This window comes from Stenotrophomonas sp. YJH_SMC_133, from assembly GCF_059370655.1.
In genome coordinates this window covers 1-57,120 of record NZ_JCAFTW010000017.1, presented here as the reverse complement: position 1 = coordinate 57,120, position 57,120 = coordinate 1, and the positions used below count along the sequence as shown (strand labels likewise).

Sequence of the window (57,120 nt, the reverse complement as noted above, 5' to 3'; positions counted from 1 at the left end):
CACTGGCCGATCACCAGGTTGGTGTAGCCGGCGATCGGATAGCCGGCCGACGGGTTGCCGAACACCGGCACCCAGTTGGCGGGGTCCTCGGCAGCGGTACCGGTCGGCGGAGCGACGGTGTCCAGGGTCGCCTGCACACTCACCTGATCCGGCGAGAAGCCCTTGACCTTGGCGACCTTGGTCGCGTCGGTCACGCTCGGGATCACGTCCGGGCCAACGTAACCGATACGGCCTTCAGCAGCGTAGACAGCGTTGTACAGCGAGGTGCCACCGGTGGCCGGCGCGGCCACCAGGAACGCCGGCAGGTTGCCGTTGGCATCGCGCTTGTACAGGTCGGCGAAGGTCGACTTGATGGCGAACTTGCCACCCACCAGGTTCGAGGTACCAGCGTTCTCAGCCGCACAGGCCGCAGTCAGGAAGCGGCTGAACATTTCGCTGGTGCCGCTGCTTTCCGGGCGGTACACCACCTGGATCGGGCCGCTGCGGTTGGCATCGATGGTCGACCAGTCGCTGATCGCACCCGAGAACACGCCGCAGATCTGCGCCACGCTCAGGTCCACCGCCGAACCGGCCTTGTTGAACGGAATGGTGACCGACGTGGCCACCGACGGCACCTGGATCAGCGCGCCGTAGCGGTTGGCGTTGGTCGGCTGGTTGAAGTTGGTGGTGTAGGTGCTCAGCTCGGTGCTGCTCAGCACCGAATCGCTGCCGGCGAAGTGCACGGTGCCGGTGGTCGAGAACAGCAGCGAGTTGTTTTCCAGGAAGGCCTTCTTGCCGGTGCCCGAACCGGTCACGGCGTAGGTGAAGTTCGCTGGCAGGATGCTGTCGGACGAACCCTTGTAGAGGTCGGCCGGCAGCGAAGCGCCGCCGCCGGTAACGGTCTGCGCGGAGGCGGCGCCAACGGTAGCGAGCAGCGCGGTGGCAACCAGCGCGGCCAGGGTCTTGTACTTGATCATGATCTTCTCCTGAAGGGTTTACTGCGAAGGGAAACGCCAAGGGAGGAACGGTCACTACACGCCTGCTGCCGCCGAGGGCCTCCCAGCCCACTCTGCGGCGACGTGTCCATGCTGGTCCGCGCCGATGACACGCCGCTTAAGAAACCTGTGGAAGATCGAAAAAAGGTGTGGAGGATTGTGTGGAGAATCGACCCATGCCACATTCCAACGACGCCGCCCGATCGACTGAATTGAATCAACTGAATTGAATCGACTGAATTGAATCGACCCGATGGGATCGACTGGGTAGAGTCGACTGTTAGTCGACTGCTTTTCGCACGCGGAAACGATCTGAATGCACTCGATCTCCGCGCTGGTCGACTAACAGTCGACTCTACCTGTGATGCGCGTTGCGCATCACTGCACCAACTGGTTCATTTCCATGATCGGCATCAGTACCGCCAGCACGATCGTCAGCACCACGCCGCCCATCACCAGGATCATGGCCGGCTCCAGCAACGCAGTCAGTGCCATCGCGCGACGTTCGATCTCGCGCGAGATGGTCTGCGCGGCGCGATCCAGCAGCGGCGCCAGCGAACCGGTCTTCTCGCCACTTGCCACCAGATGCACCAGGATCGGCGGATACACCTTCTGTACCTTCAACGCAGCACCAAGCGCAGCACCTTCGCGCACGCGCGCGGACACATCGTCGGCACAGCGCGCCAGCAGCGCATTGCCCAGGGTCTGCCGCGCCGCCTCCAGTGCACGCAGCAGCGGCACGCCGGCATCCAGCAGGATCGCCAGCGTCGAGGCGAAGCGCGCACTGTTCACACCCAGCACGAATCGCCCGACCATCGGCACCCGCATGAGCATCGCGTCCCAGCGCAGGCGCAGCTCGGGCCTGCGCAGGGCCAACCGCCAGGCCACCACCAGCGCAGCGATGCCGAGCCCTACCCACACGCCCCAGCTGCGCACGAACGCGCTGGCGCCCAGCATCATCTGCGTGAGCATCGGTAGTGTCTGCCGCGCCTGCACGAACGCGGTCACCACCTGCGGCACCACGTAGCTGAGCAGGAAGATCACGATCGCCACCGATACCAGGCTGATCGCTGCTGGGTAGATGAAGGCGGTCAGTACCTTGGCCTGCAGCGCGTTGCGTTCTTCGATGTAGTCGGCAAGGCGCTCCATCACCCGCGCCAGGTCACCGGAGTCTTCACCTGCGCCCACCAGCGCCCGATAGATCGGCGGGAAATCGCGCGGCCGCGCGGCCAGCGCAACGGTCAGGCGCTGGCCGGCACGCACGTCGGCGCGCACGGCGGTAAGCGCCTGGGCCACGTGCGGGCGTTCGGCCTGCTCGATCACCGCACTCAATGCGCCTTCCAGCGGCAGGCTGGCCGCCAACAGGCTGGCCAGCTGGCGCGTAGCCCAGGCCAACTCGCTGGCGGACAACCGGCGAGCGCCCCAGCCACTGCCGGCACTGCGCGCCGCACTCACCTGCACAGGGGTCAGCCCGCGCCCGCGCAGCAGCTGGCGAGCACCGCGCGGGCTGTCGGCATCCAACTGGCCCTTTTCGATGCGGCCCTGCGCGTTGGCAGCCTGGTAGTCGAACAGTGCCATGCAGGCCTCAATCGTCGCCGGTGACGCGCAGGATCTCTTCCAGCGTGGTTACCCCGCTGTCGACCCAGCGCTGGCCATCCTGCCGCAGGGTCCGCATGCCGGCCCGCCGGGCCGCCTCGCGCAGCGCAGGCTCGCCCTGCCCTTCATGGATCAATGCGCGCACGCGGTCGTCGACCACGAATAGTTCATGGATGCCGGTTCGCCCCCGATAGCCGCTGTTGGCGCAGGCCGCGCAGCCCACCGCGCGCCATACGGTGCGACCCTCGCCGTCCACCTCGGCACGACGGCACTGCGTGCACAGCCGCCGCACCAACCGCTGCGCCAGCACGCCGCGCAGCGACGAGGCCAGCAGGAAGGGCTCCACGCCCATGTCAGCCAGGCGGGTCACCGCCGAGATCGCATCGTTGGTGTGCAGCGAGGCCAGCACGCCATGCCCGGTCAGCGACGACTGCACCGCAATCTGCGCGGTCTCCAGGTCGCGGATCTCACCGATCATGATGGTGTCCGGATCCTGGCGCAGGATCGCACGCAGCGCGGTGCCAAAGCTCATGCCGATGCGCGCGGTGACCTGGATCTGGCCGATGCCGGCGAAGTCGTACTCCACCGGGTCTTCCACAGTGAGGATGTTGCTGGTGCTGCTGTCGAGCTGGCCCAGTGCGGCGTACAGCGACGTGGTCTTGCCGCTGCCGGTCGGCCCGGTGACCAGCACGATGCCGTGCGGCTGACGGATCAACCCGGTGAACGTGGCCAGCGTGTCATCGGCCATGCCGAGGCGCTGCAGCTGCAGGCGACCGGCATCCTTTTCCAACAGGCGCAGCACAGCACGCTCGCCATGACCGGTCGGCACCGTGGAGACACGGATATCCAGCGGCCGCCCGCCCACGCGGATGGCGATGCGCCCGTCCTGCGGCAGGCGCTTCTCGGCAATATCCAGGTGCGCCATGATCTTGATGCGTGATACCAGCGCCGCATGCAGTGCGCGCCGTGGCTTCACCATGTCGCGCAGCGTGCCGTCCACGCGGTAGCGCACCACCGAATGAGTCTCGAACGGTTCGATATGCAGATCGCTGGCGCCATCGCGTGCGGCCTGTGCCAGCAGCGCGTTGATCATGCGGATCACCGGCGCATCGTCCTGAGCATCCAGCAGATCGGTGACCTCCGGCATGTCCTGCATCAGCCGGTCCAGATCGACTTCGCTTTCGGCGGCACCCACTACGGCAGCGGCATCGCCGCCGTCACGGTACTGCTCACTCAACCGCTGTTGCCACGTCGCAGCATCCAGCGCCTGGAACGGCAGCGGGCCATGCCGACGGCGCAGTTCGGCCACGGCCCACGCCGCAGTTTCGGCGGTGCCCAGCAACACGGGCTCGCCACCAACTTCGGACAGCATCACGCCATGGCTGCGCACCCAGGCGTACGGCAGAGCTGTGGCGGCGCTCACGGCCCGATCACCAGTTCCGGCGTGTAGCCCAGCCCGCGCAGCTGCTGCAGCGCAGGGTCCAGCGTCGCCGGATCGCGCGGCAATCTCACGCGCAGGCGTTGCCCGCTCTCGCCGGGCGTCGCTTCGGCATAGGCCTGCAGGCCCAGTGCACGCACCTGCGCCACGCCCTGGCTGGCACGCGCCGGGTCCAGCCCCTGCGCGAACTGCACCAGCTGCGCGTCGCCGTCACCGGACGGGTACAGCGCCGCCAGGCTGCTGCTCTGCAGCGGCTGGCCCTGGTCATCGCGTGCATTGCCCTGGCCGAGTACAGACAGGTCCTGCGGTGGCAGCTGCGGTGCCGACAGCGCCGGCAAGGCCCAGCTCTGTGCCGGCTGCGCGCCCGCCTGCGCGTTGCGCATGTAGTCGTAGCGGTCGCGGGTCAGGCGCTGGCCGGCGGCCGGGTCACGCACCACGTGCGGGCGCAGGAACACCATCAGGTTGGTCTTGGCGCGCTTGCGCGTGTCGCTGCGGAACAAGGCGCCCAGGACCGGGATCTTTCCCAGCCCCGGCACCGCATCACGGCCATGGCTGACGCTGTCTTCCAGCAGGCCACCCAGCACCATGATCTGGCCATCGTCCAGCAGCACGCTGGTATCCAGGGCGCGCTTGTTGGTGATGATGCCGGCCGTGCTGTTCGCGCTCTGCGCGTCGATGCTGCTGACTTCCTGGTAGATGTCCAGCTTCACCGTGCCGCCCTCGGAGATCTGCGGGCGCACCCGCAGCTTCAGGCCGACGTCCTCGCGCACGATGGTCTGGAACGGGTTGTTGCTGCCGCCGCCGCCGTCGGTCACGTAGCGGCCACTGACGAACGGCACGGTCTGGCCGACCATGATGCTGGCCGCTTCGTTGTCCAGCGTCATCAGGTTCGGCGTGGACAGGATGTTGGCACCGCCCTTGCTCTGCAGCGCGTTGGCCAACGCCTTCATGTTGAGGATCTGGCCGACGCCGGGCAGGTTGATGGTGCCGTCGATCACACCGATCTTCAGGCCATCCTTGGGCAGCACGTCCAGGGTGGTGCGTGCGTTGGTGTTCAACCCGCTGCCACCGGTGGTGCCGCCGAAGTGGGTGCCGCCGAAGGTGCGGCCATTGCCCAGCATCCACTGCACGCCCAGTTCGGCCGCGTCGGTCTGGTTGACCTCCACGATCAGGCTTTCCACCAGCACCTGTGCACGGCGCTGGTCGAGCTGGTCGATCACCCGGCGCAGGTTGCGGTACACCGGCTCGGGGGCGGAGATCAGCAGCGTGTTGGTGGCCACGTCCGCCTGTACCGAGATGCCGTTCTGGCTGAAGCCGGTGCTTCCTGCATCGATCGGGTCACGGCGGCTCGGGTCCAGGCGCTGCGATTCCAGCGCATTGCCTCCGGGCTTGGCCTGCTGCGGCTGCGACGGCTGCGCGGGGGTGGAGCGGCTGGCGTCGCCGGGCAGTGGTGTGATGCCTTCGTTGCTGCCCATCGCCGGTGCATCGCTCTGCCCGGCCACCACGCCTCGCAGCACACCCGCGAGCTGGTTGGCCTGGGCATTGCGCAGGTAGACCACATGCAGGTTGCCGGACTCGTCCTGGGCGCGGTCCAGCTTCTCCACCAGCTGCCGCGCCAGACGGGTGCGTCCGGGACTGCTGGAGCGCAGCAGCACGCTGTTGCTGCGCGGGTCGGCCATCACCACCACCTTCTGGGTGGGCTCGGCGCCCTGCGCATCCAGCAGCGGCGCGACCATCGCCGCGACGTCAACGGCAATGCCCTGCTGCAGCTTCACCACATCGGTGTCCATGCCGGCCGGTGTATCCACGCTGGCGATCACACGCGCGATGCGCTCCAGGTTGTCGGCATAGTCGGTGATCACCAGCGTGTTGTTGCCCGGATTGGCAGTGATCGGATTGTCCGGGCTGATCATCGGCCGCAGCACCGCCACCAGCGCGGCCGCGTTCTCGTAGCGCAGCGCGAAGGTGCGCGTGGCGACCTCCCCCCCCGCACCGCCGCTGCCAACGCGGCCACCGAGCAGCTTGGCATCGGCCTGCGGCACCACCCGGCTGACGCCGCCGTTCTCGACCACGGCGAAGCCGCGCATGCGCAGTGCGCCGAGCAGCAACTGGTAAGCCTGGGTACGGCTGACCGGGCCATCGGAAACCACTGTCATCTTGCCGGTCACCCGTGGATCGACCAGGAACTGGCGCCCGGTGAAGCGCGCTGCCATGCGCAGTACGCCACCGATATCGGTGTCGACCAGGTTCAACTGCACCGGCTCATCACGGGCGTCCTGCGCCAGTACCAGCGCCGGTGCGTGGGCCATGCACACGATCAGGGCCAGTGCGGTACTGCAGGCAAGGCTGCGCATCGCCCTCATGGATGGGCACCCGCGGTGGCCACCATCACGATGTTTCCGGAAATCCGTGCCGCCGGCATGTTCGCATCCCCTGTGCGTGTCAGTTGCAGCTGCTGCAGCTCGATGGCCGGGTCGGCCAGTAGCGGCAGCAGCCAGTTCCATAGCGCATCCGCGGGCACCGCCTGCACCTGCAGGTGCCAGCGCCCGTCTCGCGCTTCGATATGCAGGCCGGCGGCAAGGCCGGCGGCCTTGATGCCATCGCGCAGCCCGGCCAGTGTCGGGTGCTGGCCCTGCGCCAGCTGCTGGCGCTCACGGGCGCGCAGCAGCGGTGCCAGTGCGCGGGACTGCGCCTGCAGCCGCGGCAGCTCGGCCTGCCAATACGTGCGCTGCTTCAGCAGTGGCTCCAGCCACAACGACCACAGGCCCGCCACCAGCAGCGCCACCACCATCACCCACAGCATCAGCCGGTCGCGCGGTGGCAGGCGTTGCCAGCGCTGCTGCAGGCCCACCAGCCCCTCGCCCAGCCGTAGGGTGCGGGTCGTCACTGCCCAGCTCCGCTCACTCGCAGGTGTCCACCGGCTTCGCGCGCCAGCTGCAGGCCCTGTGCCTGAACTGCTTGCTGCCAGTGCTCAAGCCGCTGCGGATCGTCGGCCAATGCCTGGGCATCGGCATCCAGCTCCATGTCCAGCTGCCCGGGTTGGTAATGCAGGCTGCGCACTTGCCCGGCCAGCTCCGGAACAGCCTGCAGCGTGCTGGCAACCTGACGCTGCAGCGCCGGCAACGGCGGCGCCGGCAGCGGCACCGCAAGTGCTCGCCTTGCCTGCAACACCGGGTCCACCACATCGGTGATCTCCGGGAAGCGCGCGCTGAACTGGCGCGCCATGTCCTGTTGCAGGGCCTCGCCCTCGATCCGCCAACGCGAGACCTGCAGCTGCAGGCCGAGTGCAGCCAGCAGCACTGCTGCCAGTGCCAGGCCGATCGCCAGCCGCGGTGCTTGCCGGCCTGCGCCGGGCAGCGGCAATGACCAGCCTGGCAAGGGGCCAGAGGTCTGCCGTTCATGCGTGACGGCGGTGGCCGGCAGGCTGTCCGGCCACGTCGGCGGCACACTATCGATCCACTGCACGGCCTGCACGCCGGCCTGTTGCAGGCGCACGGCCAGCGCCTGCATCACCGCACAGGCATCACGTCCGCCATGCCATTGAACGAAACCCCGATCGCGCCCGCTGCGTACCAGCAGGTGCTCGCCGCTGACCTGCAGCGTGGCATGGGCGTCCTGCCAGGGCAGCAGCAGTGGCGTCGGATACAGCGCCTGCAGCTGCAGCGCACACGAGGCCAGCAGCTGCTGCGCCTGCGCGATCGCCTGCTGGCCAAGCCAGGCCACCGGAACCGTGCCGTCTGCTGCCTGCGCACCGTGGGCCAGCGCCACCTCCTGCAGGTCATCCAGCAGCATCGCCTCCACCTCACCCTGCAGCGCCGACTGCAGGCGGCGCCCGGACAATGGCGGCAGCTGCAGCTCCAGCAGGATCAGGTCGTTCGGATCGAGGCAGGCATGCACCGCGGCCTGCGGATGCCGCAGGCCTAGCGCCGCCAGCGTGTCGCGACCGTGAGCCAGTACATCGCCCTTGTGCAGCTGCGCCCAGTCCACCGCGCTGTCGGCGCGCAGGTGATCCAGCGCCGGCAGGCGCACCCGAAGCTGCACGTTCATGCGCCGATCCTCGTCCACACCCGTTGCACACGCACCCCATCGTCGCGGTACTCGCGCCACAGCAGCGCGCGAAAGTCGACCGAGCTGCCGTCAGCCTGCACCCGGCCGACGGCCAGGAACCATTCGCTATGGATGCCCAGGGGAAGCACGGCCATCTGTTCGTTGCTCAGTTGGAGTCGGTTGGCGATGTCGCCGCGATTGAGCAGCCAATGGCCAGCATCGCGCTCACCGAGCAGCGTCTGCAGCCGTGCCGGCTCGACCGCAGGCGTCACCGCCTGCAGGACCCGCAGGTCGCTGGTGTTGGCGTTGACCAGGGTCTGCGCCGGCAACACCACGGTGCGCCGCGCCAGCGCCCGCAACGCCACCGGATCGGCGCCAGGCAACGCCTGTTCGATCAGTGATTCGCGCGGCAGCGGCGCCTGCGCCTGCATGTCGCCATCGCGCAGGCGCGCCTGGATGTGGTCGGCGGCGGATGCGCAGGCGCCCTGGCCCAGCCCCTGCCCGGCACACAACGCGATGAACGCGCGCCGCGCCTCGGGGTCCGGCCTGCCATGCGCAAGAAGGTTGCGCAGGTTGAACATCGACTGGGCATCGACCAGCTGCAGTTGCACCGGCAACGGCGTCTGCAGCTCCAATGGGCGCGCCCAGCGCCCGCTGCGCACCGTGGTCAGCTGTTCCTTTACATCCTCACGCAGCTGCTGTGCCGCACGCTCCAGCGTTGCGTCCACCGCCATGCGTACCTGTACGCGCAGCTGGTCGCCACGCAGCGCACGCAGCTGGGCCGACTGCCGGGTCAGCAGTGCGGTGGCAATCACCGCCACCAGTGCCACCACCAGCAGGGCGACGATCACCGCCATGCCACGTTGGCGGACACTCGAAACAGAACGCATCCGGGCTGACATCGGCCTGCCTCACAGCTGCCAGGAACCGATGTCCGCATTCCCGGCGTCGCCACCGGGCTTGCTGTCCGCGCCCAGCGAGAACACATCGATGTCGCCATGGGTTCCGGGAATCTGGTACTGGTACGGATGGCCCCATGGATCATTGGGCAGGCGATCCAGATAGGGCGTGACCGGCATCGCGCCACCGCCCTGCGGTGGCTTCACCAGCGCCTGCAGCCCCTGCTCGGCACTGGGATAGCGCCCGTTGTCCAGCTTGAACAGTTTCAACGCCTGCATCAATGCAGCGATGTCCTGGCGCGCCGCCGCTACGCGCGCCTGGTCGGGGCGATCCATCAACCGCGGCACGATCAATGCGGCGAGGATGCCGATGATCACCACCACCACCATGATCTCGATCAGGCTGAAACCCTGCTGCCGAGCCCTGCGACCACGAACCTGCCTTGCCATTGTTCCGCCCTCGTCATCCTGGAAGAGACCGCTGCGCCATGGTCAGCGGTGCATGTGTCAGTACGATAAACATCCGCTGGAAATCCGCTGCGCGTGTCCCTGTGCAGGCGCAATACGTGCAGCCGGGGCACATGCAGACTCGAACAGGTGCTGCGGCACGCTGGCCAGCGCATCGTCGATGCAGCCGCGCAGCAACGGGTGCGCGCAGGCCTGCAGCAGGCGCACGCACTGCATCGGCGACCATGCCGTTCCATGATCGAGGCCGATGAACATCCGATAGGCCTGGTGATAGCGCAGGTCGTCGTACACGCGCTGGGCACTGTTCAGACCGCGCACGACCACCAGCAGAGCCGCGCGCTGCAGCAGCCGCGCATCGCCTGCATCAAGCGGTAGCGGGCTCATCGCCGCCTCGGGCCAGGGCCGCAGCTGCAGGTCGAGGGCTTTTCGCAGCGCCGCCAGTGGGTGCGCACTACCATCCAGTGCCGCCCAGCGCGCCGCATCCGCCCAGGCATCGCTGGACAGCACCCAGACCCACGAGCGCCCATAGCGCTGCACGTTCAATGGTGCATGCCGTGCCTGCTCCAGTGACTGGCTCAGGTGACGATCCAGCTCCAGCATGCTGATCCTGCGACTGTCTGCCATCGGCGCCGCCCGTGCTCCACGACGCGTGGTGCGTCGTACTCTGGAGAAGACGTCAGCAAGGCAGGTGAAGCGACAGCGCGAATGCAGCTCTGTGCACTGCGTGGCGCTTCATCGACAACGTCATCGCAGCGTCATCTGCCTGCAGGCTTCGCGTTCCAGCCGCGGTGCTTCGCCTCCACAACGGCGTGCCAGTATCGCCACGTCGCTGCGCGCGGCGAATGTTGCCAGCGCATTGGACATGTCCACGTCGTCGAACCATGACGCCATCGCAACGCGCAGCGCCGGCAGCTGCCAGCCGTCCATCACACCATGGGTGCCTGCTACGAACCAATGCCAGAGGCGATGGTGAAGCACCTGGTCGTGCAGCTGTGCGAGATCCTCAATGCGATGCACGTCCATCAACAGCAGTGCGCGTGCAACCGCCGCGGGCGGCAACGCACCGGCTTCAGGCAGCGGAAGCGACTGCTGCTGCAGGCGCAGCAGCATCGCCAGCGGGTGCGACTGCGGATCAAAGTCCAGCAGCACCGCCTGTTGCTGCCACTGCGCATCGGACACCACGCACACCCAAGGTGAGCCATAGCGATGCACCATCAATGGCCGTCGCTGCGTGGTTTCCAGCAGCGCCGACAGATTGCGACGCAGATCCAGCACACCGATGGTCTCGTTGCGCATCCTTGGCCTCTCCTCGCTTGCAACAGCCCTGCGCGGCGCACAGGGCCAGCGTCTTCATCTATCCAAGGACGGCAATGCCACCCGGAAAGCGACGCAGATCCAGCGACATCGTCAGTCGCAGCTGCTCCAGTGCCGCGTCTGGATCATCAATACGGAAGCGACCGCTGACCGGCGCGCGCGCCAACGCCGATTCACCCAACAGAACCTTGCCACGACGATAACGGTTGATCTCGTCCACCACCTCGCGCAGCGGTGCGCGGCGGAACACCAGCATGCCTTCGGTCCAGGCGCTCACTTCAGAAGCCACGGCTTCGGCCACCACGCCACTGAGGCGCTCGTCGTACTGGGTCTGCTGACCCGCCTGCAGCTGCAGCCGGCCCTGCGGATGCTCGATGCGGGCGCTGCCCTGCAGGCAGGTCACCCGTACCTGGCCGTGGGTGTTGCGCACATCCAGGCGCACTGCGCCTTCATCGGCAATCACGCAACCCGGGCCCGCGAACAACGCCAGGCGCAGGCCGGCCAGGGTCTCGATCGCGGCCTGGCCCTGCACCAGCTCGAAGCCTTCGCCCTGCGCGTCGGCGCGGCGGCGCAGGCTGCTCTGCGTATCCAGTTCGATCTTCAGCTGTGGCAAGGGTGCGATCTGCAGACGTTCACCGGTGCCGGTGTGGAAATCAGCCGTCATCGCCGTCACCGAAGGCCACAGCCCCAGCGGCGGGCGGATTGCCGCCACCACCACCAGGCTGGCCGGGGCGGCAATCGCCGCGCCCAGGAAGGCGCGCCGGCTCCAGCGCTGGGCCGGTGTCGGCGCCACCGGTTGGCGCGCGGCGGCGGGCAGCTGCTCGCCGGCCAGCCGTACCTGCTCCCATTGCCGGCGCGCACGGCCGAACGCCTCACGATGACGCGGATCCGACTCGCACCACGCACGGAACCTGCGCCCGTCGGCGGCGGTCGCCTCGCCCGAGGTCAGCCGCACCACCCACGCGTGCGCCTGACGCTCGACGGCATCCAGCGGGCGTTGCGGGCGATCGTCAGGATCCATGGGGGCTCATGCCGGACCCGCACGCTGCGGGGTTCTGCTCGGCGTCAAAGTGTAGACGGATGCCGCCGTTCAGAACCGCACCTGGCGCCCCTGCCCGCTGCGCTCGGCCAGGTAGTCCTGGGCCGCCTTCAGCTCACGCTGCACCAGCCGCAGCGACACACCGAGGCGATCGGCCACGTCGCGCTGCTGCAGGCCATCGACGCGGATCGCCAGCAGGATGCGGCGACGGCGCTCGGGCATGCGCTGCAGCAGGCCGACCATGTCTTCCAGCGCGAAGTCCAGTTCGGCCGCCTGCGCCGGGCCGGGTGCAGGGTCGGCCATGTCCATCAGCGTATCCACCTCCTCCAGGCTCAGCAGGCGGTGGTCTGCACGCTGGCGGTCGATCACGGTATTCATTGCCATGCGCAGCAGGTAGGCCGCGGGGTTCTGCACGGCATCCAGGCGGTCACGCCGCGCGCTCAGGCGCATCCACGTGTCCTGCAGCGCGTCGCCGGCCAGCTCCTCCGAGCCCAGCTTGCGCACCAGCCGGCGCTTCAGCTCATCGTAGGCACCCAGAAGGTGGTCCATCAGGTCAATTGCCCCAGCCGTACCGTTGCTCATGTTCGAATCCTTGAAGTCATGGAAGGGGCGCGCGCCGGCCACAGTCGTGGTCGGTGCCGGAAGGACGGATCTGCAGCGTCACCGGCTGCGGCAGCGCAGCGGCATCGGGCGCCAGCACCAAGCCCTGCAGTGCCTGCAGCAGGCGCGCATCGCGGCGGGCGCTGCCACTGCCTGACAGCAGCTCGGGCTCGCTCACCTGGCCCGCGCCGTCGATGCGGAAGCGCAGCGTCGCGGCATAGCGGCCGGGCGCGATCTCCGGGTCGTCACAGAACGCCGCACGCAACCGCTGCTGCAGGCCACCGTAGCGACGCCGACGCTCGGCCTCGGGAAGTTCGGCGCCAACACCCGATTCAGCGGCCGAGGGCGCGCCCCGGCGCAGCACCACGCGCTGCTCGCCGATCACCTCGGCCTCGATACCGGAGTCCTGCAACAGCACCTGCAAGGCAGGCAGCGGCGCCAGGCTGCCGCGCAGCGCATGGCTGCTGCGGCCGGCGGCCAGGTCACCCGGGTACATCACTGACCACCCACTGATGACGCTGAAGCGCTCGACCGCCTGTTCCAGCGGCTGCGCAGGGATGTCGTAGGCATGAACAGCGTCCTGCGCGGCAGCGGCAAAGGACAGCAGCAGCCATGCGGCGATGGCCACCTTCCAGATTCTGACCGCATGGTGTCCATTCAGCCCCCTGACGTAGAACACATGACCCTCGGCAGCGACAGCAGCTGCAATGGACGCGCGCCACCACCGGAACCCCGGCCCGCGCGCGACCCGCAAGCGGGCTCAAACCGTACCGAGGCCACATGTCATTGCGATGACCGCTGCCTACAGCCGACGTGAACCCAGTCGCCCATCAGGAATCAATGAATCGAACAGACCGCGCTATCTACGCACGGAGTCAGAGCCCGTTGCGCAGCAACGGGACCCGACCCCGTGCCGACCCAGACGTGTCGACCAAGGTCGACACCCACCAAGAGCAGCTCATGCCGTTCCACCAGATCGTGGAAATCTGTCGAAGGCGGGGTGGGTCCGGGTGCAGGGGTGTCCGCGGCATGGATGCCGCGGCCAAGCCCCCATGGACGGGTTTACGGCGTCCCCTGCAACCGGACCCACCCCGCCGTCCCACGGAATGCACGCTGTTGCTTCGGCTGTTGCTTCTGAGGTTGCCGGCCAGCGGCCGGCACTACCCGCGGGTGCCGGGTGCAACCCGGCCGCAAACCCCATCCCTCAAAGCGGCAGCTGGGTCGTCTGCTTGATCCGCTGCATCGGAATCTCGGTCTTGGTGTTCTGCACCCCGGCAATCCGGTTCAGGTGCTGCATCTGGAACTGCCGGTAGGCATCCAGGTCGGCCACCGCCACCCGCAACAGGAAATCGCAGTCACCGGCCATCAGATGGCATTCAAGCACTTCCGGGAAAGACTTGATGCTGTTGATGAAATGATTGGTGGTGTCCTCGTCCTGCCCGCGCAGCCACACCCGCACGAACACCGTGAAGCCACGGCCCACCTTGGCCTCGTTCAACAAGGCCACATAGCGGTCGATGTAGCCGCCCTCCTCCAGCAGACGCACCCGGCGCAGGCAGGCCGACGGCGACAGCCCGACCAGGCGTGCCAGCTCCAGGTTCTGCAGGCGGCCGTCGCGCTGCAGGGCGTCGAGGATGCGCCGATCGAGGTTGTCCAGCTGGTACTGCATGGAATTTCACCTCTTCCACTTCTGGCCGCATGAAATATCAATCATCCAGAATCAAGTGGTATCAACGCAACCCGATTTCGCGATTGGACCGCTAGCATGGGCCACCCCCACCTTGTTGTGCCGTTCGATGGACGCCCGTACCACCCTCCCCCTGCCTGACACCTGCGATACCGCACCGCGTGCCGAATTCCTGCGCGGCCTGCGCGCCGCCGTGCCGGTGATGATCGGCTTCATTCCCTTCGCCCTGGTGCTCGGCGCGCAGGCAGCCCAGAAAGGCCTGAGCGCACTGGAAGTGCCGCTGATGACCGGCCTCAACTTCGCTGGCGGCTCGGAGTTCGCCGCCGTCGAACTGTGGACCTCGCCACCGCACATTGCACTGATCGTGGCCATCACCGCGCTGGTCAACAGCCGTCACCTGCTGATGGGCGCCAGCCTGGCCCCGCTGCTGCAGCACCTGCCGCGCCGCCGGGTGCTGCCGGCGCTGTTCTTCATGTGCGACGAAAGCTGGGCGATGGGCGTGGCCGATGCGCGCCGACGCGCGCTTGGCTTCAGCCTGGCCTACTACCTGGGCGTATCGGCAGGCCTGTACACGGTCTGGGTGGCCTGCACCGCGCTGGGCGCGATCGTTGGCCCGATGCTGGGCGACATCCACGCCTATGGTTTCGACATGGCCTTCCCCGCCGTGTTCCTGGTCCTGTTGCGCGGCATGTGGCAGGGCATGAAGGCCGCGCGGCCGTGGCTGGTCAGCCTGGTCGTTGCCGCTGCTACCTACCTGCTGGTGCCAGGTGCGTGGTACGTGGCCAGCGGCGCACTGGCCGGCCTGGCCGCGGCCTGGCTGCTGGCGGAGGACGCAGCATGATCTTCGATGGCCTGATCCACTGGACCTCGGTACTGGCCATCGTGCTGATGGCCGCCGCCACCTACCTGACCCGCATCGTCGGCTTCCTCGCGCTGCGCAACCGCACACTGAGCAAACGCGCAGTGACGGTGATGGAAGCCGCGCCGGGCTGCGTGCTGATCTCGGTGATCGCCCCGGACTTCGTGGCCGACAAGCCGGCCGACTTGGCCGCACTGGCCATCACCCTGCTGGCCGCCACGCGGCTGTCGATGCTGCCGACCGTGCTGATCGGCGTGGTCTCGGCGGGTGTGTTGCGCTATCTGATGGGGTAGCTACCGGTACGCCGGGCAATGCCCGGCGGTCCGTAGTGGCGCAGCAGTGCAATCACGCGCTGCTGCTTGCCGCCAGCACGCACAGGCTGCGCGGCGGCAGCGTCCAGGCGCCTTCCTCATCCGGCTCCAACGGCGTTTCGTCGGTCTGCAGGAGTACGCGCCGGAACGACAGGGCGTCGTCTGACACACAGAACCGCTGCGGCTGCTCCCCGGCGTTCAACAGCAGGGCCAGGCTGACATGCCGCCCGGGCTCGCGCAGGCCACTGTCCGGGCTGCGACCGTCCAGCACGATCAGCAGCGCACGCAGCCCTGCGTCATGCCAGTCCGCTTCCTCCATGCCGCGACCATCGGGATGCCGCCAGTCGATATCGCGCAGGCCCAGTGCCTCATCGTACTCGCCGCGCAGGAACCGGTTCCGGCGCAGCAGGCCGTAGCGCCGGCGCAGCGACAGCGCCCGCCGCACGAACGCCACCTGCGCCTGTGCAGCCGGCAATGCTGCGCGCTCCCAGTCGATCCAGCTCAGTGGATTGTCCTGGCAGTAGGCGTTGTTGTTGCCCTGCTGCGAATGGCCGAACTCATCGCCTGCCAGCAGCATCGGCGTTCCCTGCGCCAGCAGCAGCGTGGCCAGCAGGTTGCGCATCTGCCGCGCACGCAACGAAAGGATCGCCGCATCATCGGTGTCTCCCTCCACGCCGTGGTTGCTGGAAAGGTTGTGTGAGTGGCCGTCACGGTTGTCCTCGCCGTTGGCCTCGTTGTGGCGATCGTTGTAGCTGACCAGATCGTGCAGGGTGAATCCATCATGCGCGGTCACCAGATTGATGCTGGCCGACGGTCGCCTGCCGTGGTGTTCGAACAGGTCGGCCGAGCCGGTGAAGCGCGTGGCAAACTCCGCCAGCTGCCCGCCGTCGCCACGCCACAGCGCGCGCACCGTGTCGCGGAAGCGGTCGTTCCACTCGGCCCAGCCCGGCGGAAACTGGCCCAGCTGGTAGCCGCCCGGGCCGATGTCCCATGGCTCGGCAATCAGTTTCACCTGGCTCAGGATCGGGTCCTGGCGTACCGCATCGAGGAAGCTGCCCGAGGCGTCGAAGCCATGCCGTTCGCGGCCGAGGATGGTTGCCAGGTCGAAGCGGAACCCATCCACCCGCATCTCGGTCACCCAGTAGCGCAGGGAGTCCATGACCATGCGCAGCGCACCGGCATTGGTCAGGTCGAAGGTATTGCCGGTACCCGTATCGTTGATGTAATAGCGGCGATCATCGGCCAAACGGTAGTAGCTGGCGTTGTCGATGCCCTTGAACGACAGCGTAGGGCCCAGCTCGTTGCCTTCGGCCGTGTGGTTGTACACAACGTCCAGGATGACCTCGATGCCCGCGTTGTGCAGGCGCGCGACCATCTGCTTGAACTCGGCCACGGTGCCCAGCGACAGATAGCGTGCCTGCGGCGCGAAGAAGCCGATGGTGTTGTATCCCCAGTAGTTGCGCAGCCCGCGCTCGAGCAGCTGCTGGTCATCCACGTAGGCATGCACCGGCAGCAGCTCGATGGCGGTCACCCCCAGATGGCTGAGGTGGTCGACCACCGCATCGTGCCGCAACGCGGAGAAGGTACCGCGCTCGGCCTGCGGGACGTCGGGATGCTGCATGGTCAGTCCGCGCACGTGGGCTTCGTAGATCACGGTCCGGTCCCAGGGCGTGGCAGGTGCACGCTCTGCGCCCCAGCTGAAAGCCGGATCGATCACGGCACAGCGTGGCATGTAACCGGCGCTGTCGCGGCGGTCGAAACTGAGATCGCCATCGCGGTGACCCAGGGTGTAGCCGAACAGGTGTGGGGCCCACTTCAGCTCGCCGACGATCTGCTTGGCGTAGGGGTCCAGCAGCAGCTTGTTGGGATTGAAGCGATGGCCCTCTTCCGGGGCATACGGGCCGTGCACCCGGTAGCCGTAACGCTGCCCGGGCCGCACGTCCGGCAGGTAGCCGTGCCAGATCTCGTTGGTGTACTCGGGCAGCGCGATACGCTCGACTTCACGGTTGCGCGCGTCGAACAGGCAGAGTTCCACCCGGGTGGCGTGCCGCGAGTACAGCGCGAAGTTCACACCCAAGCCGTCCCAGGTCGCCCCCAGCGGGAACGGCCGGCCTTCGCGCACGCGCGAGGTCTGCGTCCACTTACGGCTGGCCATCGGTTCCCTCCTCGTCGCGCGCAGCGGCAATCTCGGCTTCCACCAGGCGCTCGGCCATGTGCCAATGCCGCTGCTGCTGGTCGTCCGGCCGCCCTTCCGCTTCCCATATCTGATGGGCCAATGCCTCAATCCGCTGCCGTCGTTCCCTGCTGTCCATTCCTGTCCGTCTCCTCGTTGATCCATACCGCCAACGGGCTGCCAGCCAGAAGCCGTGCCGCGTCCTCGGTTGCCTTGAAATGTTCGATGCGCCCGTCCAGCAGGTTGCGCATGCGGCCTGTCGGCAGCCCGTGCAGCATCACGCCAGTGCCGACGTCGTGTGCTGCGTGCAGGCTGGGCCCGGGCACGGCGGTGGGCGAACCACGCCGCACGATCACCAGCAGCACCTGCGCCTGATGCCTGCGCGCGAATGCCAGCCAGGGCGAACGCGCCGGTGCGGACAGCGCCTGCAGTTGGCCGTGCAGGAACAGCTGCGGGTGCCTGCGGCGGCACTCCAGCAAGCGCCTGAGCAGAAATGCCTTGATGCCACCGTCCCGCCAGTCCTCCAGCAGGGCGGGCCAACCGCGCGTATCGCGCAGCCACGCCTGCCGCACTGGATAGTCCACGGCACGCCGGTTGTCCGGGTCCACCAGGCTCAGGTCCCAGCCTTCTCCGCCCTGGTAGAGGTCGGGCACGCCGGGCAGGCAGTGCTGCAGGCACAGCTGCGCCAGGCCGTTGCAGGCGCCGGCCGGCGCAATGCGCGCCACGAACGTCGCCAGCGCCTCCCGCACCGGCTGCAATGGCGCTCCATGCAGCAGCGCGTGCAGCCACTGCGCGGCGGCCTCCTCCACCGCCACGTTGGGATCGGACCAGCTGCTGACCCGTTTGCCCTCGCGCAACGCCTTGGTCAGCCATTGCACCATCCTCGATGCGAAGTCGGCGCCCGGGTTACCGTGCATCGGCCACGCGGCCACGAGCGCCTGCCACAGCGCATAGGCCTCGGCACCCGGCAACGGCATCGGCGCGCCCGCGCGGGTCGACATCCGGCTCCAGCGCCGCACAGCCTCCCGCCACTCGACCGTGCAGGTGCTGAGAACCGCCAGCCGCGCCCGGCTGTCGGCCCCGCGCTTGTGATCGTGGGTCGCCAGCGCAAGCAATGCCCGCGGATGGCGCTGCAGGCGTCCCATTGCGTGTTCCAGCAGCTCGCGTCCCTCCATGCCCAGCCGCTGCGGATCACTTCCGACTTCGTTGCGCGACAGCAGCCTGAAGTAACGATAGAAGGCTGTGTCCTCCACCGACTTGGCATTCAACGGCGCGGCCAATTGCCCGAATCTCACCCGCAGCGCGCGCTCGACGTCCGCCTCGCCGGGAAGTGCCCGCAGCAGCAGATCCAGTGCCGCGTGTGCCGTACCGTCCAGTGCCTCGCGTGCTGCCACGGCAGCGTCCACCAGGGCCTTCCGTTCACCCGCATCCTGCAGCGAATAGGGGCGGTAGGTACGGTAGTGCCGCAGCAGCGTGGCCAATGCACGGGCAAGCGCAGCGGCTCCGATATCGGCTTCGGCCAGCCGGGGCTGCAGGACCCGCTGCGCGCTGCGCAGCAGTCGCTGGAAGTCGGTGTGAAGCGACGTGCGCAGCAGCATGCTGCGGGCATCCTGCTGCAAGTCGTCAAAGCTGCGCGCGTCGCCACTCGCTGCTTGCCAGGTGCGGGAGAGCGCGGGTGCAGCAGCCGGATCATGCAGCCAGGCGCCAACCTGGTCCATGAAGTCATAGCCCGTCGTGCCGTCGCAGGCCCAGCCATCGCGCAGCTGTTCGTCCTCCGCCAGTATCTTCTCCACATGCACGCTCACTGCCTGTGGGTCGCGACCGCCTGCCGCGCAGGCCGCGTCGAGCGACGCACGCAGGTGTTGCAGGTACGGCCCGGGTGACGACAGGCCATCCACATGGTCAATGCGCAGGCCGTCAACCCACCCCTCACGCACCAGCCGCAACGGCAGCGCATGCACCGCCGCGAACACATCGTCGCGCTCCACCCGCAGTGCGGCCAGTTCGTTGATGTCGAAGAAGCGCCGGTAGTTCACCTGATCGCCCGCCGTGCGCCACCAAGCCAGCCGGTAGTGCTGCCGCTGCAGCAGCGTGTGCAACCGTTCGACGCTGCGGTTGCAGCGTTCCGCCCATGCCGGCCACTGCGCGGGTGCCAGCGGATGGCTGCGCGGAGACAACGGCAATGCCAGCCCGTGATGACGCAGCGTCGGCCGCTCATCGTCCACTGCTACGCGCAACACGCCATCGCGCACGGCGTCGTGCAGTGGCCGGTCCAGCACTGGCAGCCAGAGCCGGCCCTCGCAGCCCGGCGCCTCCCAGTCAATGTCGAACCATCCTGCATGGGGACTTCTGCACCCGTGCAGCAGCACATCGTTCCACCAGGGCGTCTGCGGGGATGCCGCAAGATGGTTGGGTACGATGTCCAGGATCAGGCCCATGCCATGCGCACGCGCCGCTGTCGCCAGCCGCTGGAAGGCTTCTTCGCCGCCCAGTTCCGGATTGATGCGGGCCGGGTCGAGGCCATCGTAGCCATGCATGGACCCTGGCATCGCAGCGCTGATCGGCGACAGGTAAAGGTGGCTGAGGCCCAGCGCGGCGTAGTACGGCAGCTGCGCCGCAGCGGCCTCGAAGTTGAAGCCTGCATGCAGCTGCAGGCGTGCGGTGGCACGCAACCGGGTCATCGTCCCGCCTTGCGTCGCGTGGCGCTGAACCGGGCAATGCGCGCATCGGCCGCGTCCGGATCCCACGCAAGCGGCAAGCGTCGGCGCCAGTTCGGGTGACCACTGACGGTACCCGGCAGGTTCACCTGCGCGCGGCTGCCCAGCGCATCTTCCAGCGGGAGCAGCGCCAGCCGTGAAGGTGCGTGCGCCACCAGTGACAGCGCACGCGCTTCCAGCGTCGCGCCCTCGCCCCGGGCGACTGCGGACAGCGCCTGTACCTCGCTGGCACGCGCGTGCAGCGCCGCGGGAAGCTCGGTCAGCTCACCCAGGCGTGCACGCCAGCGCAGGTCGCGCCCACGCAGCCAGCCGGCCAGCGGCGGCAGATCATGGGTGGAGGGCATGGCCACCGCATCGCGGCGCCACCGTGGCGCCGGCAGGAAGCGCTCACCGTTGCGGGCGAACGGCAGCACCTCCAGCCCCAGCACGCCACGGGCTGCCAGTCGCTGGCGGATACCCGGAGGAACCACGCCCAGGTCTTCGCCAATCAGCACGCAGCGATGGCGCCACGATTCCAGCACCAGCAGGTTGATCAGATCATCGAACGGATAGCGCAGGTACACCCCCTGCCCGGCGCCCGCGCCACGCGGCAGCACCCACAGCCGCTGCAGGCCGAGGATGTGGTCGATGCGCAATCCACCGCGACCCGCCATCACGGCGCGCAACACGCGGATGAACGGTTCAAACCCCTCGCGCTGCAACGCAGAGGGTGACCAGCTGGTGATACCCCAGGCCTGGCCCAGCGGATTGAACGCATCCGGCGGCGCGCCCAGCTCGAGGCCCTGCAGCAGACGGTCGCCGCCGGTCCGGGCCTCGACGCCCTGCGGTGCGCAACCCACTGCCAGATCCGCGATCAGTCCGATCGACGCGCCGTCGCTGCGCAGTCCCGCCTGCACCTGCGCCCAGCCTTGCCGCGCCAACCACTGCGCAAACGCATGGTCGTCGGCGCTTCCAGTGAAGCGGTCGGCGGCGTGCTGGCAATACCGCAGCAGGGGTTCGCCCTGCGCATCGCACCACGTCTGCATCTGTTCGTACTGTGCCGGCGCCTGCTGCCGCAGCCATTGGCGCACTTGGCGCAGCCAGCGCCACTTCACTGTCGCCGAGTGCGGCCAGTCGATGCGGCGTGCTGCGGTAGCCGCTTCAACGGCCATCGCCAGTGCTTCGTCCTCGCGCAACACGCTGCTGGCGGCCTCCGGCAAAACCTGCGGCAGCGACACCTGCAGCGGATCGAGCCAGCGCCGGTCGCTGGGCGAGTAAGGACTGTAGCCCGGGCCCGGTGGCAGGCCGGCGTGCAGCGGACTCAACGCCAGTGCATCGCCGCCGTGACGGTGCAGCAGCTCGCGCCACCGCGCACAGCCGGCGCTGTCACCGATGCCGGCATCACCGGGCGCGCGCAGGCTGTAGACCTGCGCCGACAGACCCCAACCGCGCAGCAGGCCCTGCGGCCACCAGGCACGCTGCGGTGCCACCGCAACCGCCTGTTGCTGCCCGCCCTGGCGCCACTGCCAATAGCCTGGCTGATCCGGAACCCGCCAGCGCCCTTGCGCATCCGCACGTGCAGGCAACGCTGCGCCCTGCTCGTCCACCCAGCACGCCGCGCCCGTTGCCTCAGGCATGGCCAGGAGCTGACCACAGCAGGCGGTGAGCAACGGGTGGGCCACCGGCGCACCGTCGCACGCGAACTCCGACAGCACGGCGCGCAGCACGTCCGGCGCAACCTCGCGCTCTGCTCCGGCCACGTCGGTCCAGCGGACCAGCAGGCCCGCACGACGGGCCGCCTCCCGCACCGCCGCATCCGTATTCATGCGGCGATCCAGCGCGCAAGCGCACCGCCGCCTGCCGGCAGCATCGCGGCCGCGTCCGGCCCCACGACGCACTCGCCGGCCGGCACCGCATGCGCCACCGGCACAGGGCCCACGTTGATCGCGATCCACCACTGGCCCGATGGCAACTGCCAGCCCGCCTGCACCGCGCCCTGGCCCAGCACGCGCGCGCCCAGCGACCGCGCCTGCAGCAGGCCCGGCTGCAGATAGCGCCTGCGCAGGCCGAGGAACTCACCCGTGCAGCGCAGCCAGTGCTGCGACCAGGGATCATCGCCGGGCGGCGGCGTGTACGACGCCTGCAGGGTCGCCGCATCGTTCGGGTCCGGAATACGCGCGCGCGCGGCGGCGTCAGCAAAGACACTGAAACCGGAGAACTCACGGCGACGCCCTTCACGCACCGCCTCGTCCAGCGGCGGCGCGTAGTCGGTGAAGAACAGGAAGGGCGATTGCACCTGCCACGGCTCGCCCATGAACAGCAGCGGGATCATCGGCGTCAGCAGGGTCAGGGCCAGCGCCGCGCGCAGCGGCGCAGGATCGGTCAGCATCGACAGGCGCTCGCCGAAAGCGCGGTTGCCCACCTGGTCATGGTTCTGCGCGAATACCACAAAACGCGCGGGCGACAGGTCGGCGCTGGGTTCGCCGCGGGGATCGCCGCGCAGGTCCGGTTCGCCCTGCCAGGCGAATCCCTCGGCCAGGCAGCGCGCCAGGAGTGCTTCGGCGCGCCCGGCATAGGCCGCGTAATAGCCTTCCTGCTCGCCGGTCAGCATCACATGCAGCGCGTTGTGGAAGTCGTCGTTCCACTGCCCCTGATAGGCGCCGCGCAGCCAACGCGCCTGGTTGCGTTCGTTCTCCAGCACCAGGTGCGCCTGCGGCACCGCAGCGCGTACCTCATCGGCCAGCTGCTGCAGGAACCGGTCATAGTCAATGGCGTGCACAGCATCCAGGCGCAGTCCGTCGACGCCATAGTCGCGCAGCCACATCAGCGCATTGTCGATGAAGAAGCGCCGCACCCAGGGCTGGCGGAAGTCGATGGCCTCGCCCCACGGCGTGCTGCGATCGTCACGGAAGAACCCGCGCGCGTAGTCGCGCAGGTGGTTGCCCTGCGGTCCGAAGTGGTTGTAGACCACATCCAGCAGCACCGACAGCCCTGCATCGTGCGCCGCCTCGATGAAGGTCCTCAGCGCTGCCGGCCCGCCGTAGGCATGGGCCGGCGCATACGGGAACACGCCGTCGTAGCCCCAGTTGCGCTGCCCGGGAAACTGCGCGACCGGCATCAGTTCGATGGCGGTAACGCCCAGCGCCGCCAGCAGCGGCAGCTGCGCAGCCAGCGCAGCGAAGCCGCCGCCCGCTTCGATATGCACTTCATAGATCACCAGGTCCTGCCAGGCATGCCCGTGCCAGGCAGGCCGCGCTGCCTCCGTATCCAGCACCACCGCGCTGTCGCCGTCGATGCCGTCCGGCTGCCAGCGCGAGGCCGGGTCGGGCACGTCCTGGCCGGACGGCAGGCGGAACCGGTAGCGGTCACCATGCGACGCCTGTGTCCGCAGCCAGTGGCAGCCGTCCGGGTCGCGGTGCATCGGCCGCAGCACGCCCTGCAGGCACAGCGCCACGGTGCCTGCGTCCGGTGCCCACACGCGGAACTCGACACCTTCACCGGCCACCGGCCATGCGCCCAGGCGCGGCGCCACTGTGGTCATGCATCAACCTGCAGATACAGCGTGGACAGCGGCGGCAGGGTCAGCCGCAGCGACTGCGCGTGACCATGCATCGGCCGCGGCTCGGTATGCACTGCGCCGAGGTTTCCCGCGTTGCCGCCACCGTAGTAACCGCTGTCGGTGTTGAGCCGTTCGGTCCAACACCCCGGTTGCGGCACACCGACCCGGTAGCCGTCGCGACGTACCGGAGTGAAGTTGCTCACTACCAGAAGGGTGCGGCCGCTACCGGCCGGATCCCGGCGGATGAAGGCGTAGACGCTGTTGCGGCTGTCGTCGGCCACGCTCCAGTCGAAACCGCGTTCGTCGCGTTCGTCGCGGTGCAACGCAGGTTCGGAGCGCAGCACGCCATTGAGGTCGCCCACCAGGCGCGACAGGCCCTGGCCCTCGTTGCTGGCCGCCCGTGCCCAGTCCAGTGACGCATCGTGCGACCACTCCTGTCCCTGGCCGAACTCGCCGCCCATGAACAGCAGTTTGCTGCCCGGGTGCGCCCACATGAAACCGTAGTACGCGCGGAGCTGGGCCAGCCGCTGCGCCGGCTCGCCCGCCATCTTGGCCAGCAGCGCTCCCTTGCCGTGCACCACCTCGTCATGCGAAAGCGGAAGCACGAACCGTTCGGAGAAGGCGTAGACCAGGCCGAAGCTGATCTCGCTATGGTGATGCTGGCGATGAACCGGATCGCGCCCGAGGTACTGCAGGGTGTCGTGCATCCAGCCCATGTTCCATTTGTGGGTGAAACCAAGCCCGCCCTGCTCCACCGGCGCGGTCACCCCTGGCCATGCGGTGGATTCCTCGGCGATCACCAGCACGTCCGGGAAGCGCTCCCTCAGCGTCTGGTTCATCCGCCGTAGAAAAGCGACCGCCTGCAGGTTCTCGCGCCCGCCCTGCTCGTTGGGTATCCACTGGCCCTCGGCACGGCTGTAATCCCGGTACAGCATCGACGCCACGGCATCCACGCGCAGACCGTCGATGTGGAACCGCTCCACCCACTCCAATGCACTGCCGATCAGGTAGGCGGCCACTTCGTTGCGGCCATAGTTGTAGATCAGCGTGTCCCAGTCGGCGTGCACCCCTTCGCGCGGGTCGGCATGCTCGTACAGCGCGGTGCCATCGAACCCGGCCAGGCCATGCGCATCGTTGGGGAAGTGCGCGCTCACCCAGTCCACGATCACCCCGATGCCGGCCTGATGACAGCGGTCCACGAAGCGTGCGAAGGCCTGTGGCGTGCCATGGCGCGCCGTCGGCGCGTAGATCCCCAGTGGCTGATAGCCCCAGGAACCGCCAAAGGGATGCTCGCTGACCGGCAGCAGCTCGATGTGGGTGAAACCAAGCCCTGCCACGTACGGAATCAACCGGTCGGCCAAGACATCCCAGTCCAGCGGCGAACCATCGTCGCTGCGCTGCCAGGAGCCCGCATGCACTTCATAGATGGACAGCGGCGTGCAGGTTCCGGCCTGCCGCCGCGCCGCCAACCATGCATCATCGTGCCACTGCATCGGCGCGGCCGAAGGCACCCGCGAGGCGGTGGCCGGTGGCAGCTCGGCCCAGCGCGCCATCGGATCGAACTTGTCGGGCATCACCCGGCCGTCGGCGCCGACAATGCGGAACTTGTAACGGGCACCGGCCTGCACGCCAGGCAGGAACAGCTCCCACACGCCAGCGGTGTGGCGCAGCCGCATCGGATGGCGCCGGCCATCCCACCCGTTGAAATCGCCGACCACGGCAACCCTTCGTGCGTTGGGGGCCCACACCGCGAAGCGCACCCCGTCGATACCCTGTACCTGCATCGCTACTGCGCCCAACTGCCGCGCTGCATCAGCATCACCGGCATGGAAATGCTGCAGCAGTGCCTCATCCAGCAACGGACCAAAGGAATAGGCATCGTGCACCTGCTCCACACCCTGCTCGAAATGCAGGGCGAGCAGCGGCACGGGCGCTTCACCTGCTGCACCTTCGAACAGGCCGGGCAAGGGGCCCGGTTGCAGATCCCAGCGCCGCTCCGGGCCCGCAATCACCTCCACGCGACGCGCGTGGGGCACCAGAACGCGCAGCTGGCGCTGGCCATCGGGCTGTTGGTGCGGCCCGAGCCAGGCAAACGCATCGGCCGGCCGTGCATGAACCAGGTCGTCCAGGACCGGAGCCACCACGCCCTCCTCCCGTCCGGCAGTTGCCATGGAGTCGTCCTCGAGGGCGACCGGCTGCAGGCTGTCGTGGCTCATGCGGCCACCTGGCAGGTCTGCTGGTACAGGGCCAGATACGCGCGTCCGGCCGCGTCCCAGCCACCCGGCCGCAGCATGGCGGCGCGGCGCATGGCCTGCAGCAGGCCGGGCAGGCGGAAGGTGCGCATCGCCCGTTCCACGCAGCGGCGCAGGCCATCGGCATTGGCGCCGTGGAACAGGAATCCGGTCACGCCATCCTCGACGGTATCGACCAGCCCGCCGGTCGCGTGTGCGATGGGCAGGCAGCCGAAGCGCTGCGCGTACATCTGGCTCAACCCACAGGGTTCGAAACGCGAAGGCATCAGCAGGAAGTCGGCGCCGGCAAACATCTGGCGGGCCAGCGCCTCTTCGAAGCCGATGAATGCGCCCACCCGTCCGGGGTAGCGCCGGGCCAGCGCCTGCACCTGCGCTTCCACCTGCGGCTCGCCGCCACCGATGATGACCAGCTGGCCGCCGGCCGCCACGATCTGCGGCGCCACGTCGCATGTGATGTCCAGGCCTTTCTGGTGCACCAGGCGGGAGACCACCGCGAACAGCGGGCCGGCCGAGGGCGCCAGGCCGAATGCACTGCGCACCGCGTGCGCATTGGTGGCGCGCCCGGTCCATTCGCCGATGCCGAAATGGGCCTTGAGGTGGATGTCGCGGCGTGGATCCCAACTGGCGTCGATGCCGTTGACGATGCCACTCAGGTGTCCGCCGGCCGCCCGGCGCGCCAACAGGTCATGCAGCCCGCAGCCGTCATCCGGGGCGGTGATCTGCTGCGCGTAGCGCAGGCTGACCGTGTTCAGCCGCGTGGCATTGGTGATGCCACCCTGCAGGAACGACATCTGCCCGTGGAAGTGCAGTTCATCCAGGTGTTCGACCGGCACGCCCAGCACAGGTGCAAGCGCATACGGAAACAGCCCCTGGTAAGCCAGGTTGTGGATGGTCAGCAGGGTCGGCACGGTGGTCCGGTCCCAACGCACGTAGGCTGCCGCCATGGCCACAGGCCAATCATTCAGGTGCAGCAGCTGCGGCGACCAGTCCAGCCCGGCACGCCCGGCCGCAATCTCCGCCGCCGCGTGTGAGAGCGTGGCGAAGCGAACCGCGTTGTCCTTCCACTCCTGGCCCTGCCCATCGACGTATGGCGAACCTTCGCGCTCGTACAGCTCTGGCGAGAGCAGCACGTAGATCGGAAGGCCGTCTGCCTGCACTGCCATGCCGATCCCGCACGCAGGCAGGCCCGCCCTCGCGCTGACCTGTCCCACCCGCTGCAGCTGTGGCAGGCGCTGCAGTACCTCCGGGTAGCCGGGCAGCAGCACGCGCGAATCACAGGCGCCGCGTACCGCACGCGGCAGGGCTGCGGCCACGTCGCCCAGGCCCCCGGCCTTGATGAAGTCGGCCATCTCGGTCGCGACGAACAACACACGCTGTACCAGCTCCGGCAGCTGCAGTGGCTGCGAGTGGCCACGCCGGGTGCCGATCGGCACGAGCGAACCGGGAGAGGTCACAACAGATGAAGCGGACTGGACAGCGCGGGCCATGGGAGGGTCTCTCGGGTATTTCAGGCAGACGGACGCCAGCGGCGCCCGGACGGGCGCTGATGGTGGGAAGGAAGTCGACGCAGGACGTGGGGGACGTCAGCGAGAGGCTCAGGACGACAATAGCCCTGCATGCGATCAATCAACCGTGAAGCCATGGCGATTTCTTTGTGACAACACGTCATGAGCTCAGTACACATGACATGCGCCCGCCTCCTGCCCGTGTCTCCTGCGATGGGGCCGAGCCCACGCCCGGCTGTTGGCAATCCCACGTGCCGCCTGAGCCGAGCTGGATTGGTCTTTAAGAGACTCACCCTGCGACACCCGGTCGCAGGCCTTCGCGCTACGCGCTTGACCAATGTCAAACCGCCCGCCGCCGCGCGGGCGTATTCCTATGCAGGACCCGAACACGCCGGCGCGGCCGGCATCCACAAGGACCCTGCGATGAGCTACACCCCCGACAACGCCCAGCTGCTGAACGCCATGCAGAACGTCATGGTGATCTCCACCACCGACCTGCAGGGCAACATCACCTACGCCAATGACCTGTTCTGCACGCTCACCGGCTTCGCCCGCGAGGAACTGATCGGCCAGCCGCACAGCATCGTGCGCCACCCGGACGTGCCCAAGGCCGTCTACAAGGACATGTGGGACACGATCAAGGCCGGCAAAACCTGGACCGGCATCGTGCCCAACCTTGGCAAAGGCGGCGTGCTCTACGTGGTCGACACCACCGTGCAGCCGCTGTTCGACGCCGATGGCAACATCACTTCGTACATCAGCATCCGCCGCGTGGTGAACGACCTGATGCAGAACTATGACCTGGTCGAGTTCAGCAAGGAAAAGTTCGACGACTTCTACGAGGCCGCGTGAACGCTCTCCCGACCAGTACGCCCTTCAGCCGTCTGCTGGTGGGTTTCGCGTCCGAGTCGGGCAACGCCCGCGCCCTGGCCCAGCGCCTGGGCGCGGAGCTGCAGCCGCATGGGCCGCAGGTGCTCCCGTTCAACGACATCGACGTAGCCAGTCTCGGCCAAGGCGATGTGCTGCTGGCGATCTCCAGTTCCTTCGGTGACGGCGAGCCGCCAGCCAATGGCGAGCAGTTCTTCGAAACGCTGCGCCGGATCCCGACGCTGAGCGGCCTGCGCTATGCAGTGTTCGGGCTCGGTGATACCGGCTACCCGAGCTTCTGCGGCTTCACCAAGGCGCTGGATGCCGCGCTGAGCGAGCGCCAGGCGCAGCCACTGCTGCGCCGCGTGGATGCCGACCTGGGCTACGAGCAGTTCTTCCAGCAATGGCAGCCGGTGCTTGGCCAGGTGCTGAACGGCAACCTCAGCGCTGGCCAGGATCTGCACCTGCAGGTCACCGCTTATGGCGAAGACAATGCCTTTGCCGCTCCCATCCTCGAACGCCGCCGCTTGAACAGCAGCGACCCGGCCGCCTGGCACCTGCAACTGGACATTGCCGGCAGTGGCATGGCCTACCGCGCGGGGGACACCCTGCACGTGGTACCCGAGAACGACCCTGCCTTGCTGCAGGCATTGGCTACCTGGTACGGCGACACCGCCGCCGTGGCCGCCCTGCACGACCGCGAGCTGCGCCTGCTGAGCAAGGGCGTGCTGCGCGAACTGGCCAAGCTCGGCGGCAGCGAGGTACTGAAGGGCCTGTTGAAGGTCAGCCAGAAGCGCGAGCTGGAAGCCTACCTGCACGGCCTGGACCTGCTGGACGTGCTGCAGGACCACGCCACGCCGGACAGCGTGCCGCTGGCCCGGCTGCGCGAACTGCTGTCACCGCAGCTGCCGCGTGCCTATTCGATCGCCTCACACCCGTGCGACGACCAGCTGAGCCTGTGCGTGCGCGAAGTGCGCTACCCCCTGCGCGGCCGCGAGCGCTTCGGCACCGCCACCGGCAGCCTGCTGCATGGCGGCGAGCACGCCCGTGTGTACTGCCGCTCCAACCCTGGCTTCCACCTGCCCGATACCGGCCAGGCGCCGCTGCTGCTGGTCGGCACCGGCAGCGGCATCGCACCGCTGATGGGCCTGATGCAGGAGCTGCAGGCCAACGGCTGCGAACGCGAGGTGCACCTGGTGTTTGGCGAGAAGCACCGCCAGCACGATTACCTGTATCGAGACCAGCTGCAGGACTGGCACGCGCGTGGCGTGCTGGCCGGCCTGCATACCGCGTTCTCGCGCGATGGCGCTGAAAAGATCTATGTGCAGCACGTGCTGCAGCAGCGCGCCAGCGAAGTGCGCGACGTCCTGGCCCGCGGTGGGCATCTTTACCTGTGCGGCAACAAGCGCCATCTGGAAGGCGCGGTGCGCGAGGCCATCGATGCCATTGGTGGCGAGGGGCGCTGGGACGCGCTGCGCGGTGAAGGCCGCACGCACTGTGAGCTGTATTGATCGGTACCACTGGACTGCACGAATCCTGGACCGGTAGAGCCGGCCGCTGGCCGGCATTACCAGAATATGTAGCCAACCATCGCCCGTGCATCACGGTAGAGCCGGCCGCTGGCCGGCTGCCCAGTATCCCTTGGTTGCCGGCCAGCGGCCGGCACTACCATCAGATGTGACCCACCGTCGCCGGTGCGTCCATCACGGGTCAATTGCCGACAATGCGGCCGTCCACCACGCGCGCCACCTGCTGGCCGAACATGGCCACGTCCTGTGGATCGTGGCTGATCAACAGCAGCGGAATGCCGGTCTTGTCCAGCACGGTCTCCAGCTCCTGGCGCAGATGCTGGCGCAGGTCATGGTCCAGTGCGGAGAACGGCTCATCCAGCAGCAGCGCTTGCGGCTGCGTCACCAGGGCGCGCGCCAATGCAGTGCGCTGGCGCTGGCCACCGGAGACCTGCGACGGCAGCAGATCGCCCACCGTGTCGATGCGGAATGCGTGCAGCCACTGCTCCACCGCATCGAAACGCTGGCCGACCCGCGGATTCAACCAGCCCTTCTGCAGCCCGAACGCCACGTTCTGGCGCACGCTCAGGTGCGGGAACAACGCGTAATCCTGGAACACGTAGCCCAGCCGGCGGCGCTGCGGCGGCAGATCCACAGCGGTGGCCGCGTCGAACAGGGTCTGCCCCTGCAGGCGCACATGGCCCTGGCCCGGCCGCAGCAGCCCGGCGACCGCCTTCAGGGTCAGGCTCTTGCCGGCGCCTGAAGGCCCGAACAGCACCACCTGCCGCTGCGTGCACTGCAGCGATACATCCAACACGAAATCCTGGCCGGCCGCCTGCAGGCGGCGCTGCACCTGCAGGTCAAGCCACATCACGCAGCTCCCGGCGACGTCCGCCCACCAGCCGCGCTGCCAGCAACAGGATCACGATGCACACCACCGAAGTCAGGATCACCAGCGCATTGGCCTTGCCATCCTGACCGGCCTGCACCGCCTCGTAGATGGCGATCGACAGCGTCTGCGTCCGGCCCGGAATGCTGCCGGCCACCATCAGCGTCGCGCCGAATTCACCCATCGCGCGCGCAAACGCCAGCAACAGGCCGGCCAGGATGCCGCGCCATGCCAGCGGCAGTGTGACGCGGAAGAACACCGCTGCTTCGGACACACCCAGCGTGCGTGCAGCCTGTTCCAGCTGCCCGTCCACTTCTTCGAACGCCGCGCGTGCCGGCTTGAACACCAGCGGCAGCGAAGCCACCGCCGCGGCGATCACCGCGGCCTGCCAGGTGAACACCAGGTTGATGCCGAACCACGACTGCAGCCACGCGCCGATCGGGCCGTTGCGGCCGATCAGCACCAGCAGGTAATAGCCCAGCACCGTCGGTGGCAGCACCATCGGCAGGGTCAGCAGCGAATCCAGCAGCTCGCGGCCGGGAAAGCGCCGCCGCGCCAACAGCGCGCCCAGTGCCACGCCCAGCACCAGATTGATCGCGGTGGCCCAGCCGGCCACCTTCAGCGACAACCCCAGTGCGCTCCAGTCCAGATCCATGCGTCAGGGCTTGCCGAACCCGTGCTTGGCCAGGATCGCCTGGCCCTGCGCCGAACGCACGAAGGCGGTGAAGCGCCTGGCTTCGGCCGGCTGCGCGCTGGCCCTGGTCACCGCCAGCGGATAGGCAATGCGCCCCGCCACCGGAACCGCGAAGGCGCGGCGCACGCGGTCGGGCATCGCCTGTGCATCGGTGGCATAGACGAAGCCGGCATCCACTTCACCGCGCGCCACGTAATCCAGCGACTGGCGCACGTTCTGCGTCGTGATGATCCTGCCCTGTACCAACGGCCACAGGCCGGCCGCTTCCAACGCACGCTTGGCATAGCGACCGACCGGCACGCTGTCCGGGTTGCCCAGCGCAACGCGCTGCACACCGGCACCGGCCAGGTCCTTCAAGGTGCGCGGCGCGGCCCTGGCCTGCGGCGGTACCACCACCCACAGCGCGTTCACCGCGAACACCTCGCGGGTACCGGCCGCCAGCAGGTCCTGCTGCTGGGCCTGGTCCATCGTGGTTTCATCGGCCGACGCGAACACATCCACCGGTGCGCCACGGCTGATCTGCTGCAGCAGCACGCCGGATGCGGCAAAGTTGAAATCGACCTTGGTTCCCGGGTGCGCCCTCTCATACGCCGCGCCCAGCTCGCGGAAGCTCTCGGTCAGGCTCGATGCCGCAGACACCGTCAGCTCGGCCGCCCAGGCCGGCACCGTAGCCAGCAGTCCCAGCAACAACAGTCCAGCTCGCTTCATCGTCGGCTCCCGGCCAGGTTCAGTTCGGATCGGATTCGTCGGCCACCGCCAGCGCTGCCAGGCGCTCGGGCTGCAGCAACAGGATCTCGCGCTGCTTCACCGCAATGATCCCATCATCGCTCAGGCGGCGCAGCACGCGGCTGGCGGTTTCCGGCGCCATCCGCAGGTAATTGGCGATCTCGGTACGCGCCATCGTCAGGTTGAAGCGCGTGGCGGAGAAACCGCGCCGCGCGTAGCGCTCGGACATGTCCAGCAGGAACGCGGCCATGCGTTCTTCGGTACGGTGGTTGGCGGCCAGGGTCGCGACCTTGCCGATCTCCGCACTGAGCAGGCTGAACAGCTTGGCCTGCAGCCCCGGCATGCGGGTCGCCAACAGGCTGAGCTTGGGGAACGAGATGCGGCACAGGTGCACGGTGTCCAGCGCCACCGCATTGCAGGGGAAGCGCGAACCGTGGATCGCGTTGAGGCCGATCACTTCGCCCGGCAGGCTGAAGCCCAGCACCTGCTCGTTGCCCTGGCTGTCATCGACGAAGGTCTTGACCATGCCCGCGCGCACCGCAGCAATCGAATCGAACGATTCGCCGGCGCGGAAGATGTAGTCACCTGCATGGAACGGACCGACATGGTCGACCAGCACGTGCAGGTCGCCCAGTGCGGTCTTGTCGTAACCCTGCGACATGCATGCGTCGGAGAACGCGCAGGTGCTGCAGAAGTGCAGTGCGTCGCCATCATCGGCGGCGGCGGGGTTGGGTGTGGCCCGGCCGAGACGGCCCTGCGAAGGCGGAATTGAAGACATCGGGGCAAGACTCAAGCGATGGCGGCCGCCGGCCGGAAGCATGCGGCCATCATACGCCACAGCAGGCGCCCTTCTTCGGCCAGGCGCAGCACGCGCGCATCCCACTGCGCCCAGCCGCGTGCCAGCAGCGGCGACAACGCGGGCAGCTGTTCGGCGAAACATTCCTCGAACGGTTCATCGTTGCGCCACTCGAAGGCAGCCGCATCGAGGGCGTGGTCACAGGCGATGCTCTGCGCCACTTCGGCCACCAACCGCTCGTCCTCGGACAGGATCAGCCCGGCGGAGACTCCCATGTGACCCGCCAGCAGCCGCGCACGCCATTCGCCCAGTTCGTCCTCCAGCCGGTAGAACACCTCGCCGATCTGGCTGCAGGCAGACAGGCCAAGCCCGATGAAATCACTGCGGTCGCGGCGTGGCACGCTGGCAAGATCGCAATGGCGCTGGCCATCGCCCGGACCGTGCGGGTTCGGCAGATCGCCGCGCTGATAGTGATCGCCACCAATCGGTTCGTAACCCGCAGCGCGCAGCAGGCGCCAGGCCTGCAGCCAATGGACGGCCGAGGGGTATTCTGGCAGCGCACACGGCGCCGGCAGCAGGATGCGCTCCGGTGCCTCGGCCAGCACCTCGTGCAGCCGTTCAATGAAGCCAGCGTCCTCGCTGCCGGGTACCCGCAACTGGTAGTAGCGCGCGGTGAAGCCCACCTGTCGCGCCTGTGCCAGCAGGGTCGGCCCCGGTGCATCGGCGCGATCGATCACGTTCAAACGGGTGCAGCCCACCGCACGCAGCTGCGCCGGCGCCAGCGCGCTGCCTGCGTCCAGCCGCACCTCCACCTGGGGCCGCGCCACGGTGCGCAGGTGCTGCGGCACCGCATCCAGCAGCTGGCCGAGCTGCGGCGGCGGCAACGTCTCGGCCAGCCCCAGCTGCAGTACCATCGCCACCACTTCACGGTCCTCGGCCAGCACGTCGGCCTGCAGCCGCAGCGCCAGCAGCAAGGTGTCCAGATAGGCCTGCGGCGGCACACCGCGCCCGCCACGACCGACCTGGAAGCCGAGCGTCAAGCCGCGTGGGATCAGGTGCTCATTGCTGGCGCGCATGGCAGCGCGCCAGCCGCTTTCGCCAAAACCAGTACTGAACTGGTCAGCCGGCGGAAACAGCACGTGCCGCGGTTGCCGCAGCAATGCAGCCTGCAGCGCAGTGTCCTCGCTCTCGTCAACGTGGAAGCTCATGGCAGACATCTTCGGGCGTTCCTCTTCGCGTGGCCCTGATTGAAATCAAGCGTGGCGCATCTGGCGGTTGCTGCCGGCCAGCGTCCGGCACTACCCCTTCACCCACCATTTGGTAGTGCCGGCCGCTGGCCGGCAGCACCCTCCACCCATCGCGCACCGTTCTGGTAGTGCCGGCCGCTGGCCGGCAAACACCTTCACCCACCGCGCACCCGCTCGGCGGCGGCCGCATCGATGGCTTCGGGCAGGTCGGTTTCGCGGTCGATCTGCGGGAAGTGGCGGCGTTCCATACGGCGGATCGCGAAGTGCATCCAGGCCAGTGCAGCGGCCACCAGCACGAACAGCAGCATGAAGCAGCTGCTCCAGATGCCCACCGCATCGTTCAATGCACCGAACACGATCGGCAGGATGAAGCCACCCAGGCCACCGATCATGCCAACCACGCCGCCCACGGCACCCACGTGCTTGGGGTAGTACACCGGGATGTGCTTGTAGACCGCGGCCTTGCCCAGCGACATGAAGAAGCCCAGCACGAACACCAGCACGGTGAACATCACCACGCCGATGGCCAGATGGAAGTGGATCGGGCCATGGATGCCCTTCACCACATACTCGGTATCCGGGTAGGCCAGCAGGAAGGTGCAGATGGCCGACACGCCGAAGGTCCAGTACATCACCCGGCGCGCCCCCATCCGGTCCGACATCCAGCCACCAACCACGCGGAACAGGCTGGCCGGGATCGAATAGCACGCCGCCAGCATGCCGGCATGGCCCACGTCCATGCCATAGGCGCCCACCAGGTAGTGCGGCAGCCACAGCGCCAGCGCCACGAAGCCGCCGAACACGAAGAAGTAGTACAGCGAGAACCGCCAGACCTGCAGGTTCTTCAGCGGTGCCATCTGCTCGGCGAACGGCACCGGCTTCACGCCCTCGCGGCGGCGCTGCTCCAGCGACGGGTCTTCCTTGCTGAAGAGGAAGAACAGCACCGCAGTGACAGCCAGCGCAACGGCCCAGACCTTGGCGACCATGGTCCAGCCGGCTGCCACCATCACCAGCGGCGCCAGCAGCTTGGTCACCGCCGAGCCGATGTTGCCGGCACCGAAGATGCCCAGCGCGGTGCCCTGCTTGCTGGCCGGGAACCACTTGGAGACGTAGGCCACGCCCACCGAGAAGTTGCCGCCGGCGATGCCCACGCACAGCGCGGCAATCAGGAACTGGGTGTAGGTCTGCGCGTAGGTCAGCATCCAGGTGGCCACTGCGCCACACAGCATCACCAGCACCATCACCTTGCGGCCACCGAACTGGTCGGACCAGATGCCGAGGAAGACCCGGCTGACCGAACCGGTCAGCACCGGCGTGGCGATCAACAGGCCGAACTGGGTGTCATTCAAGCCGAGCTGTTGACTGATCTGGATGCCGATGATCGAAAAGATCATCCACACCGCAAAGCACACGGTGAAGGCGAACGTAGTCAGCCACAGCGCACGTTGCTGCTGACCGGCACTGGCGGGGGCAAGGGCCTGGTTCATGAATTCTCCTCGTTCATGGGGATTCAGCCGATATCCGCTTCAGCCGATATCCGCTTCGGCTTCGATCGCATCCAGCCCGCGCACCGGGTAGCGTTCCTGCAGCTGCAGCAGGTAGGCCTGCACCTCGCGCTGGCGCACCTGCAGTTCCAGGTAGTCGCGCAGCTGCGGCAACACGGCATCGAACGGCTGCGGCTGGCCTTCCTCGCGTGCATCGACGCAGACCACGTGGTAGCCCCAGCGCGATTCCACCGGGAAACCGGCCAGGCCCTCGCGCAGGCGGAACACCTGGCGGTCGAACTCCGGCGTGGTCTGCCCACGCTGCAGCCAGCCCAGGTCGCCGCCCTCGCTGCTGGATGGGCAACGCGAATGGCGCAGGGCGAAATCGGCGAACAGGTGCGGCGACTCCTTCAGCAGCCCGACCAGCCGCTCGCCCTCGGTACGTGCGGCGAAGCGCCCAGCCACGTCGTCGGCCGGCGCGGCCAGCAGGATATGGCGCAGGCGCACACGGTCGGGAGAGCGGAAGCGCTCCGGGTTCTGCACGAAGTAGCGCCGGCAGTCTTCATCGGTCGGCACGCGGTCTTCGATCGCGTCTTCCAGCAGTTGCTGGATCAGCACTTCCTCATCGCTTACCCGGTTGCCCTCCGGTGCCTGCAGGCCCAGCCGCTGCGCTTCCAGGCGCAGCAGCTCGCGCACCACCAGTGCACGTGCCGCTTCGGCACGTGACTGTTCCGGGCGCATCGCCCGATGGTGCTGCATCTCGCGGGCGATGTCGGCCTCGCTGATCGCGGTCTCGTCCACGAACAGCCGGCACGGCGCCGGCTGCCCGAGCGAGCGCGCCCCCTGCGCTGCCGCGTCATGGTGATGCGAATGCGCCTCGGCAGGAACCGGCGCGGCGGAGTCGATCACGGTGATCGGCAGGAACTTCGGCAGGCTGCCCATGGCTTACTCCCGCGGCCCGTAGCGCAGCGTGGCCTGGCGGCGGCGCACCACCTGGTACGGCCTCCACAGGTAGCTGATCGGAATGCTCCACACGTGCACCAGGCGGGTGAACGGCGCGATCAGGAACAGGGTCAGGCCCAGGAAGATATGCATCTTGTAGACCCAGCTGACGCCCTCGATGTAGTCGGCGGCACCGGCACGGAAGGTCACGATGTGCTGCGCCCACTCGGCCAGCTGCACCATCACCCCGCCGTCCAGGTGGCCGGACGAGATGCGGATGCTGTACAGGCCCAGGCACAGCTGGGCGAACAGCAACACCAGCACCAGGGTGTCACCGAAGCTGCCGGTGGCCCGCACGCGCGCGTTGAACAGGCGGCGTACCAGCAGGATGCTGATGCCGATGAAGCACAGTGCGCCGAACACACCACCGACCACCATCGCCAGCATCTGCTTCTGCGAGGAGGTGATGAAGTGCTCGTACACTGCGTGCGGGGTCAGCAGGCCGACCAGGTGGCCACCGAGGATGGCCAGGATGCCGATGTGGAAGCAGTTGCTGCCGATCCGCATGCCCTTGTCCGACAGCATCTGGCTGGAGCCGGTGCGCCAGGTGTACATGGCCTTGTCATAGCGGGCCCAGCTGCCGATCAGCAGCACGGCCACGGCGATGTACGGGTAGTACTGGAAGGCGAATTGATGCAGGGAGTAACTCATGGCTGGACCTCTCGATGCGAAGGACGGGCCGGCGAACGCACGGGCGGCTTGCAGTCTTCGGCAGGAGCTTCGGCGCCGAAGCGCACCGCCTCCTCCTCCCACAAACGGTCCATGGCCTCGGCGGTATCGTCGCGGACTTCCTCGCTGGCACGCTGGCGCAGCGCCTGCAGATCGGCCTTGCCGTCACCGGCTTCGACCAGGATCTCGAACAGCACCCGGTGCGGCAGCTCCCGCTCGGCGGCACGCGCCGCCAGCATCCCGGCGATATGGCCGATGTGGTGCAGCCACTCGCGGGCCTCGCTGCCTGGGCGATGGGCCAGGAACTCCAGCAGCAGCGGCAGGTAATCCGGCAGCTCGCGTGCATCCAGTTCGAAGCCGTTGCGGCGGTAGGTTTCGACCAGATCGACCATGGCCTGGCCGCGGTCGCGCGACTCGCCATGGATGTGCTCGAACAGCAGCAGGCTCATCGAGCGGCCGCGGTCGAAACTGGCCAGCCACGCCGCCTGCGCATCCAGCGCATCGGTGGCCAGCAGCTGCTGCACGAAGCTGCGCAGCTGCTGGCGGCGGGTGGCGTTCAGCGCCGGGTCGTCACAGGCGGCGAGCAGTTCCTCGCCGTGCTCCCACAGTTCTTCGCGGGGGTAGTCCAGCAACACCCCGACCAGCTTGAGCACGCTCATCACACCACCTCCTTGCGGCGGTGGTTCGGGCCCTTGTCCACCACGAAGGTGGTGGTCTTGCGCTGGCCGAACAGGTCGGCCGGGCTGTCACCATTGCAGCCGTTGCCGAAGGTGAAGCCGCAGCCGCCGCGCTCGCCGAAGGCGTCGTTGGCATACTCGCGGTGGCCGGTCGGAATCACGAAACGGTCCTCGTAGTTGGCGATGGCCAGGTAGCGGTACATCTCCTCCACCTGGGCGATGCTCAGCCCGGTCTGTTCCAGCACCGAGGTGTCTTCCACGCCGTCCACGTTCCTGGCCCGGCGCCAGGCACGCATCGCCATCAGCCGCTCCAGCGCGCGTACCACCGGCGCCTCGTCACCGGCCGTCAGCAGGTTGGCCAGGTAGCGCATCGGAATGCGCAGCGACGCCACGTCCGGCAGTTCCCCGCTCATGCCCACGCGGCCACGCTCGGCGGCAGACTGGATCGGCGACAGCGGCGGCACGTACCAGACCATCGGCAGCGTGCGGTATTCCGGGTGCAGCGGCAGCGCCAGCTTCCAGTCGATCGCCAGCTTGTACACCGGCGACTGCTTGGCAGACTCCAGCCAGCTGTCCGGGATGCCCTCCTTGCGCGCGGCGGCGATCACCGCCGGATCGTTCGGGTCCAGGAAGATATCCAGGTGGGCCTGGTACAGGTCCTTCTCGGCGGCCACCGAAGCGGCCTCGGCGATGCGGTCGGCGTCGTACAGCATCACGCCCAGGTAGCGGATGCGGCCCACGCAGGTTTCCGAGCACACGGTCGGCTCACCCATCTCGATGCGCGGGTAGCAGAAGATGCACTTCTCCGACTTGCCGCTCTTCCAGTTGTAGTAGATCTTCTTGTACGGGCAGGCCGACACGCACATGCGCCAGCCGCGGCACTTGTCCTGGTCGATCAGCACGATGCCATCTTCCTCGCGCTTGTAGATCGCGCCCGAGGGGCACGCCGACACGCACGCCGGGTTCAGGCAGTGCTCGCACAGGCGCGGCAGGTACATCATGAAAGTCTTCTCGAAGGCGCCGTAGATCTCCTTCTGCACCTGGTCGAAGTTGTAGTCGCGCGATCGCTTGCTGAACTCCGAACCGAGGATCTCCTCCCAGTTCGGGCCCCACTCGATCTTCTGCATGCGCTCGCCACTGATCAGCGAACGCGGCCGCGCGGTGGGCTGGTGCTGGCTGTCCTTGGCGGTGTGCAGGTTCTGGTAGTCGAAATCGAACGGCTCGTAGTAGTCGTCGATCTGCGGCAGGTCCGGGTTGGCGAAGATCTTGGCCAGCATGCGCCAGCGGCCACCCGCGCGTGGCACCAGCTTGCCGCTGCCGGTGCGCACCCAGCCACCGTTCCACTTCTCCTGGTTTTCCCATTCCTTCGGGTAGCCGATGCCCGGCTTGGTTTCCACGTTGTTGAACCAGGCGTACTCGACGCCCTCGCGCGAAGTCCAGACGTTCTTGCAGGTGATCGAGCAGGTATGGCAGCCGATGCACTTGTCCAGGTTCAGCACCATCGCGATCTGTGCACGGACCTTCATCACACCACCTCCTTGCTGGCCGATGCCGAAGCACCAGCGGGCTGCTCATCGGTCGCTCCTGCGCGTCCTGCGCCCGCGACACTCGAACTTCCTTGTTCATCGTCCAACCAATCAATCTTGTCCATCTTGCGTACGATCACGAACTCGTCGCGGTTGGTACCGCAGGTGCCGTAGTAGTTGAAGCCATAGGCCAGCTGCGCGTAGCCGCCGATCATGTGGGTCGGCTTGAGCACGATGCGGGTCACCGAGTTGTGGATGCCGCCGCGGGTGCCGGAAATCTCCGAGCCCGGCACGTTGATGATGCGTTCCTGGGCGTGGTACATCATCGCCATGCCCGGCATCACGCGCTGGCTGACCACCGCGCGCGCAGCAATCGCACCGTTGACGTTGAACAGCTCGATCCAGTCGTTGTCGACGATGCCGGCGCTGCGCGCGTCGTCCTCGCTGATCCACACGATCGGGCCACCGCGCGACAGTGTCTGCATGATCAGGTTGTCGCTGTAGGTGCTGTGGATGCCCCACTTCTGGTGCGGGGTGATCCAGTTCAGCACGATCTCCTTGTTGCCGTTCGGGCGCTGGTTCAGCAGCGGCTCCACCGTGCGCGTGTTGACCGGCGGCCGGTAGCTCATGAAGGCCTCGCCAAAGTCGATCATCCACTCGTGGTCCTGGTAGAACTGCTGGCGACCGGTCACCGTGCGCCACGGAATCAGCTCGTGCACGTTGGTATAGCCGGCGTTGTAGCTGACGTTGTCGTCTTCCAGGCCCGACCAGATCGGCGAGGAAATGATCTTGCGCGGCTGTGCCTGGATGTCACGGAAGCGGATCGCCTCGTGCTCCTTGCCCACGGCCAGGTGGGTGTGCTCGCGGCCGGTGAAGGTGCCCAGCGATTCCCAGGCCTTCACCGCCACGTGGCCGTTGGTTTCCGGCGCCAGGTGCAGGATCACTTCGGCCGCGTCGATCGCGGTCGAGATGGCCGGGCGCCCCTGGCTTACGCCTTCTTCGTGCACGGTGTGGTTCAACTTGCCGAGGAACTCGACCTCGTGCTTCGTGTCCCAGCTCATGCCCTTGCCGCCATTGCCCTGCTTGTCCAGCAGTGGGCCGAGCGAGGTGAACTTGCGGTACAGGTTCGGGTAGTCACGCTCAACCACCGTCATCGACGGCATGGTCTGGCCCGGAATGGCCTCGCACTCGCCCTTCTTCCAGTCGGCTACGCCGAACGGCATGCCCAGCTCGTTGGGGGTGTCGTGCAGGGTCGGCACCAGCACCAGGTCCTTCTCCACACCCAGCACGCCCGGCGCCATCTCGCTCACGGTGCGGGCCACCTCCTTGAAGATGTCCCAGTCACTGCGCGATTCCCAGGCCGGGTCCACCGCCTTCGACAGCGGGTGGATGAACGGGTGCATGTCCGAGGTGTTGAGGTCGTCCTTCTCGTACCAGGTTGCCGTCGGCAGCACGATGTCCGAGTACAGCGCGGTGGTGCACATGCGGAAGTCGAGCGTGACCAGCAGGTCCAGCTTGCCTTCCGGCGCCTCGTCGCGCCACTTCACCTCCTGCGGCTTCACTGCGCCCATTTCGCCCAGGTCCTTGCCCTGCAGCCCGTGGCGCGTACCCAGCAGGTGCCGCAGCATGTACTCGTGGCCCTTGCCCGAGGAACCCAGCAGGTTCGAGCGCCAGATGAACATCATGCGCGGGTGGTTCTGGCTGGCGTCCGGGTCGGCGAAGGCGAAGTCCAGCGAGCCGTCCTTGAACTTGCCCAGCGCATAGTCCGCCGGGGCCACGCCGGCCGCTTCGGCCTCGCGTACCAGCTGCAGCGGGTTGCGGTCCAGCTGCGGGGTGCTCGGCAGCCAGCCCATGCGCACCGCGCGCAGGTTCAGGTCGGCCAGGCTGCCGCCGTACTTGCTCGCATCGGCCAGCGGCGACAGCAGCTCGTCCACCTGCAGCTTCTCGTAGCGCCACTGCCCGGTGTTGAAGTAGAAGAACGAAGTGCCGTTCATGTGGCGCGGCGGCTTGCTCCAGTCCAGGCCGAATGCGAGCGGCTGCCAGCCGGTCTGCGGGCGCAGCTTTTCCTGGCCCACGTAATGCGCCCAGCCGCCACCGGTCTGGCCCACGCAGCCGCACATGATCAGCATGTTGATCAGGCCGCGGTAGTTCATGTCGTTGTGGAACCAGTGGTTCATGCCCGCGCCGACGATGATCATCGATCGGCCGTGGGTCTTGTCGGCGGTACGCGCGAACTCGCGGGCGATCTCGATCACCTCGGCGCGCGACACGCCGGTGATGCGTTCCTGCCACGCCGGCGTGCCCGGCACCATGTCATCGAAGCTCGATGCCACGTTGCCGCCGCCAAAGCCACGGTCCACGCCGTACTGGGCCAGCAGCAGGTCGTAGACCGTGGCCACCAGCGTCTCGCCGCCATCGGCCGTGGCCAGTCGGCGCACCGGAATGTTGCGGTCCAGTACTTCTTCGGCCGGTGCAGCGGTCCAGCCATCGCTTTCAATGCCACCGAAGTACGGGAAGCTCACTGCCTCGATGCCGTCGTTGGCCTCGGACAAGCTCAGGCGCAGGCGCGTATCGGCGCCATTGCTGGCCTTCTCTTCGATGTTCCAACGACCCTTCTCGCCCCAGCGGAAACCGATCGAGCCGTTGGGCACCACGATCTGGCCGCTGTTCTCGTCGTAGGCCAGGGTCTTCCAGTCCGGGTTGTTGGCTTCACCCAGCCCGCCCAGCTCACTGGCACGCAGGAAGCGGCCCGCCACCAGGCGGCCATCGTCGCGACGCTCCAGACGCACCAGCATCGGCATGTCCGAGTACTGGCGGCAGTAGTCCTGGAAATACTGCGAGGGCCAATCAACATGGAACTCGCGCAGGATCACATGGCCGAAGGCAAAGGCCAGCGCCGCGTCGGTGCCCTGCTTGGGGTGCAGCCAGTGGTCGGTCAGCTTGGCCAGCTCGGAATAGTCCGGGCAGATCGCCACCGTCTTGGTGCCGTTGTAGCGCGCCTCGGTGAAGAAATGTGCATCGGGCGTACGCGTCTGCGGCACGTTCGAGCCCCAGGCGATGATGTAGCGACTGTTGTACCAGTCGGCCGATTCGGGCACGTCGGTCTGCTCGCCCCAGATCTGCGGCGAGGCCGGCGGCAGGTCGCAGTACCAGTCGTAGAAGGACAGGCAGGCGCCGCCCAGCAGCGACAAATATCGCGCACCGGCGGCGTAGGACACCATCGACATCGCCGGAATCGGCGAGAACCCGACCACGCGGTCCGGGCCGTACTGCTTCACCGTATACAGGTTGGAGGCGGCGATGATCTCGTTGGCCTCTTCCCACTGCAGGCGCACGAAGCCACCCATGCCGCGGCGGGTCTTGTACGAACGCGCCTTCTCCTTGTCCTCCACGATGCTGGCCCAGGCATCGACCGGGGCCTTGCTCTTGCGTGCTTCGCGCCACAGGCGCAGCAGCGTGCCGCGGATCAGCGGGTACTTCAGCCGGTTGGCGCTGTACAGGTACCAGGAATAGCTGGCGCCACGCGGGCAGCCACGCGGTTCATGGTTGGGCAGGTCCGGGCGTGTGCGCGGGTAGTCGGTCTGCTGGGTTTCCCAGGTGACCAGGCCGTTCTTGACGTAGATCTTCCAGCTGCAGGAGCCGGTGCAGTTCACGCCGTGGGTGGATCGTACGATCTTGTCGTACTGCCAGCGGGCGCGGTAACTGTTTTCCCAGTCGCGGCCCTCGCTCTTGGCAAAACCATGGCCATCGGCAAAGGTCTGGGGGTCACGCTTGAAGAACTGCAAGCGATCGAGGAAATAACTCATCGGGGATCTCCCTTTGCGGACATCGGCATCGTGGCTGTGTGTGTCATCTGGCTGCGGTGCGTTTTCATGTCGTCAGCAGGGTGTCTCGGCACCGCGCCGGTAGTACCACCACCAGGTCACGGCCAGGCAGGTGACATAGAAAACAACGAATCCGTACAGCGCCATGTCGGGGCTGCCGGTCAACGTAATGGACGAGCCGTAGCTCTTGGGAATGAAGAAACCGCCGTAGGCACCGATCGCACCGGAGAAACCGACCACTGCGGCCGACTCGATGCTGGCCTGGTGTGCGGCCGTGGCCTTGCCCTCGGCGTTGTCGTTGGCCGACCAGCGCTCATGCAGGGTGCGGAAAATCACCGGGATCATGCGGAAGGTGGTGCCGTTGCCGATGCCACTGAGCACGAACAGCGCCATGAAGCTGAGCAGGAAGCCGTAGAAGTTGCCGCCCTGGCCATCGCTGGGCAGGAAGTGCAGCACGCCGAACACTGCCGCGATCATCAGCGCGAACACCCAGAAGGTCAGGCGTGCACCACCCCAGCGGTCGGCCATGCTGCCACCCACCGAGCGCATCAGCGCGCCCAGCAGCGGGCCGATGAAGGCGTAGGCCAGCGGGTTCACGTCCGGGAACTGGCTCTTCACCAGCATCGGGAAGCCGGCCGAGAAACCGATGTAGGAACCGAAGGTGCCGATGTACAGCCAGCACATCAGCCAGTTGTGCTTGCGGCGGAAGATCACCGCCTGCTCGGAGAACGACGAGCGGGCGCTGGTCAGGTCGTTCATGCCGAACCAGGCCGCGATGGCGCACAGCGCGATGGCCGGCACCCAGATGAAACCGGCGTTCTGCAGGAACAGCGGTGCCCCACCCTCCACCGCGGGCTGCGGTGCACCACCCAGCGCACCGAATACGCCCACGGTGATGACCAGCGGAATCACCGCCTGCGCCACCGACACGCCCACATTGCCCAGGCCGGCGTTCAGGCCCAGCGCCAGGCCCTGCTTCTGCTTGGGGTAGAAGAAGGAGATGTTGGACATCGACGACGAGAAGTTCGCGCCGCCGAAACCACACAGGATCGCGATGGCCACGAACACCCAGTACGGCGTGGCCGGGTTCTGCACCGCAAAGCCGAGCCAGAGCGTCGGCGCCAGCAGCGACGCGGTGGACAGCGCGGTCCAGCGGCGGCCGCCGAAGATCGGGATCACGAACGAATAGAAGATGCGCAGGGTCGCGCCGGACAGGCTGGGCAGTGCCACCAGCCAGAACAGCTGGTCGGTGCTGAAGTTGAAGCCGATCTTCGGCAGGCTGATCGACACCGCCGAGAACAGCACCCAGACCGAGAAGGCCAGCAGCAGCGAAGGGATCGAGATGACCAGGTTGCGGGTGGCGACCCGCTTGCCGGTGCGCTCCCAATAGCCGGGATCCTCCGGCGTCCAGTCGCTGATGACGCGACCGGGACTGGCAGTGCTGCGGACAACAGGATCGCTACCGACGGTCATACATGGCTCCAAGGCTGTGGAATGACGTGGGTACTGCGTTTCAAGTTGTAACCCGTCGTCATGCAGCCATTAGGCCGTGCAGCACGGACGACGGGGTTGATCTGGATCAATCAAGGGCCGGTTTCCACCCTGCCCCTGACAAATGTCAAACCGATGAAGCGGTGCTGCGGCGGGTCACCCCGCGCTGGCGCACGCTGTCGCGCACGTCCACATCGAACTGCAGCTGAAGCTGGCTTCCATCTTCCAGGGCAATGTCGAATGGCAGGCCATCGCGGCACGGCAGCCGCGCCGCCAAGGCCTCGACGGCCGAGCGCGGCAGTACCAGGCGGCAGAAGGCGCCTCCGTCGAGCAGTACCGGTTGATCGCCGCCATGCAGCGACACCGCCATGCCCCAGCCTTCGATACCGCCGAAGCGGGTCATGTTCTCGACCGTTTCACCGGCCAGCAGGCGCGCCAGCTCGGCCTCGTCCAGGCGAAGCCGTACCGATTGGTCCTGCAACTGCACTTTCATGACGCAACATCCTCCCATTGTTCGGGGGTATTGCAGTTGACCAGCCCGGCCTCGTCAACCGGCGCCAGCGCCACGGAATTCACGCCAAGACGACGCTGCAGGGCCTGCAGCGAGCGCGGACCGTCCGGGTCGCCCAGCATCGATTCAAGTACGTTGCGACAAGCATCGTCTATATCCACCAGCATGGGCAGGGGATGGCCGGCAAAGATCGTGCATGGACCGCGATGGCCGTCACGCAATTGCTGCAGCAATCGCGGCGGCAGCAGCGGCGTATCCACCGGCACCACCCAGGCCGGGCCATCGGGCATGCGCATCGCCACGCTGTAGAGCCCGCCCAGCGGCCCGCAACGTGCCACGCGGTCCGGCACGCCGCCGAACGCCGGGTAATTTCCGCTGACCCAGACCTCGCGTGCGCCAGCCTGCATCAACAGGCCCCGCATGTGTTCCAGCAAGGTCCGCCCCTGCCACGGCAGCAGCGCCTTGTCGCGGCCCATCCGGGTGGACAGGCCGCCGGCCAGCACGATGCCGTTGACGCTCATCGCCGTAGAGCCACGCCATGCGTGGCTGCGCCGGCCGGGTGCTCGGGAAAGGCCTCATCCACGCATGGCGTGGATCTACTGAACCCCGCGCCGCCCTGAAGGGTGGGGTCAATGCCCGTGGTCGTGCGCATGATCATGGGCATGGGCGGGTTCGCTGTCCGCATGGCACAGGCTGCAACCCTCGCTCCACTCGCTGTCGCCGTCCTCGTAGTGCTCCTGCTTCCAGATCGGGCACTGGTGCTTGACCACCTCGATCAACTGCCGGCACGCGCGGAACGCTTCGTCGCGGTGCGGGCTGCCCGCGGCCACCACCACCGCCACATCGCCGATGCCCAACCGGCCCTTGGCGTGGGCCACATACAGCTTCAGCTTCGGACCGAACGCCGCCTCGACCTCGGCGGCCAGGCGCTTGAACTCGTTCAGCACCAGCGGCTCGAACAGGTCGTAGGTGATCCCGGTCACCAGCCGGCCGATGTTGACGTCGCGCACCTTGCCGATGAACACGTCGATGCCGCCGAAGCCCGGATCAGAGACCGCAGCAATGCCCTCGGCTGGATCGATCGCCGCCTGCGCGCGGTCCACCACCTTCGCGATGATCTTCTCGCTCATCGCTCAGCCCCCGCTCACTGGTGGCAGGATCGCCACGCGGCCATCGTCGGGCAGCGCCTCGTGGTCGCGCAGCACGCGTTGCTGGTCGGCGAACGCCGAGTAGTCCAGCAGGCCGGCACGGAAACCCGGCCAACGCAGCGGCAGCAGCTCGCGCAGCGCCTGGCGCAGATCGGCCACGGTGCCACCGGCCACATCCACGGCGATCTCGCGGCTGGCATCCAGATCGGAAAACGCACCGAACAACTGCAGATTCACCTGTTTCATCATGACTCCTGGCTCACCAGCTGCACCGGTTCGTGGTGACCCCAGCCCTGCACGCGCACGTAGGTGCCAGCGCTGGCCAGGTCTCCCTCGGCCTCCAGCACCACCCAGGCGTTGGCCTGCAGCATGGACATCAAACGGAACGACTCCTGCCCGGACAGCACGCGCGCACTCAGGCGTCCCTGTCCGTCCATTTCCACCCGCGCACGCGCGTGGAAGCGCAGGCCCGGCGGCTTGCGCACGTCGGCCTGCAGCGGCAGCTGCAACATGAGCTCCGGCGCCAGCCCCAGCAGGCGGCGCAGTACCGGCTCAACGAAGAAGCGCTGGCCCACCGCAGCCGACACCGGGTTGCCGGGCAGGCCGAAATACAGCGCGCCATTGGGCAGCACCGCAAACAGCAGCGGCTTGCCGGGGCGGATCGCCACCTTGTGGAACACGATGCGCGCACCCCGGCCGCGCAGCGCGTCGGGAATGAAATCGTAGCGGCCGGCCGACACCGCGCCGGTGCTGATCAACAGCTGCGCACCCGCGTCCAGCGCTGCATCCAGTACCGCGTTGAACGCGGCCACGTCGTCGCCCACCGTGCCCTGCCAGACCACCTCGGCACCGGCGGCCTGCAGGCGGCCGACCAGGTACGGCCGGTTGCTGTCACGGATCTGACCGGATTCCAGCGTCTGCGCCGCCTCGGTCACCAGTTCCTTGCCGGTGGCGATCACCGCCGCCTTCGGCCGTGCCACCACCGCCACCTCGCCCACGCCGATGGCATGCAGCAGGGTGCGCGCGTTGATGTCCAGCAACTGCCCGGCCCGCAGCACGCGCTCGCCGTCGCTCACATCCTCGCCGCGCAGGCGCACGTTCTGGCCCGGCTTCACCGATGTCTTCAGGGCGATGCGGGCCGGGCGGCCGTCCTCGCTGGCGAGGATCTCCACATTCTCGACCGGCACCACCGTATCCAGCCCAACCGGCATGCGCGCACCGGTCATGATTTCCCAGGCACCCTCGCCGCCTTCGGCGCCAGCATCGCCGGCCGCCTGCCAACCCTGCACGGCAAATTCGGTACCGGCCTCGAACGCCGTGCCGTTGGCGCGCAGCGCGAAGCCGTCCATCGCCGAATTGTCGAACGGCGGCAGCGACTGCGCGCTGTGGATGTCACGGGCCAGCGTGCGGCCCGCGGCCTCATGCAGCGGCAGATGCTCGGCCGGCAGCGGCTTGGCCGCGTCCAGCAGGTGCTGCAAGGCATCGCTGTAGGCAATCATCAGTGGCCATCCCCCTCGACCATCGCCAGGGCATGGCCCAGTACCGGCGCCAGGATATCCAGGCACTGCGCCGCCGCCTTCGGGCTGCCGGGCAATGCGAACACCAGCATGTTGCCCAGCTGTACCACCTCGGCGCGGCTCAGCCAGGCCATCGGCGTGTGCTGCGCACTCAGGGCCCGCACCATCTGCGCCAGGCCATGCACGGGCCGCGCGTTCAAGGAACGCAGCGCCTCCGGGGTCAGGTCACGCGGGCCCAGCCCGGTACCACCGGTACACAGGCACAGGCGCACGCCCTCGGCAGCCAAGGCCTGCAGGCGGCCCGCCAACGGCTCGATGCCATCGGGCAGCACTTCGGCGGCCACTACGTCGCCACCCAGCTTTCTCAGGCCGGTCACCAGGGTCGGGCCGGACACATCCTCATAAGTGCCTTCGCTGGCGCGATCGCTCAGCGTAATCACCGCGCAGGCCGCACCCTCCAACCCCTTAGGTGCACGTGGGTTGAAACGCACGCGCTCGGCCTCGTCCATGCCATCCGGGTGCAGCCAGACCCCGCGCTTGCCGCCTTCCTTGAACAGCAGGCGGATGCCTTCGATGCGCAGTGCCGGTTCCACTGGCTTGCTCAGGTCGTACAGGGTCAGCAACGCCGCGTTGACACCAGCCAGCGCCTCCATCTCGACGCCGGTGCGTGCCTCGCTGGCGCACTCGCACCACACGCGGATCGCCTGCCGCTCCGGCACCGGTGCGCAGAACACCTGCACCAGTTCCAGCGGCAGCGGATGGCACAGCGGCATCAGCATCGACGCCATCTTGGCGCCCTGCAGGCCGGCAATCTCGGCCATCACCAGCGCATCGCCTTTGGGCAGGCGGCGCTCGACGATCAGCGGATAGGCCACTGGACCGGCATGCAGCTCGCCCACCGCCACCGCACGGCGGCGGCTGATGCGCTTGTTACGGACATCGGCCATGTGGAAGGCCGCATTCAATTCCCCACTCATCGTGTTGCTCATCCTCCGATGGAGGCCAGGTGCGGGGTCAGCCCGGTCTGGCCCTGGTGCAGTCCATGCCCGGCCGCTTTCAGGCCAAGCTGTGTGGTGATGCGTGCCAGCAGCGCGTCGTGGTCCTCATCGCGCTGCAGCAGCGGGCGCAGCGGTACGCCGAACTCGCCGAACAGGCACAGCCGCAAGTCGCCCTTGGCGGTCACCCGCAGGCGGTTGCAGCCCTTGCAGAAGTCACGCGAATACGGGGCAATGATGCCGATGCTGCCGCGATGGTCGGGGTGGCCGAACTCGCGCGCCGGGCCGGCGTCGGCCGCGCGCGGCCGCTCGTGCCAGCCAGCGGCCAGCAGCTGCTCGATCACCACGTCGGCACGCAGGTGGTGGCGCTGGAAATAGGCTTCGTTGTCGCCGGTGCGCATCAGTTCGATGAAGCGCACGCTGAAGGGGCGGTCACGCAGGTAGTCCATCCACTGCGGCAGCTCGTCGTCGTTCAGGCCACGCAGCAGCACCGCGTTGAGCTTGATCGCCGGCAGGCCCAACGCCTGCGCCAGGGCCAGGCCCTGTTCGATCTCCGGCAGGCGGTCGTGCCCGGTGATGGTCTTGAAGCGTTCGCGCTGCAGGCTGTCCATGCTCACGTTCAGCGCAGTCAGGCCGGCCCGGTGCCACCCCGGCAGGCGCCGCGGCAGCAACGTGCCGTTGGTGGTGATGGCCACCTTGCGGATGCCCGGCACCGCCGCAACCGTGGCGATGATCTCGTCCAGGTCCTTGCGCAGGCTGGGCTCACCGCCGGTCAGGCGGATCTTGCTCATGCCCAGCGCCGCGAAGGCCCGCACCAGGCGGCCGATCTCATCCACCTGCAGGAAACGCGGGCGGCCGTCGGCCTGGTACCCGTCGGGCAGGCAGTAGCTGCACCGGAAGTTGCAGGCTTCGGTCAACGACAGGCGCAGGTACGGAAAGCTGCGTCCGAAACCGTCGGTGAGTTGGCTCATGGCTGGTCCACCTTGTTGCTCCACCGTCTTGCCTGTGCCCGGAACGGCCCGGATACCCTCGCCTGCTGGAACGATTGCCAGAGTACGCGGCCTTCAGTTCCATGGGCATGACTTAAATCAATCGCGTTCGGCCCCGCGCGGCAGGCGTTGTGGCAGCATGCGGCTTTCCGTGCAGCGGGCGTGTGACAACCCTCATGATGATGAACGATTTCCAGCAACTGCTGCATGCCGCCGGCGAGCAGGCTGAACCGCAACGCCTGCTGTTCGTATTCGTGCGCGCCGAGCTGCCCGAATCGCCCACCGGTGACCAGCGCGACCGGCATGACCGCCGCGAGGGCGGCACCCTGTCGCCGGTGCTGTGCGTGGACAAGCTGCCAGCCGAGGTGCCCAGCTTCCAGGCGCTGGCGACCGAATCGACCACCACCGGCATCGACTGGGACCTGGTGTTCGTGGCGGCGCTGGATGGCAGAGGCGGTTTCGCACCCAACAGCGACGAAGCCGCGCGCCCGCTGAAGCTGATGGTCAACGCCATCCATGACGGTCAGATCGGCCGCTTCGCCGCCTTCGACCGTGGCGGCGAGCCCGTTCAGTTCTATTGAGCCACCAGCTGCAGGGTCAGGAAGAAGATCACCAGCACGGTGTTCAGCCCCCAGGCCACGGTCAACCCGCGCGCGGCCACGCCCAGGTTGGGGTTGTGCGCGGTGGGCGCCGCCCGCCAGACCGCCGGGATGATCCAGCCGGTATAGAGCAGCAGCACGGCAAATACCCCCAACAGCAGCGTGGTGCGCTGGTTGGCCAGCGCCCACAGGGCTACCGCCCACAGAATGTTGCTGGGAATGACGCCCTGCAGCCAGAACACACTCCACAGGCGGGAACGGCCCTGGGTGTCGGTGGGGTGCAGCGAAGCGGTCGCGGTCATAAGTCTCCTTCTGTTTAGGAAACGTGCTGAACAAGCCTGCGCTTGGTGGCTGGGAACGTCAACCCGAGTCGCACGTCACGCTTTGACGCTTGTAGAGGCGGGCCATGCTCGACTCAGGCCCTTCCCTTCAGAGCCTGTCGTCATCGCCCCTCCCCCCTTGTTCCCTAACGCCCCCCAACCTCGACACCTGTCGCAGATTGCACGGTGCGGGCGGACCGCCGCGCCAGCTAGCGCTGGCGGTGCTTAACAGCGTGGGAGAATGCCGAAAGCGTCTCCAATCGAGTGATGTTTGCAACTGTTCTGATTGGCATTGCACAGCGCCAGGGGCTCAGATGGCGTGCCACCGGAAAAGGGTGGCCGGGTTTCGAATCCCGAGTTGGTCCTGAGTGATTGCGCTTGCCAGTCGGCGTCCACATTCCGTGGCGCCGGCTGGCAATCCGTCTGCCGGCTATGGCGGGCGGTGCGTGGGGGCGTTCGCGCCCACCGGCTTGGGACCAACCCGGATTCGAACCACGTACCGCCCGCCACTTTTATGGGTGGCGGCTACCGATTGCCCTGCACGGAGCCTTGCCATGAACGAATCGGACTTCCCGCATCTGCACGCCTACCGCAGCACCGCCGGCGACGACGGCTCGCCACAGGCTGCGCCAACAGTGGACAGGAACACCTTCATTGCCAATCTCCACCGCATCGGCTCCGGTGCGGCGGCTGATGGGCAGCCGTGGCCGGAGCGGCATCAGCTGCCCGGCCGCTGCCTGGCCCTGGCAGATGCCGATTGCGCGTTGAGCGGATTGCGGGTGGTGCTGGAGATGCTGCTGGCGGCCGAACGCACCCGGCAGAATGGCGAACCCGAAGAGTACGTGGGCGACCGGGTGATGGAGGGGTTGGTCATGGCCTGCCAGTCGTTGTGCGCGCAGGCGGTGGGGCGCTTGCAGCCCGAAGGGTGAAGGCGATGCGCAACGCCCTTCAGCTTGGATCGCTTTCAGCAGGCGTCAGTACTCGCTGAAAGCGCTCCTCAGATCGACGCCGATGATCGGCGAGAAGTCCACCTTGCACAGCTCCAGCTCGAAGAGCTGATCGTGATTGTCCAGGCACAAGGTGACCCTCACCGGTACGCCGTCGGCATCGGCAAGCATGGCCGTGGCAATGTCGCTTCCGAAAACCTGGGTCGTGCTGGACAGGAACACCACGCCCCCGAATCCGACGACTTCCACGTTCTCCACCTGGACGCTGGTGGTGTTGCCCGCTGCGTCATGGCTGCGTACCTCGCCATCCACCGCAGCCAAGCGATGGCTGGTTGGGGGAAAGGTGTAGCTGGCGGTGCCTGCCGAAGTGGTCAGCGGGGTGCGATTACCGGTGGAGTCACAATTCTCAAGCCCCCTCCTCGAAGAGAGGGCCGAGAAGGCGCGCTACTCTTGTGATCTACCAGCCAAATGCTGCTTTCTCCTCAAGGCAACCAGAAAGAAGGCTGCCGCAGCCAGGAACGCGCCACACGCATCCCAGACTCGGTCAAGCCACAGCATCAAGGCCGAAAGTGCTAGCCAAATCCCAGAAAATGTAAGAAGCCACCCGCGTGTCAGTTTCATAGGGCTCACTGCAGAGTTTGAATTCCAGCCATAGCGCAGACTATAGCTGCTCCAACCTCATAGCTCGCCAGCGCTCCTCCTCCCACTGTTGCAACACCGGCAACAAAGGGCACTTCAACAAACAATATCAGAACGGATGCACTAGACACCGGCAAAGTCAACCATGTCGGAGGCTGAACGTAAGACATGCATGACTTGAAGTACTTGCCATATGTCTTTTGATGAATGGACGCATCAGAACCATTATCGTCTTCGCACAATCCCAGAGAATCGGACTGTGAAATAGGATTCCCACCAACATACGCAAAGCTTGCAATCCCCCAAAGTAGTCCAATGCGATCACTCTGCGAATACCGCCCCACTGCAGAGACGTATTCCGCTGATAGTTGTAGAACAACCCACTCGCATCCGTCGCCTGCTGGCCCGGGAAGCGCAACGCAAGCTCGAACGCCACACCATCCCCATCAGGATCGGCACTCGGAATCTGGTTGCCGAACACTTCGCTCTTGTTGCTCCAATCCCAGATCGCGACATCACGCACCGGGTCGCTGCAGGTAAACGATCTGCTGCCAGAGCGTGGTATTCCCTGCTGCGTTGGGGCTGCGCCCAGCGAGACAATTCGCTACCGTCCGCTGCCCCAGGAGCTGCCGCCGACCAATCGAGCCGTCTGAACAGACCACGTCTCCAGAAGATGCTGCGCTCCCGGTTCACCACCATTCTTCAGTACAGAATGAATCGCATCTAGTCTATTTTGAATAGCATTGGACATTGGCAACTTCAAAATCCTCTCACGCATTCCACGGAAAAAACTCTATCCACTTCCGCACCTGCAATCCTCTGACCTAGAGATATGTGCAGGTAGGGAAAATCATCATATGTGGGAATCACGAAGGTCCATAAGTAGATAGCAGACGGTGCAGGCGCTATCGCATACCCAGAGATCACATCTCGCGCATACAAGGCAATCAAGAAATTTCCAACGGCCCGCATTCCGCTTTTCTCGGCGTCCTTTTTCAAACACCGCAGATCAAACGCTCTCATGCTATGCCACGGACCTTCCTGGAGGGCTGAGGAGCTCCCTGTTTCATGTCTCACACATTGAGAATCCGCCGGATCACCGGAGAGTCGATCAGCAGGTTCTCGCCGAGCGCTTTCGCAAGATCCTGCAACTCGGCAGACCATCCCTCAACCTGCGGAAGCGCCACCCTGGTGAACAAGGTCCTCTTCCCATCTGCCCCCACCCGAAAAACAACCAATTCCTTTGCATCTTCATCAACACAGACGAGATGGTCATACGTATTCATTGTCAATTGTTCCATGTATTCAATGGCGGAATAGGGCTTCCGCTAAGACACGCAGCATATCTCTGCGTCGCCGACGCATGACAGACCGCACCAGCTCTTGCGCCACGCACCCTGGTGATTCCATTGCAGGTATCCGTGTCAGTCCGTAGCAGGGCCTCACAATCTTCTCCCTCCTCGTCCGAACACATCGCCTGACCGGCGATATTGCCCAGAAACCCGCCGACCACCGAACCTGCGGCACCGCCGAGAGCACTCCCGCCAGCCGCGCCGCCGATGGCGCAGACTGCTGCCCCTGGGCCTGATGGACTGCAAGCCGCCGCGCCGCTGATGCCTCCCACAGTGCCTCCTCCGTAGTAGCCCGCCGCACCGCCGCAAACCGCACCTCCAGCGGTGTAGGCCGCGACACACGCTCTCTTCTTTGCCAGCCCCTTCGGATCGGTAGCAATGATTGGATTCGAATCCACATAAGCGTAAGCGCTGATGCCCCCCCTTCAATCCAATAGCATCACTCTGCGAGTACCGCCCCGCCGCCGGGTCGTACTCGCGCTGATAGTTGTAGAACAACCCACTCGCATCCGTGGCCTGCTGCCCCGGGAAGCGCAGCGCCAGCTCGACTGCCACACCATCCCCGTCCGGGTCGGCACTCGGAATCTGGTTGCCAAACACTTCGCTCTTTCTGCTCCGCGCCCAAGCCGGGACATCGGGCGACCGAGCGATTGCCACGCGCGGTCCACCCGGATGACATCAAGTGAGCGCGACTTCGCCTTAGCTGACCTATTGCGCAGGCGCGCTGGCCCGATGCGTGAGCATCAGAGCGCCGACATCAAGGGAGGTCCGTACTGACGGAAACAGAGCCGTTTTCCCTCAGCCAGACGTTCACGTAGGTATCTGGGGGAGGTATCCGATTGATCGACGCCCCTGCAGGAAGGATCTCCCAGCTGGTGATCGAGCCGCAAACTGTTTTATGGATCAACCTGCGACTGTCCAACCCCCGTCTAGCCAGTTCGGTAACAACCACTTCGGGAGGCTGGCGATCAAAGCCTTTGAAGGCAGTGCAAGTCTTTCCAGTCTGACCCATGGGGTACGTTGAACTCTCAGCATCATCCCGGCACCCCAGCTGGCCCAGAACGAGCGAGAAGATGGCCAGTATCCGAATGCATCGCATTGCGTGTTGCTCCTTCCTTTACTGCCCTGCTGTAGGCCTTGTCTACTGCGGCGCCTCCGAGTCCTCCATCGCGCAGCCGAGTTGCGCAGATCATCCGCTCTTGATATGCGCGACACTCAAGCTCATTGGCCAGCTGCCGATGCCCGATCCCACCATATTCCCAGTCCTATGGGAATGCGCTTGCACCTTTAGGCCTACCCACGCAGGGCATTAGGCACCCTCTTTTCCAATAACGCCTTATGGTTTCGCTTCGGCGTCCTTTTTCAAACACCGCAGATCAAACGCTCTCATGCTATGCCACGGACCTTCCTGGAGGGCTGAGGAGCTCCATGTTTTCATGTTTCATATCTCACACATTAATAATCCGGCGGATCACCGGAGAGTCGACCAGCAGGTTCTCGCTGAGCGCTCTCGCAAGATCCTGCAATCGAACAGAGAACCATTCACACCCGACACCGGATCAAGACGAATTCCAGCTAGCTGCAAATCGTGAAGTGATACCCATACAATCTGCCGCAACCATACGTCGCGCGCGAGTCTCCAGGCGGAGCTTACCGATTGGCTTTCACTCCTTTAATAATAATTGCCATAAACATGCCGCAGATCAGGAGCGACCCCAGCGCCATAGGCAACATTACAAAATAATCGCCCCTCTCAAGGCGGCCAATCGCATACGCCTTCAATACAAGATAGGACGAGGACCTCAAGAAGATTAGCGCAAAGAACAACAAACCAAGCCAATTAAATATTTTCTTGCGCATATGCATATCATCTCCATTATTTGCAATTGCACCCGGACCCACCCGAAACATCCCTCACCGCCTTCATGGCATCCAGTGCATCCTTGTCAGTGGCTACGCGTTGCAACAGTTTCCGTGTGGCCTTAAGGTGACCGCTGAACGTCAAGCCAAACGACAACAGCTCTCCCGTCTTCGCGCCAACTGGCCCCAGCAACTCCCCGCCCACCTCGGCGTAGATGGATTCTCTTTCCTTTCCATCTTGAGCGGTTTGTATCGCTGACACTCCATCGTACGCCGTTGCTCCACCATTCACCATTACCAGGAATCCGGGGATTGCAACTTCGGGCTGCAGAGACAAAACACCGGCAATGGTGGCTCCTGCGCCATTCACAGCTTCCAAGCCTCCAAAGGTGAGGTCTGCCACACCGAACGTCATGCCTAAGTAGTCGACGCACTCGCAGGGACACAAACCAAGTGGATCTATCAAAGACGACGGGACGCCACCTGCGTATCCGTATGTGCTGATCCCGCCCCTGAGTCCAATGCGATCACTCTGCGAATACCGCCCCACCGCAGGGTCATACTCCCGCTGGTAGTTGTAGAACAGCCCACTCGCATCCGTGGCCTGCTGGCCTGGGAATCGCAGCGCCAGCTCGAACGCCACACCATCCCCATCCGGGTCGGCACTCGGCATCTGGTTGCCGAACACCTCGCTCTTGTTGCTCCACTCCCAGATTGCAACATTCCGCACCGGATCGATCACCACGCGCGGCGTACCCAGATGATCTGGTTGGACGTAGGCCAGCTCCGGCACGCCGGTAGCCGGCACATTAATCAGCGCCACCGGGTAGTTGTCCAGCCAGATGGCCTGCTGCTGCGCCAGCCCCGTGGCCGAGTAGTTGCCCAGCCACTGCCCTGCTTCGTCGTACAAGGTGATCTGCGCTGCGCCACCAGCCGGGGTACGCAGAACGCGTTCACCGCGGTGGTTGTAACCGTAGCTTTCCAGTACGGCATTGCCCTGCTTCACCGCGTTCATGCGGTTGGCATCGTTGTAGATGAACGTCTTGCCGCCGATGCTGGTGGTGTTGCCCACCGCGTCATGGTTGCGCGCTTCGCCGTCCACGGCGGTCAGCCGGTGGCTGGTTGCGGGGTAGGTGTAGCTGGCGGTGCCTGCCGAGGTGGTCAGCGCGGTGCGATTGCCGGTGGCGTCGTAGGCATAGGTTTCAATCGGCGTGCCGGTCGCGCCGTCCTGGGTCTGGGTCAGGCGGCCCAGCGTGTCGTAGGCGTACTTGGCCAGCACCGTCGAACCTGCGCCGTTCTTCAGCTCGGTGATCGAACCGACCGGGTCGTAGCCGTAGCCCAGCGACAGACCGCCCGCAGCCGGGTCGTGCACCGCCTGCGGGCGATAGTCCAAGTCCAGCGGACGCTGCAGCTGCCGCCCATTGCC

At 66.7% G+C, this 57,120-nt stretch carries 50 protein-coding genes and 3 pseudogenes (1 of these 53 only partly in view); 6 read left to right on the top strand and 47 right to left on the bottom strand.

All coding sequences use genetic code 11. From position 1 onward, the window contains the following. The 14 genes from AC5P78_RS19780 to AC5P78_RS19715 all read right to left on the bottom strand — a co-directional run. A protein-coding gene (locus tag AC5P78_RS19780) for a substrate-binding domain-containing protein (protein ID WP_005409883.1) crosses the window boundary here: on the bottom strand, positions 1-956 show its 5' portion. It extends 220 nt beyond the left edge of the window; the window shows 956 of its 1,176 coding nt (coding positions 1-956); it begins with the start codon at positions 954-956; the stop codon falls past the left edge of the window. A gap of 396 nt (positions 957-1,352) precedes the next feature. After that, positions 1,353-2,552, bottom strand: coding sequence for a type II secretion system inner membrane protein GspF (gspF, locus tag AC5P78_RS19775; protein ID WP_043033313.1), 1,200 nt, complete (start codon positions 2,550-2,552; stop codon positions 1,353-1,355). Positions 2,553-2,559: 7 nt separating this feature from the next. Next, on the bottom strand, positions 2,560-3,993 hold the full coding sequence (gene gspE / locus AC5P78_RS19770) for a type II secretion system ATPase GspE (RefSeq protein ID WP_414498252.1): 1,434 nt from the start codon (positions 3,991-3,993) through the stop codon (positions 2,560-2,562). After that, on the bottom strand, positions 3,990-6,371 hold the full coding sequence (gene gspD, locus AC5P78_RS19765) for a type II secretion system secretin GspD (protein ID WP_076740077.1): 2,382 nt from the start codon (positions 6,369-6,371) through the stop codon (positions 3,990-3,992). The genes gspE and gspD overlap by 4 nt, the downstream gene beginning before the upstream one ends. Then, positions 6,368-6,895 carry a type II secretion system protein M gene (locus tag AC5P78_RS19760; protein WP_076740078.1) on the bottom strand — a complete coding sequence of 176 codons (528 nt, stop codon included), beginning with the start codon at positions 6,893-6,895 and terminating at the stop codon, positions 6,368-6,370. Before AC5P78_RS19760 ends, gspD begins: the two co-directional genes overlap by 4 nt. After that, positions 6,892-8,055 carry a type II secretion system protein GspL gene (gspL, locus tag AC5P78_RS19755; protein WP_414498251.1) on the bottom strand — a complete coding sequence of 388 codons (1,164 nt, stop codon included), beginning with the start codon at positions 8,053-8,055 and terminating at the stop codon, positions 6,892-6,894. Before gspL ends, AC5P78_RS19760 begins: the two co-directional genes overlap by 4 nt. Beyond that, the gene (gene gspK / locus AC5P78_RS19750; RefSeq protein WP_414498250.1) at positions 8,052-8,957 is read right to left on the bottom strand and encodes a type II secretion system minor pseudopilin GspK; all 906 of its coding nucleotides are present in this window, start codon (positions 8,955-8,957) and stop codon (positions 8,052-8,054) included. Before gspK ends, gspL begins: the two co-directional genes overlap by 4 nt. 9 nt (positions 8,958-8,966) lie before the next feature. After that, entirely contained in the window at positions 8,967-9,404 is a 438-nt protein-coding gene (gene gspG / locus AC5P78_RS19745; RefSeq protein ID WP_414498249.1) for a type II secretion system major pseudopilin GspG, read from the bottom strand. A 57-nt stretch (positions 9,405-9,461) separates the two neighbouring features. Then, the gene (locus tag AC5P78_RS19740) at positions 9,462-10,022 is read right to left on the bottom strand and encodes a hypothetical protein (RefSeq protein ID WP_005409891.1); all 561 of its coding nucleotides are present in this window, start codon (positions 10,020-10,022) and stop codon (positions 9,462-9,464) included. Positions 10,023-10,166: 144 nt separating this feature from the next. Next, entirely contained in the window at positions 10,167-10,718 is a 552-nt protein-coding gene (locus AC5P78_RS19735; protein WP_012480451.1) for a hypothetical protein, read from the bottom strand. Positions 10,719-10,776: 58 nt separating this feature from the next. Continuing rightward, a complete protein-coding gene (locus AC5P78_RS19730; protein ID WP_005409893.1) occupies positions 10,777-11,757 on the bottom strand; it encodes a FecR family protein in 981 nt (326 codons plus the stop codon). A 69-nt stretch (positions 11,758-11,826) separates the two neighbouring features. Next, positions 11,827-12,357 (bottom strand): RNA polymerase sigma factor, encoded by a 531-nt coding sequence (locus AC5P78_RS19725; protein WP_062606577.1) that lies wholly within the window; start codon positions 12,355-12,357, stop codon positions 11,827-11,829. Between the two features lie 16 nt (positions 12,358-12,373). After that, positions 12,374-13,054 carry a TonB C-terminal domain-containing protein gene (locus AC5P78_RS19720; protein WP_062606536.1) on the bottom strand — a complete coding sequence of 227 codons (681 nt, stop codon included), beginning with the start codon at positions 13,052-13,054 and terminating at the stop codon, positions 12,374-12,376. 525 nt (positions 13,055-13,579) lie between these two features. After that, positions 13,580-14,044: an Lrp/AsnC family transcriptional regulator gene (locus tag AC5P78_RS19715; RefSeq protein WP_005413654.1), complete on the bottom strand. Its 465-nt coding sequence runs from the start codon at positions 14,042-14,044 to the stop codon at positions 13,580-13,582. A gap of 127 nt (positions 14,045-14,171) precedes the next feature. Between AC5P78_RS19715 and AC5P78_RS19710 the strand changes: the two genes are divergently transcribed. Then, on the top strand, positions 14,172-14,903 hold the full coding sequence (locus AC5P78_RS19710; RefSeq protein ID WP_014037422.1) for an AzlC family ABC transporter permease: 732 nt from the start codon (positions 14,172-14,174) through the stop codon (positions 14,901-14,903). After that, on the top strand, positions 14,900-15,214 hold the full coding sequence (locus AC5P78_RS19705) for an AzlD family protein (RefSeq protein WP_012480455.1): 315 nt from the start codon (positions 14,900-14,902) through the stop codon (positions 15,212-15,214). The genes AC5P78_RS19710 and AC5P78_RS19705 overlap by 4 nt, the downstream gene beginning before the upstream one ends. Positions 15,215-15,266: 52 nt before the next feature. Here AC5P78_RS19705 and glgX read toward each other — a convergent pair whose 3' ends face one another. The 7 genes from glgX to glgA are packed head-to-tail and all read right to left on the bottom strand — an operon-like array spanning position 15,267 to position 27,399. Continuing rightward, positions 15,267-17,387, bottom strand: coding sequence for a glycogen debranching protein GlgX (glgX, locus tag AC5P78_RS19700; protein WP_414498248.1), 2,121 nt, complete (start codon positions 17,385-17,387; stop codon positions 15,267-15,269). Continuing rightward, positions 17,374-17,544 carry a DUF2934 domain-containing protein gene (locus AC5P78_RS19695; RefSeq protein WP_005413658.1) on the bottom strand — a complete coding sequence of 57 codons (171 nt, stop codon included), beginning with the start codon at positions 17,542-17,544 and terminating at the stop codon, positions 17,374-17,376. The genes glgX and AC5P78_RS19695 overlap by 14 nt, the downstream gene beginning before the upstream one ends. Further along, complete coding sequence (treY, locus tag AC5P78_RS19690; protein WP_495217331.1) at positions 17,513-20,086, bottom strand: malto-oligosyltrehalose synthase; 2,574 nt, start codon at positions 20,084-20,086, stop codon at positions 17,513-17,515. The genes AC5P78_RS19695 and treY overlap by 32 nt, the downstream gene beginning before the upstream one ends. Then, on the bottom strand, positions 20,083-21,927 hold the full coding sequence (locus AC5P78_RS19685) for a 4-alpha-glucanotransferase (protein ID WP_033835072.1): 1,845 nt from the start codon (positions 21,925-21,927) through the stop codon (positions 20,083-20,085). The genes treY and AC5P78_RS19685 overlap by 4 nt, the downstream gene beginning before the upstream one ends. Beyond that, positions 21,924-23,642: a malto-oligosyltrehalose trehalohydrolase gene (gene treZ / locus AC5P78_RS19680; RefSeq protein ID WP_033835073.1), complete on the bottom strand. Its 1,719-nt coding sequence runs from the start codon at positions 23,640-23,642 to the stop codon at positions 21,924-21,926. The genes AC5P78_RS19685 and treZ overlap by 4 nt, the downstream gene beginning before the upstream one ends. Continuing rightward, complete coding sequence (locus AC5P78_RS19675; RefSeq protein WP_099473565.1) at positions 23,639-25,876, bottom strand: 1,4-alpha-glucan branching enzyme; 2,238 nt, start codon at positions 25,874-25,876, stop codon at positions 23,639-23,641. Before AC5P78_RS19675 ends, treZ begins: the two co-directional genes overlap by 4 nt. Further along, entirely contained in the window at positions 25,873-27,399 is a 1,527-nt protein-coding gene (glgA, locus tag AC5P78_RS19670; protein ID WP_080354138.1) for a glycogen synthase GlgA, read from the bottom strand. Before glgA ends, AC5P78_RS19675 begins: the two co-directional genes overlap by 4 nt. A 441-nt stretch (positions 27,400-27,840) precedes the next feature. Here glgA and AC5P78_RS19665 point away from each other — a divergent pair, with 441 nt between their 5' ends. Together AC5P78_RS19665 and AC5P78_RS19660 are read left to right on the top strand one after the other, a co-directional pair. Continuing rightward, positions 27,841-28,269, top strand: coding sequence for a PAS domain-containing protein (locus AC5P78_RS19665; protein WP_005409905.1), 429 nt, complete (start codon positions 27,841-27,843; stop codon positions 28,267-28,269). Further along, positions 28,266-29,795, top strand: coding sequence for a diflavin oxidoreductase (locus AC5P78_RS19660; protein ID WP_414498246.1), 1,530 nt, complete (start codon positions 28,266-28,268; stop codon positions 29,793-29,795). The genes AC5P78_RS19665 and AC5P78_RS19660 overlap by 4 nt, the downstream gene beginning before the upstream one ends. A 199-nt stretch (positions 29,796-29,994) precedes the next feature. Here the strand turns inward: AC5P78_RS19660 and AC5P78_RS19655 are convergent, their stop codons facing one another. From AC5P78_RS19655 to moaA, 19 genes are all read right to left on the bottom strand, one after another. Beyond that, entirely contained in the window at positions 29,995-30,663 is a 669-nt protein-coding gene (locus AC5P78_RS19655; RefSeq protein ID WP_049397976.1) for a sulfate/molybdate ABC transporter ATP-binding protein, read from the bottom strand. Further along, positions 30,653-31,336, bottom strand: a complete 684-nt coding sequence (gene modB, locus AC5P78_RS19650) for a molybdate ABC transporter permease subunit (RefSeq protein WP_005409908.1) — start codon at positions 31,334-31,336, stop codon at positions 30,653-30,655. Before modB ends, AC5P78_RS19655 begins: the two co-directional genes overlap by 11 nt. Before the next feature lie 3 nt (positions 31,337-31,339). Then, complete coding sequence (gene modA, locus AC5P78_RS19645; protein ID WP_049397975.1) at positions 31,340-32,083, bottom strand: molybdate ABC transporter substrate-binding protein; 744 nt, start codon at positions 32,081-32,083, stop codon at positions 31,340-31,342. A gap of 19 nt (positions 32,084-32,102) precedes the next feature. After that, positions 32,103-32,879: a helix-turn-helix domain-containing protein gene (locus AC5P78_RS19640; protein ID WP_010485317.1), complete on the bottom strand. Its 777-nt coding sequence runs from the start codon at positions 32,877-32,879 to the stop codon at positions 32,103-32,105. Positions 32,880-32,890: 11 nt separating this feature from the next. Next, the gene (locus AC5P78_RS19635; protein ID WP_044570336.1) at positions 32,891-34,105 is read right to left on the bottom strand and encodes an oxygen-independent coproporphyrinogen III oxidase; all 1,215 of its coding nucleotides are present in this window, start codon (positions 34,103-34,105) and stop codon (positions 32,891-32,893) included. Positions 34,106-34,299: 194 nt separating this feature from the next. Then, a complete protein-coding gene (locus tag AC5P78_RS19630) occupies positions 34,300-35,631 on the bottom strand; it encodes an MFS transporter (protein WP_043033286.1) in 1,332 nt (443 codons plus the stop codon). Positions 35,632-35,670: 39 nt separating this feature from the next. Beyond that, positions 35,671-36,570 carry a peptidylprolyl isomerase gene (locus AC5P78_RS19625; RefSeq protein WP_032959967.1) on the bottom strand — a complete coding sequence of 300 codons (900 nt, stop codon included), beginning with the start codon at positions 36,568-36,570 and terminating at the stop codon, positions 35,671-35,673. Between the two features lie 3 nt (positions 36,571-36,573). Further along, positions 36,574-37,281, bottom strand: coding sequence for a respiratory nitrate reductase subunit gamma (gene narI / locus AC5P78_RS19620; RefSeq protein WP_010485313.1), 708 nt, complete (start codon positions 37,279-37,281; stop codon positions 36,574-36,576). Beyond that, the gene (narJ, locus tag AC5P78_RS19615) at positions 37,278-37,958 is read right to left on the bottom strand and encodes a nitrate reductase molybdenum cofactor assembly chaperone (protein ID WP_043396264.1); all 681 of its coding nucleotides are present in this window, start codon (positions 37,956-37,958) and stop codon (positions 37,278-37,280) included. Before narJ ends, narI begins: the two co-directional genes overlap by 4 nt. Then, positions 37,958-39,502, bottom strand: a complete 1,545-nt coding sequence (gene narH, locus AC5P78_RS19610; protein WP_012480470.1) for a nitrate reductase subunit beta — start codon at positions 39,500-39,502, stop codon at positions 37,958-37,960. Before narH ends, narJ begins: the two co-directional genes overlap by 1 nt. Further along, positions 39,502-43,308 (bottom strand): nitrate reductase subunit alpha, encoded by a 3,807-nt coding sequence (locus AC5P78_RS19605; protein ID WP_012480471.1) that lies wholly within the window; start codon positions 43,306-43,308, stop codon positions 39,502-39,504. Before AC5P78_RS19605 ends, narH begins: the two co-directional genes overlap by 1 nt. Before the next feature lie 72 nt (positions 43,309-43,380). Further along, a complete protein-coding gene (locus AC5P78_RS19600) occupies positions 43,381-44,799 on the bottom strand; it encodes a NarK family nitrate/nitrite MFS transporter (protein WP_012480472.1) in 1,419 nt (472 codons plus the stop codon). Between the two features lie 145 nt (positions 44,800-44,944). After that, positions 44,945-45,310 (bottom strand): hypothetical protein, encoded by a 366-nt coding sequence (locus tag AC5P78_RS19595; RefSeq protein WP_414498245.1) that lies wholly within the window; start codon positions 45,308-45,310, stop codon positions 44,945-44,947. Beyond that, on the bottom strand, positions 45,307-45,849 hold the full coding sequence (gene mobA, locus AC5P78_RS19590) for a molybdenum cofactor guanylyltransferase (protein ID WP_012480474.1): 543 nt from the start codon (positions 45,847-45,849) through the stop codon (positions 45,307-45,309). The genes AC5P78_RS19595 and mobA overlap by 4 nt, the downstream gene beginning before the upstream one ends. Before the next feature lie 108 nt (positions 45,850-45,957). Continuing rightward, positions 45,958-46,458, bottom strand: a complete 501-nt coding sequence (locus tag AC5P78_RS19585; RefSeq protein ID WP_012480475.1) for a molybdenum cofactor biosynthesis protein MoaE — start codon at positions 46,456-46,458, stop codon at positions 45,958-45,960. A 3-nt stretch (positions 46,459-46,461) separates the two neighbouring features. Further along, positions 46,462-46,722 carry a MoaD/ThiS family protein gene (locus tag AC5P78_RS19580; protein ID WP_019337814.1) on the bottom strand — a complete coding sequence of 87 codons (261 nt, stop codon included), beginning with the start codon at positions 46,720-46,722 and terminating at the stop codon, positions 46,462-46,464. Next, positions 46,722-47,975 carry a molybdopterin molybdotransferase MoeA gene (locus AC5P78_RS19575; RefSeq protein WP_062606550.1) on the bottom strand — a complete coding sequence of 418 codons (1,254 nt, stop codon included), beginning with the start codon at positions 47,973-47,975 and terminating at the stop codon, positions 46,722-46,724. Before AC5P78_RS19575 ends, AC5P78_RS19580 begins: the two co-directional genes overlap by 1 nt. Next, positions 47,975-48,970, bottom strand: a complete 996-nt coding sequence (gene moaCB / locus AC5P78_RS19570; protein WP_043033279.1) for a bifunctional molybdenum cofactor biosynthesis protein MoaC/MoaB — start codon at positions 48,968-48,970, stop codon at positions 47,975-47,977. Before moaCB ends, AC5P78_RS19575 begins: the two co-directional genes overlap by 1 nt. Before the next feature lie 8 nt (positions 48,971-48,978). Then, complete coding sequence (moaA, locus tag AC5P78_RS19565; RefSeq protein ID WP_062606552.1) at positions 48,979-49,959, bottom strand: GTP 3',8-cyclase MoaA; 981 nt, start codon at positions 49,957-49,959, stop codon at positions 48,979-48,981. 194 nt (positions 49,960-50,153) lie between these two features. Here moaA and AC5P78_RS19560 point away from each other — a divergent pair, with 194 nt between their 5' ends. Continuing rightward, complete coding sequence (locus tag AC5P78_RS19560; protein WP_012480480.1) at positions 50,154-50,558, top strand: hypothetical protein; 405 nt, start codon at positions 50,154-50,156, stop codon at positions 50,556-50,558. Here AC5P78_RS19560 and AC5P78_RS19555 read toward each other — a convergent pair. Further along, positions 50,552-50,878: a hypothetical protein gene (locus tag AC5P78_RS19555; protein WP_414498244.1), complete on the bottom strand. Its 327-nt coding sequence runs from the start codon at positions 50,876-50,878 to the stop codon at positions 50,552-50,554. The two genes, AC5P78_RS19560 and AC5P78_RS19555, sit on opposite strands and share 7 nt — an antisense overlap. A gap of 572 nt (positions 50,879-51,450) precedes the next feature. On the opposite strand from AC5P78_RS19555, the gene AC5P78_RS19550 reads away from it, so the two are divergent. Next, positions 51,451-51,825, top strand: coding sequence for a hypothetical protein (locus tag AC5P78_RS19550; protein ID WP_044570359.1), 375 nt, complete (start codon positions 51,451-51,453; stop codon positions 51,823-51,825). Between the two features lie 45 nt (positions 51,826-51,870). Here AC5P78_RS19550 and AC5P78_RS19545 read toward each other — a convergent pair. The 6 genes and pseudogenes from AC5P78_RS19545 to AC5P78_RS19520 all read right to left on the bottom strand — a co-directional run. After that, positions 51,871-52,242: pseudogene (locus tag AC5P78_RS19545) on the bottom strand (DUF6984 family protein); the annotation flags it as partial. A gap of 479 nt (positions 52,243-52,721) precedes the next feature. Beyond that, positions 52,722-53,062: pseudogene (locus AC5P78_RS19540) on the bottom strand (RHS repeat-associated core domain-containing protein); the annotation flags it as partial. 493 nt (positions 53,063-53,555) lie between these two features. Beyond that, positions 53,556-53,768, bottom strand: coding sequence for a hypothetical protein (locus AC5P78_RS19535; protein WP_005409921.1), 213 nt, complete (start codon positions 53,766-53,768; stop codon positions 53,556-53,558). Between the two features lie 410 nt (positions 53,769-54,178). Continuing rightward, positions 54,179-54,509: pseudogene (locus AC5P78_RS19530) on the bottom strand (RHS repeat-associated core domain-containing protein); the annotation flags it as partial. 975 nt (positions 54,510-55,484) lie between these two features. Next, positions 55,485-55,700 (bottom strand): hypothetical protein, encoded by a 216-nt coding sequence (locus AC5P78_RS19525; protein ID WP_044570362.1) that lies wholly within the window; start codon positions 55,698-55,700, stop codon positions 55,485-55,487. A gap of 10 nt (positions 55,701-55,710) precedes the next feature. Next, positions 55,711-57,120: RHS repeat domain-containing protein (locus AC5P78_RS19520; protein ID WP_495217330.1), on the bottom strand; the 1,410-nt coding region annotated here is incomplete at its 5' end.

Excerpts from the sequence above, each read along its gene's own strand:
- gspF (WP_043033313.1), bottom strand. The coding sequence starts at position 2,552 with ATGGCACTGTTCGACTACCAGGCTGCCAACGCGCAGGGCCGCATCGAA.
- gspD (WP_076740077.1), bottom strand. The coding sequence starts at position 6,371 with ATGAGGGCGATGCGCAGCCTTGCCTGCAGTACCGCACTGGCCCTGATC.
- gspL (WP_414498251.1), bottom strand. The coding sequence starts at position 8,055 with ATGAACGTGCAGCTTCGGGTGCGCCTGCCGGCGCTGGATCACCTGCGC.
- gspK (WP_414498250.1), bottom strand. The coding sequence starts at position 8,957 with ATGTCAGCCCGGATGCGTTCTGTTTCGAGTGTCCGCCAACGTGGCATG.
- gspG (WP_414498249.1), bottom strand. The coding sequence starts at position 9,404 with ATGGCAAGGCAGGTTCGTGGTCGCAGGGCTCGGCAGCAGGGTTTCAGC.
- AC5P78_RS19740 (WP_005409891.1), bottom strand. The coding sequence starts at position 10,022 with ATGCTGGAGCTGGATCGTCACCTGAGCCAGTCACTGGAGCAGGCACGG.
- AC5P78_RS19735 (WP_012480451.1), bottom strand. The coding sequence starts at position 10,718 with ATGCGCAACGAGACCATCGGTGTGCTGGATCTGCGTCGCAATCTGTCG.
- AC5P78_RS19730 (WP_005409893.1), bottom strand. The coding sequence starts at position 11,757 with ATGGATCCTGACGATCGCCCGCAACGCCCGCTGGATGCCGTCGAGCGT.
- AC5P78_RS19725 (WP_062606577.1), bottom strand. The coding sequence starts at position 12,357 with ATGAGCAACGGTACGGCTGGGGCAATTGACCTGATGGACCACCTTCTG.
- AC5P78_RS19715 (WP_005413654.1), bottom strand. The coding sequence starts at position 14,044 with ATGCAGTACCAGCTGGACAACCTCGATCGGCGCATCCTCGACGCCCTG.
- AC5P78_RS19710 (WP_014037422.1), top strand. The coding sequence starts at position 14,172 with ATGGACGCCCGTACCACCCTCCCCCTGCCTGACACCTGCGATACCGCA.
- AC5P78_RS19705 (WP_012480455.1), top strand. The coding sequence starts at position 14,900 with ATGATCTTCGATGGCCTGATCCACTGGACCTCGGTACTGGCCATCGTG.
- glgX (WP_414498248.1), bottom strand. The coding sequence starts at position 17,387 with ATGGCCAGCCGTAAGTGGACGCAGACCTCGCGCGTGCGCGAAGGCCGG.
- AC5P78_RS19695 (WP_005413658.1), bottom strand. The coding sequence starts at position 17,544 with ATGGACAGCAGGGAACGACGGCAGCGGATTGAGGCATTGGCCCATCAG.
- treY (WP_495217331.1), bottom strand. The coding sequence starts at position 20,086 with ATGACCCGGTTGCGTGCCACCGCACGCCTGCAGCTGCATGCAGGCTTC.
- AC5P78_RS19685 (WP_033835072.1), bottom strand. The coding sequence starts at position 21,927 with ATGAATACGGATGCGGCGGTGCGGGAGGCGGCCCGTCGTGCGGGCCTG.
- treZ (WP_033835073.1), bottom strand. The coding sequence starts at position 23,642 with ATGACCACAGTGGCGCCGCGCCTGGGCGCATGGCCGGTGGCCGGTGAA.
- AC5P78_RS19675 (WP_099473565.1), bottom strand. The coding sequence starts at position 25,876 with ATGAGCCACGACAGCCTGCAGCCGGTCGCCCTCGAGGACGACTCCATG.
- glgA (WP_080354138.1), bottom strand. The coding sequence starts at position 27,399 with ATGGCCCGCGCTGTCCAGTCCGCTTCATCTGTTGTGACCTCTCCCGGT.
- AC5P78_RS19665 (WP_005409905.1), top strand. The coding sequence starts at position 27,841 with ATGAGCTACACCCCCGACAACGCCCAGCTGCTGAACGCCATGCAGAAC.
- AC5P78_RS19655 (WP_049397976.1), bottom strand. The coding sequence starts at position 30,663 with ATGTGGCTTGACCTGCAGGTGCAGCGCCGCCTGCAGGCGGCCGGCCAG.
- modB (WP_005409908.1), bottom strand. The coding sequence starts at position 31,336 with ATGGATCTGGACTGGAGCGCACTGGGGTTGTCGCTGAAGGTGGCCGGC.
- modA (WP_049397975.1), bottom strand. The coding sequence starts at position 32,083 with ATGAAGCGAGCTGGACTGTTGTTGCTGGGACTGCTGGCTACGGTGCCG.
- AC5P78_RS19640 (WP_010485317.1), bottom strand. The coding sequence starts at position 32,879 with ATGTCTTCAATTCCGCCTTCGCAGGGCCGTCTCGGCCGGGCCACACCC.
- AC5P78_RS19635 (WP_044570336.1), bottom strand. The coding sequence starts at position 34,105 with ATGAGCTTCCACGTTGACGAGAGCGAGGACACTGCGCTGCAGGCTGCA.
- AC5P78_RS19630 (WP_043033286.1), bottom strand. The coding sequence starts at position 35,631 with ATGAACCAGGCCCTTGCCCCCGCCAGTGCCGGTCAGCAGCAACGTGCG.
- AC5P78_RS19625 (WP_032959967.1), bottom strand. The coding sequence starts at position 36,570 with ATGGGCAGCCTGCCGAAGTTCCTGCCGATCACCGTGATCGACTCCGCC.
- narI (WP_010485313.1), bottom strand. The coding sequence starts at position 37,281 with ATGAGTTACTCCCTGCATCAATTCGCCTTCCAGTACTACCCGTACATC.
- narJ (WP_043396264.1), bottom strand. The coding sequence starts at position 37,958 with ATGAGCGTGCTCAAGCTGGTCGGGGTGTTGCTGGACTACCCCCGCGAA.
- narH (WP_012480470.1), bottom strand. The coding sequence starts at position 39,502 with ATGAAGGTCCGTGCACAGATCGCGATGGTGCTGAACCTGGACAAGTGC.
- AC5P78_RS19605 (WP_012480471.1), bottom strand. The coding sequence starts at position 43,308 with ATGAGTTATTTCCTCGATCGCTTGCAGTTCTTCAAGCGTGACCCCCAG.
- AC5P78_RS19600 (WP_012480472.1), bottom strand. The coding sequence starts at position 44,799 with ATGACCGTCGGTAGCGATCCTGTTGTCCGCAGCACTGCCAGTCCCGGT.
- AC5P78_RS19595 (WP_414498245.1), bottom strand. The coding sequence starts at position 45,310 with ATGAAAGTGCAGTTGCAGGACCAATCGGTACGGCTTCGCCTGGACGAG.
- mobA (WP_012480474.1), bottom strand. The coding sequence starts at position 45,849 with ATGAGCGTCAACGGCATCGTGCTGGCCGGCGGCCTGTCCACCCGGATG.
- AC5P78_RS19585 (WP_012480475.1), bottom strand. The coding sequence starts at position 46,458 with ATGAGCGAGAAGATCATCGCGAAGGTGGTGGACCGCGCGCAGGCGGCG.
- AC5P78_RS19580 (WP_019337814.1), bottom strand. The coding sequence starts at position 46,722 with ATGAAACAGGTGAATCTGCAGTTGTTCGGTGCGTTTTCCGATCTGGAT.
- AC5P78_RS19575 (WP_062606550.1), bottom strand. The coding sequence starts at position 47,975 with ATGATTGCCTACAGCGATGCCTTGCAGCACCTGCTGGACGCGGCCAAG.
- moaCB (WP_043033279.1), bottom strand. The coding sequence starts at position 48,970 with ATGAGTGGGGAATTGAATGCGGCCTTCCACATGGCCGATGTCCGTAAC.
- moaA (WP_062606552.1), bottom strand. The coding sequence starts at position 49,959 with ATGAGCCAACTCACCGACGGTTTCGGACGCAGCTTTCCGTACCTGCGC.
- AC5P78_RS19560 (WP_012480480.1), top strand. The coding sequence starts at position 50,154 with ATGATGATGAACGATTTCCAGCAACTGCTGCATGCCGCCGGCGAGCAG.
- AC5P78_RS19555 (WP_414498244.1), bottom strand. The coding sequence starts at position 50,878 with ATGACCGCGACCGCTTCGCTGCACCCCACCGACACCCAGGGCCGTTCC.
- AC5P78_RS19550 (WP_044570359.1), top strand. The coding sequence starts at position 51,451 with ATGAACGAATCGGACTTCCCGCATCTGCACGCCTACCGCAGCACCGCC.
- AC5P78_RS19535 (WP_005409921.1), bottom strand. The coding sequence starts at position 53,768 with ATGAATACGTATGACCATCTCGTCTGTGTTGATGAAGATGCAAAGGAA.
- AC5P78_RS19525 (WP_044570362.1), bottom strand. The coding sequence starts at position 55,700 with ATGCATATGCGCAAGAAAATATTTAATTGGCTTGGTTTGTTGTTCTTT.